Source organism: Hyalangium versicolor (assembly GCF_020103695.1).
In the GTDB taxonomy this organism is placed as follows: domain Bacteria; phylum Myxococcota; class Myxococcia; order Myxococcales; family Myxococcaceae; genus Hyalangium; species Hyalangium versicolor.
On record NZ_JAHXBF010000017.1, the window covers coordinates 230,687 to 288,165 of the forward strand.

Below are 57,479 nucleotides of genomic sequence, written 5' to 3' on the forward strand. Positions count from 1 at the left end.
GCCCTCCCGGCACGACCGTGCCGCTGACGGGCGCGGTGAGCACCACATTCGGCGCGGTGTTGTCATTGTCCAGGAAGAGAGTGATCGGCTCGGAGACGGTCACATTCTGCGAGAAGTCCCACGCCTCCAGGGTCAGCGTGTGCGGGCCATTGGGGAGGTGTTTGACGTACAGCGAGTCGAACGAATACGGCGCACCGAAGTCGGCGTCGATCACCACCCCATCCACGAGGGCCCGCACCACATAGACACCCCGGTCATCCGACGCGGTGCCTTGGACGCTCACGGTCTCGTGGACTGTCGCGCCGTTCGCGGGAGCGAGCACGGAGACCGTGGGTGCGATGAGATCCTGATCAACCGTCACGCCCATCGTCGTGGAGGAGATGACGGTGCCGGAGGAGCTCTTGAGCTGCGCGAGAAGCGTGTGGGCGCCATTCGCCACGGTCCTCGTGTCCCAGGAGGACTCACGGGAGCCATACGGGTAGGAGAAGTAGCCGTATGTGAGCCGGTTGCCGTCCAGGAGGACTTCGTATTCGGTCAAATCGCTGAGGTTGGTGCCGGTCACCCGGATCGTCACCGTTCCAGTGAGAGTCGTACTGCTCGGACCCGAGCTGGGCAGGTAGAGGGTGATGGTCGGAGTCGCCGTGTCAGCCAAGGCTTCACACGCAATGAGCACCAGTCCTGCCGCAAGCAGCGCTACCAGGGTCCGCATACGTCCCCCTCGGGGTCGAAGAGCTTTCCCAGGTTATTGAAAGAATCCGAATAAACTGGATCTCTTCGAGACCGATACGCACGCGGACAGGACGAGTCAGATCAGGCCAGGGCGCGCTTGTAGAGCGCCAGCAACTCGGCCCAGGCCTTCTCGGCCGCGGCCTCGTTGTAGACGCCGCCGGCCATGTCCTTCACGCACCAGCCGTGCTGGGCGCCGCTGTAGACCTCGATCGTGTTCTTCACCTTGGCGGCGTCGAACGCCTCCTTGAGCTTGACCTTGGCCTGCGGGTCACGCTCGTCGTCGTTGGCGGCGACGGCGATGAGCACCTCGGCCTTGATCTTCGGGGCCAGCAGGTGGGGGCTTTCAGGCGCCTGGGTGACCAGGCCGCCGCCGTGGAACGAAGCAGCCGCGCCCACCCGCTCCGACAGTGAGGCGGTGCGGAGGGTCAGCAGCCCGCCCATGCAGTAGCCCTGCACGCCGATCCTGGCCTGCTTGTTCACCTGCGGCTGCTGGTCCAGCCAGGCCAGGAAGGCCTTGCCGTCGGTGAAGACGGTGTCCTGGTTCAGCGTGCCCACGACCTTCATGATCTCCTGGCGTTCTGCGGGAACGGCGAAGTCCATCGGCCGCGAGAACACCGGCGCCTTGTGGGTGCGGTAGAAGGGGTTGGGTACGAGAACGGCATAGCCCTCGGCCGCCAGCCGCCGGCCGATGTCGCGCATGGCGGGGCGCAGGCCAAAGGCGTCCGGCCACAGCAGAACACCCGGCCACGAGCCACTTCCCGACGGGTGGAAGAAGGCTGCGTCGGCCGTGCCGGCAGGGGTCTTGAGCTCGATGTCATGCTCGACCACGGCCCCGGCGTGCGCTTCGGCGCCGGCCTTGTTGGAATTGTCGTTCATGGTTCTCCTCCAGGGGCTTCGGTGAAGCCACCACGATTCACCCCTACGGGCACTTCTACAAGGCCGGCGAGCGAAAATCGCCGGAGGACACCGATGGCGGGCCGTAGTGTACTGCTTCCCCTCAGGAAACCAGGTAGGTAGGATGCCCCGTCGCCTATGCGGCCCTGACCCAACCAGGCGATTCACCTGAATCTTGTAGAGCCGCTCATGCGCGCACTAAAGGAGTTCAAGCGGTGTCCAAGGTATTTCTCCAGCGCATCGAGATCTCCAACTTCCGCGCGTACGGAGACAATTTCTCGCTCTCACTGCCGGGCCCAGGTGTGACGATTCTGACGGGCCCGGGGGGGCTTGGAAAGAGTACCTTCCTTGAAGCGATAGAATGGGCACTCACGGGCCGGATTCGCCAGTTGGAAGCAGTCACAAGAGAGAAGGATGTGCCTGTCGCCCAGTACGGAGTCTCCTTGGAGTTCGTGAACGGCGAAGGGAAGAGAACCCGCATTGAACGGCGCGCTGTCCGCGAGCAGGAGAATCACGCACAGTTTGTCGAGGCCTCCTCCCCTACTCCACAGCAACTGATGGACTTGCTTGGAGAATCTCTTGAGCAGGCGGCGGATGCCCTCACGGAGAGGAAACGGGTTCTCTCTCGAGCAGAGGAGACACTGAATGCGTGGCAGTCACTGGACTCTACTGCAACAGAGGCCAGGGCTCGTCACGCCGCGACGCATGCCACCCTCGTTGGCCTTCAAAATCGAATGCAAGCTGTTCTCGAGGCTGATGAGCGGCGACGAGGCGCGGAGTTCAAGCGCGACACCCTTCTCCGATTGAGTGCCGCACGCACGAAAATTGCGCAAGGAATGACACAGAAATCATCGATCACGGCCCGGATCGACCGCCACACTCACGAGATGTGGATGGTTCAGCCATACATTCGCGATACCACCAAAACCATTCAGCGGGTCCATGATCTGGACAACCGGATTCGCAACCTGCTTCTTGCGAAGCAGGCGCTTGAGGGCAGCCAGGAGAATGAGGAGAGCAGCCGCCGTATTCAATCGGAGCTCGAGGCGGCTCAAGCAGATCGAACTCAACTGCCTGACCTCGAGTACCTCCATGAACACCAGGCCGGACTCAAAGCGAGGACCGCGCAGCTGGCTTCAGCCATCACGGAGGAGCACAAGGTCGTCGCCCAGATCGAGGAAGAGCTTCTTGCCGCGCAAACCTTGCAGCAGCAGCACCCAGAGTTGCTGTCCTCATTGGGAAAACTTCCTTCGGATGAAGCCAATGCCATTGACGAGGCCGTGCACGCTGTAGAGCAGCTCGTCCGTCATGAGCGGCAGCTCGTTCAGTCCGAGGAGCCATTTCCCAGTGTGTTGGCCAAGCTGAACGAGGAGCTCTCCAAGGCACAAGCAACCTCAGTGCATGAGGCTTCCGAAGCACAGGGTCTCGAGCAGCAGATCGCAAATCTCCGGCAACAGTGGCTCGATCTGGGCTTCCAGGGGCTCCCCAGCCCTGTCGCGGTGGAGGAGCTGCGGAACAAGCTGGCTGAGCAGGAGGCGGAGCTTCAACAGCTTCGTGAGCAGGAAAAGCGCTTGGCTGATACGGGCCTGAGCATGAGCATGGCCTACTGGCGGAGCCGGTGGCCCGCGCTGCTGCTCGAGGCCCCCCTCCAGCAGCATGACCTGAATCATGCTGCGGCATTCATCGAGGCCCTCCGCAACCTTGTACGGGACCGGAAGTATCAGGTCTTTCTTTCCATCCACGACGAGGAACTCGCCTCCTCCATGCGCCGCAAGATGGAGGAGGCCGGCATCGAGTACGTCGCATGCCGGTAGAATGAAAGGCGCCAGCGACTGGAGCCGGGAGCCCGGTCGTCTCAGACGCGGCGCTCCGCCTCAGGGTCCTTGACGACGTGGCCCTTGGGGAACTCCCACTTGTCGTACCGGGCCTTGGCGCGATCCACCCCGCCGTAGTTCCCCGTGACGATGTCGGCCAGGTTGTTCAGGGACTCGGAGCCCTCCTGGTAGTACTTGGAATGGTCGCCCGTGTTGATGTGGCCGCCACGATCCTTCGCCTCGGCGGTGAACCGCTGCGCGCCGAACTTGTCCTCGGAGGGATCCTGGCCCAGGGGATCGCCAGGCATGTTGTTCCCGTTGAGCCAGGTCACCAGATCCTTGCTCGCCGAGCCGGACCAGACGTGGCCGTTGGCCAGCTGCGGATCATAATCCTTCACCGTCTTGGCGCTGCCAGCGCCCGGGCTGCCGATGAGCACCAGGTCGTCCGCCTGGAGGTGCTCCTTGTCGGCCGCGATGGAGGCCGTGGTGCTGCCGTAGCTGTGGCCGATGACCGTCAGGTGAGGCTGATTGCCCTCGCGGCTGGCGCGGATGCCCGCCACGTCCGAGGCCAGCAGGGTGGCGCCGTGCTCGGCGGCATTGTCGGACGCCACGTTCGTGAAGTTCGGGGCGTCGTAGCCCATCCAGGCGACGCTGGCGACGCTGCCCTGCTTGCCGCCCGCGGCATTGAACAGGTGGAGCGAGTCGTTGGTGATGTTGTCCATGTAGCTGCGCACGTCCGAGTTGAGGCCCGGAACGCTCACGGACACGTTCTTCGCGGTGTCCAGGTTGCCGGCGACGATGGCGGCGCGGCCCTCCCCTTTGACGAAGGCCGAGTCATAGACGAGCAGTTGGGCCGTTCCCGCCTCCTTCTCGGTCCGCTCGAGCTGCTTCTGGACCGCCTGAGCATTCTCGAGCTGCTTCTGCTTCTCACCGGAGAGCTTGCCCTTGCCGGCTTCGGCGGTGAGCTGGGTGAGCTCGTTCTTCAGCTGGATCCGGTTGGCGCTGTCACGCACGGAGGCAGGGAGGCCATCCATGGAGCCGATCTTCTTGGAGTCCGTGTTGAGTGCCTGCGTCTGCTGGTCGGCGGAGAGCCCCTTCCACCAGCCCGCGCGGGCCTTGGCATCCGTGGGCGCCCCGTCGGCAGGGCTCGCGGCGGCCTGCACGGGATTGCCGCCCGCGAGCTTCTCGAACCCGGTCTTCTTGGGGCCCTCGTACGCCGAGGTGAACTCGAGAGGCCTGGCCGCCGTCGTGCCCTTCTGCTGAGCCTTGGCCGTCGTCGCGCTCTTCTCCTGGGGCTTCGCGCTGGCCTCGGTCTTGGCGGGGGGCGGGAGGCGAATGGGCTGCGGGCGGCTCGGCTCGATGGGGGCCATGGGGTCTCCAGAGGAGGGTTCGGAGGAGTTATCGGAGGATGGCCGGGAAAGTTGTCGGACAATGTGCGGCTAGGGGCGATAAAGGGGCAGATTGCGCACATTGACGCGCCGCATCATCCAGCCGGCTAGATACTCATGCCCTCGTACAGCTTCAGCCGCTTCGTCCTGAGCTGATCTGGCGCGTACTTCTTCTGCCATTCCGGGGCCGTCTCGGAGAGGAAGAGCTCCGAGTCGTCCGACCGACCAGCCTCTTGGGTGGCCTCGAAGACCGAGCGGAAGTAGTAGTGGTTGAAGAGCCGGTTGAACTCGGTGAAGTAGATGTCCGCTACGCGCTTGTCCCCGCGGATGAACAGCATGTTCTCGTCGTTGTCGGTCACGGACGGTTTACTGAAATTCGCCGAGCCCGTGATGATGATCGGGTCTGCCCCCAGCGGATCAATCAGCAGGAACTTGGAGTGGATATAGCTGACGTGGGTGTTGAGCTTCATCAGCCCGGCATTGGTCTCCTTCGCCCACTGGTAGACTGGATCCTCGATGTAGGAACCCCATGCTTTATAAACATTGTTCGATGCGTTGATCGCGATGAACGGAGTCTTCGAGCGCTTGTTCGGCACGTCCTTCTTCTCCAGCAGCATGAAGATGATGGAACTGTGCTCCGTGTTGTCCTTGAGCAGGTCCTTGAAGGGCGCCGCAATGCCGAAGGCCAGCGTGATGCACGAGCACTTTTCAGACGAGTTGGTCAGAGCTGTGTAGAACTTGAGAAGCGTATCGCCCTTGCGCGGACTGAATACGGCTGTAGCGCCCTCATTGATCGCCGTCTTGTCCTTGGGCGCCGGGCTCAGGGTGCCGATTTCCACTCGGAGGTCCGCGTTCACCGGATCCTTGCTCAGGGCCTTCCAGTGCTCGTGGTACTCCTGGGCCACCTCTTCGTTTCGTACCCAATGCCCCACATTGGTCTGGCCCGAAAACCCGCCAAGCGAGAGGTTGGTGGAGCCGGTCCATACTTCCACAGGCTTGCCGGACGGTCCCTTCAAGAGCACCAGATACTTGTTATGCTGGATGCTGCTCGGGTTTTCCTCTCGCTTGATGATCGTTCCTTTTGGGAATCGCAGCGCCTTGACCATCGCGAGATTCTCATCGCGCGGGAAGCTCTCCTGGCCATCGCGCCCATTGTTCTTCGCGTCGATGATGATGCGCACATCGACGCCGCGCTCAATCGCATCACGCAGTGCCCGACAGGCAGGCTCGTAGCGAAACTCGTAGAAGCAACCCAGCAACGTGTCGCCTCTTTTGGCATTCTCCACGAACTTGATGAACGCTTCGTGCAGATCGCGCATGAGCCACTTCAGTGCATCCTTGGCCTCTGCTGGAGGGAGCTTGTTGGGCGGTAGGTTGCCGAATCTTCGCTGGTACGCCTGACTGCTGGCGACGCCGCGATTGAAGAACACGTCGTGTTCCTGATCGCTGTAGAGGGGCTCCGTCTGGATCTGGATGCTGACGGGGCTGGCCGAGCGGTCGAGGTTCTTGGGCGTGCCCTTGAGCGGATGAAAGATGTACTCGTACTGCCGGTCCGGCTTTGCCGTGAAGTCATCCCAGGAGAAACTCTGCACGGGGTGGTCGTACGTGCTCACCTGCTGATGCGGCTGGGGATGAGGTATGACCGACTTGAAGATCTTGAACCCCGGCATGTAGTAGCGCTGGTTTTCGGAGGGGTCGACCCGCTCTATCGCGAACCCCAACAATCCTTTCCGCGCAGCGGCATCCGCGACAACGGCAAATGACACCGTGTTGATTCCTGTCACGGCGAAGACCTGGTACCCATCCTTCTTGGAGGATTTGAAGCGCATCGTCACGGCTCCTGAATATGGGGTGGCGACAGGTTACCGTGTGATTCCGTGGACTACCGCGATGCTAGTGATTTCCGTAAGCGACTTCACAATTGCCCTGTGAATTGCACCACAGAAGCAACCCTGGCAATGGCTCACGGTTCCTTCTGAACAGCTCCCCCGCGCGCCGACAGTGACTGGTACGCGAGCGCGCAGGCGCTCACTCCCGCGATCCAGCCGATCAGCGGCCCCACGAAGAGGAGGATCCCCACGCACGCCGCGAGCGACACGATGGCAGCGTAGAGGATGGGGCCTCGCAGGAGCCGGACCGCCGCCGCCATCGAGAGCACGTAGGTGGCAATGAACGACGAGGTGGAGAGCGGCAGCAGATCATCGAGCCCCGCGTGCCATGCAAGCGCGGCTACCAGTGCAGCTCCGACAATCAATCCCAGCGCGACGATCGCGCGTCTGGGCGTGCCGTCCGGCGACATGACACCCAGCCACCGCGGGAGCTGCCCACGCTCGCCGAGCGCGAACATCAGCCGGCTCGTCCCGGCGATGTAGGCGTTCAAAGGGATGAAGGACAGCAGGAACCCGGCGATCCCCACCACGGTCGACGCGCGGGTGCCGGAGACGCGCTCAGCGAGGAGCACCAGCGGAGCGATACTGCCCCCGGACGAGCCATGGGCGCGAGTGCCAATCACCGCCACCGCGAGCCCCAGGTACAGCACGCCGACGATGGCCACGGAGAGCACGCTCGAACGCCAGATGTCCCGCGGGTTGCGGAACTCGCGCGCCAGCGGGGTGATGGCCTCCCAGCCCACGAAGGCCCAGAACAACTGCACGGCCGCAAGCCCGACCGCCGCGGGCCCCCGGCTGAAGAAGGGCGTGAACGCGTGCGGCTCGACATGCGGGAGCGCGCGCCCGACGATCAACGCGAGCCCAGTGGCAATCACGCCCAGCGTCACCAGCTGCGCCATCGCGCTGACGCGGAGCCCGACGTAGTTCAAAGTGTACCCCAGCACCACCAACCCGATGCCGAGCCCCGCGACCATCATCGGTCCGCCTCCGAAGGCGCTCGCGCCGTACTGGCCAGCGATCAGCGCGACGACGACCGTCCCGGTGGGAACTTGCGCGAGGAAGAGCCACCCGGCCACGCCTCCCCAGCGGCGGCCGAAGGCGCGCTCGATCGCGTCGGAGAACCCGCCAGCGTCGGGGCGCTGGATGGACAGCGCCGCATAGGTCAGCGCCAGCGGTCCCGACAGCACCAGCAGCGCGGCCCACGCGAGCAACGACGCCGGTCCCGCCGTGTCAGCCGCGATGGCCGGGAGCACGAGCACGCCCGTGCCGAGAACAGAGCCCACGTACAGCGCGACCCCGTGCCACACCCCGAGCGTCCGCCGGGCCTCCTGCCCGGTACTCCCCTCCGTCGGTGTCTCGCCCGCCATGACCTCCACCGCATGCTCCAGGCTGCCGCTCATCTGTCCTCCAGGACCTGCGCCAACGCCGCGCTGGCGCCCCTTCCTGGCCCGGAGGGCGGATTGCAACAATGACCACTTTTCGCAGATCCCTTATGACCATGCGTCAGGTTCTGGAGGGCATGACCCGGTCTTGCCTTAAGCTCCCTGCCTCATGAGCACTCAACCTGCGGCAGACGCAGCCGTCACCCACCTCATCCGCTGGCTCGAGCAAGGCGGAGCGGTGATCTCCCCCAAGATGCATGTCGTCGACTCGGGCAACGGCCATCGAGGCGTCTTCGCCAGCGAGGATATCGCTCAAGACGAAGTGCTCCTGCGAATCCCTCGCCGGCGCCTGGTCACCGTAGCGGACGCCCGTTCCTCGGATCTCGGCCGCATCATCGAGGCCCACACGGGGTTCCAGGATCCGAACCTGTACATGACGGCCTTCCTCCTCGGGGAGAAGGAGCGCGGGGAGGCCTCCGCCTGGAAGCCTTTCCTGGACATCCAGCCCCAGTCCTTCCCCACCCATCCCTTCTATTTCCAGGAGCGTGAACTCTCCCTGCTGAAAGGCTCCCTCGTGGTGGAGCTGATCGCGGCGCAGCGCAGGGCCCTCGAGGAGGATTACTCCCACCTCTGCCGGAAGGTCCCCGGATTCGAGCGGTTCACGTTCGCGCAGTTCCTCTGGGCGCACGTCGCCGTGCTCACGCGCATCTTTGGCGGGAAGGTGAAGGAGACCAAGGTCCACTGCCTCGCGCCGTTCGTGGACATGCTCAACGACGGCATCCCCGCGAACGCCGGATGGGGCTGGTCGGAGGATGGAGAGTTCTTCGAGGTCACGGCCGACAGCGCCATCCCCCGGGGCAAGGAACTTCGTGACTCCTACGGCGCCCACAGCAACGCCCACCTGCTGCGCCACTATGGGTTCGTGCACGAGCACAACCCGAACAACGAAGTCATGGTTCCGCTCGAGATCTCCCAGACGGATCCGCTCGTGGGCGAGAAACGTGCGCTGCTGGGGCTCACCGACCTCTCCGCCCGGCACTTCTTCTCGCTGCCGTTCAAGCCGGATGCCGCGCGCATCATCGAGCTGTTCTCCGAACTGCGGATCCTCCAGGCGGGGCCCGAGGAGCTGGCCCTGCTCAAGGAGGCTCCCGACGCGCGCATCCGCGCCAAGGTGCCTTTGAGCCCGAGCAACGAGGCGCAGGTCCTTCTCACCCTCTCCAGTGCCTGCGCGGCGCGGCTCGCGCTCTATGAGACTTCCGTGGAGGAGGACACGCGGCTGCTCCAGGATCCGAACCTCCCCTGGAATGACCGCAACTGCATCCTGCTGCGGCGGGGAGAGAAGCAGTGCCTCGCGGTGTTTGCCCAGGCTGGCAGCTGATCAGCGCTCGCGTTCGTAGTGGAGGCCTACGACCCCACTGGGATAGGGCGTCGCCGCTTTCAGCTTGAAGGCCGTGTGCACTCCTTCGGGGAACAGCCGCTTTCCACCGCCCAGAAGGAGCGGATAGAGCAGCAGATGCAGCTCATCGACAAGGTCGTGCTCGAGCAGTGTGTGCACGAGCTTGTGGCTCCCATCCGTGGCGATGTTCTTGCCGGGCGCGGCCTTGAGCTTGCGAACCGCCTCGACGACGTTGTCGCGAATGATCGTCGTGTTCCGCCAGATGGGCTTCTCGAGGCTCTTCGAGACGACGTACTTCGCCGGGGCGTTCATCATGTCCCCGAAGGGATCTCCAGGAGGCATCGGCTCGAACGCGTTCGCATGAGTCACGTACGTCTTTCGTCCAAGCAGGAACGCATCGACCTCCTGCATCATCGCGCCGAAGGACTTGCCGATGTCGTCATGCCAGTACGGCATCGTCCACCCACCGTGCTTGAAACCACCTTCGGTGTCTTCGTCGGCGCCACCAGGAGCCTGGATCACTCCATCGAGAGAAAGGAACTCCGAGACAATGAGCTTGCGCATGTTCTCCCCCTGTCCCTCGCCTACTTGCCCGCTCGCTTCTCGATCTCGGCGCGCAAGCGCTCTTCTTGCGCACGGAGTTCGGGGGTGAACTCCTTGCCGAAGTCCTCTGCCTCGAAGACAGGACGGATCTCAAGCTCGGAGTCCTCGCCCGGCATCGGGGAGGGACACCGGCGAGCCCACTCCACCGCCTCCTCCATCGACTTGACCTGCCAGAGCCAGTAGCCCGCGATGAGCTCCTTCGTTTCGGCGAACGGTCCGTCGACAACGGTGCGCTTGCTCCCTGAGAACTGGATCCGCTTGCCCTTCGAGCTGGGATGGAGCCCTTCGCCAGCAAGCATGATGCCGGCCTTGACCAGCTCCTCGTTGTACTTGCCCATCTCCTCGAAGAGCTTCTCGCTGGGCATGACGTTCGCTTCCGAGTTCTTCGTCGCCTTCACAATCACCATGACTCTCATCGGTCTCTCCCAGGTTCGAGCTCGGCCTCGTGCCTCGCTCCTGAAATGGCGTCGAACCAGCCCCGGCCAGATCGACACGCGCTCCCATTTTTTTGGGCTTCGCCGGGTGTCCTCAGAAAAACACCCGCATTTCAACAGGTTAGAGGAAGTCGCAACCTGGTGGGTGCAGTTCGCAAATCCACTGCTCAGTAGCAGAGGTAGTTGTCGCTCCAGTTGCAAGAAGCTGCCGCCCGGACCGCTCATGCGCGGAGTACTACCTGGACATCCCTGGCTTCACCCAGCAGCTCCTCGGCCCGGAGGCGGCCTCCCCCCTCGAGCGCTTCCTCGAGGTCTTCTCCATCATCTCGACCAAGCTGAGCCCGGAGGAGGCCACTCGCTTCAGGCGCTCGATGGTACTGCTGGCGAGGACCCTGCTCGACATGGCCGGCACGCTCGACAATGGCCCCAAGCAGGCAGCGCTGGCCTCCATGGCCGGGCTGTTCCAAGTCGACCTCGAGGCACTTCACGAGCAGCTGCTCACGCCCCGAGTCGATCACGCTCCGTTCACGGAGGCGGAGTGGGGCAGGATCCGGAAGGCCCCCTTCTACGTCCTCCTGATGGTGGGGCTGGTGGACGGTGAGCTGGATGAGAAGGAGTCCGCCACCTTCGGGGAGATGCTCGAGCAGCCGGGAACCGTCGCGGATCCCTGGCTGCGGAAGATCGTGCTGGACGTGCGGGAGGAGGCCGCCGTGCTCATCATGGGCACCGTGAACAGGCGGGGACAGGACATCGGGAGCCAGCTGGCCGAGATCTCCAGGCTCTTCGACCAACGCACGAGCCCGGAAGTAGCTAGGAGCTTCAAGCTCGCGCTGCACAAGCTGGGCACGGATATCGCGGAGTCGTCCGGAGGGTTCCTCGGCCTCTTCGGCAACAAGATCAGCCCGGCGGAGAAGAAGGCGCTCACCACCCTCTCCACCATTCTCGGCATCGAGTAACGCGGAGCGGAGGATCCGCGGTCACGTGGTCAGCAGCTTGTCCAGCGTGAGGGGCAGGTTCCGGATGCGCTTGCCCGTCGCGTGGTACACCGCGTTCGCGATGGCGGCGGCGACGCCGGTGATGCCGATCTCGCCGATGCCCTTGGCGCCGATCGCGTTGATGTACGGATCGGTCTCGGGAACGAACGTGACGTCGATGTCCGGCACATCCGGGTTCACCGGCACGTGGTAGTCCGCGAGATCGTGGGTGATGAAGCGGCCCGTGCGCTCATCCAGCACGGCCTCCTCCATCAGCGCCATGCCGATGCCCATGACGATGCCGCCCATGATCTGATTCCGGGCGGTCTTCTCGTTGAGGATCGTCCCGGCCCCGAACGCCCCTACCCAGCGGCTCACCCGGACCTGGCCCAGATCCGGATCCACGCGCACCTCGGCGAACTGCGCGCCGAACGCGTGCATCGAGTACTTCTGGACCTCCTCTCCCGGCCCGGAGCTCATCTGCACCTCCAGCGAGGGCAGCTTCTGCCGCTTGAGCAGCGCGGCATAGCTCTCCTTCTTCCCTCCCGAGACGAGCTCGCCGTTCTCCACCTGCACCTTCTTCGGATCGGCGCCATGCAACGGCGAGGAGGCATCCGCTACCGCGAGGGCAATGGCCTTCTCGCGCAGCGCGTCCGCCGTCACCTTCACCGCGGAGCCCACGGTGGCCGACGTCCACGAGCCTCCCGTCACGGGCGTCTCCGGCATCTGGGTATCGCCGAGATCGAAGCGCACGCGGTCGGGGGGCAGCCCGAGCGCGTCCGCCGCGATCTGCGTGAACACCGTGTATGCACCGGTGCCAAGGTCCTGGGAGCCCGAAACCACCCGCGCGGTGCCGTCCGGAAGCAGCGTCGCCTTGGCGCTCGCCGGCATGCGGCGGGTGGGATACGTGGCGGTCGCCATGCCCCAGCCCACGAGCGTACGCCCGTCCTTCATCGAGCCCGGCGCGGGGTTGCGCTTGGACCAGCCGAACTTCTCGGCGGCGACGCGGTAGCAGTCCTTGAGCGACTTGCTGCTCCAGGGATGACCCGACTCGGGATCCTGGTCCGCATGGTTCACCAGCCGCAGCGCCACCGGATCCACGTTGAGCTTGTAGGCCAGCTCGTCCAGCGCGGACTCGAGCGCGAAGGTGCCCGTGGACTCACCCGGTGCGCGCGTGAACGTCGGCGTGCCCACGTTCAGCTTCACCAGCCGGTGCGCCGTGACGATGCGCTCGCTGGCGTACAGCATGCGCGTCTGGAAGGCGGAGGGCTCGGTGAATTCGTCGAAGACCGAGGTCGGGTTCACCGTCTCGTGGCGCACCAGCAGCAGCTTCCCGTCCTTGCGCGCCTGGAGTTGCACCCGCTGCTCCGTCTCCGGACGGAAGCCCACCATGGCGAACATCTGATCGCGCCGGAGCACCAGCTTCACGGGCCGGGAGACGGCCTTCGCCGCGGCCGCCGCGAGCACCACGTGCGACCAGACGGAGCCCTTGCCACCGAAGCCCCCTCCGATGAACTTGGTGATGACGCGCACGTTCTCCGCGGGCAGTCCGAAGAGCTGCGCCAGCCGGTCCCGCGTGCTGAAGACGCCCTGGGTGGCGTCGTACACGGTGAGCCGATCGCCCTCCCAGACGGCGGTGGTGGCGTGCGGCTCCATCGGGTTGTGGTGCTCGTACGGGGTGGTGTACGTGGCATCCACCTCGGCAGCCGGCTTCTCGGTGGAGGCCTTGCCGTGATCATTGTCCGCGGGCTGGCCCAGGATGTTGGCCGGCTTGTACGCCTGGGACTTCGCCGTCTTGAAGTTCACCTTCGGCTTGTCCACCTTGTACTGCACCTTCACCAGCGCGGCGGCGTGCGTGGCCCGCTCGATGGTGTCCGCGATGACGAGCGCCACGGGCTGGTGCTGGTAGTCCACGCGCTTGTGCTGCAGCGCGTGCACCGTGCGATCCATGAAGCCCACACGCTTGCTGGGATCGAGCGCGAACTTCGGAGGCTTCTCCGGCGAGAGCACCGCGAGCACGCCCGGCGCCTTCTCGGCCGCCGTGGAGTCCACGCGCGTGATGGTGCCACTGGCGATGGTGCTGGTGACGATCACCGCGTGCACCAGTCCCTCCAGCGGATACTCGGCGGAGTACTTCGCCCCACCGGTCACCTTGAGTCGCCCATCCACCCGGTCCAGCGGCTTTCCGACTGACTTGTCCATGAAGAGCTCCGCTCCGTTCAGGCGATTCCAGCGGCCAGCGACAGTGCACGCACCAGCGTGCGCCTCGCGAGTTCCACCTTGAAGGCGTTGTCGTTCTGGGGTTTCGCGCCCTTCAGCGCGGCGGCGGCGGCGGCCTTGAAGCGCACCTCGTCCGCGGGCTGGCCAATGAGCGCCTTCTCGGCCTCGAGCGAGCGCCAGGGTTTGGTGCCCACACCGCCCAGTGCCACGCGCGCATCCTTGATCGTCTTCCCGTCCAGCTCGATCGCCACCGCGGCCGAGGCCAGCGCGAACGCGTAGGAAGCGCGATCCCTCACCTTCACATAGCGGGACTTCGCCGCGACACGCGAGGCGGGCAGCGTCACATGGGTGATGAGCTCGCCGGGCTGGAGCACGGACTCCTTCTCGGGAGTGGAGCCGGGCAGGAGGTGGAAGTCACCGAAGGCCACCTTGCGCTCACCCTGGGGACCGGAGATGTGCACGGTCGCTTCCAGCGCCGCCAGCGCCACGTTCATGTCCGAGGGATTCACCGCGATGCACTTGTCACTGGTGCCCAGCACCGCGTGCATGCGGTTGAAGCCTCCCTGCGCGCCACAGCCCGAGCCGGGCTCGCGCTTGTTGCAGGGCTGGGAGATGTCCCGGAAGTACGAGCAGCGCGTGCGCTGGAGGATGTTGCCGCCGACGGTGGCCAGGTTGCGCAACTGCGGCGAGGCACCCGCGAGGATGGCTTCGGAGAGCACCGGGTACCGCTCGCGCACGAGCGGGTGGTAGGCCAGATCGCTGTTGCGCACCAACGCGCCGATGCGCAGCCCGCCATCCACCTCCTGGATGTCCGAGAGCGGCAGGCCGTTGATGTCCACGAGCAGGGCGGGGTTCTGCACGTGGATCTTCATCAGATCCACCAGGTTGGTGCCTCCGCCAATGGCCACCGCGTCCGCGGGCCGCGCGGCCAGCTTCTCGATGGCGCCCTTCGTGTCCTGAGCAGCAGTGTAGTCAATGGGTCGCATGGGCGTGCCTCCTCAGGCCTTCTTGCCGCGGGCTTCGCGAATGGCGGCCACGATGTGAGGGTAGGCGCCGCAGCGGCAGATGTTGCCGCACATGCCCTCGCGGATGTCCGCGTCGCTCTGGCCCCATTGCTCGCTGGAGAAGCCCACCGCGCTCATGATCTGGCCCGGCGTGCAGTAGCCGCACTGGAAGCCGTCATGCGACAGGAAGGACTGCTGCATGGGGTGGAGCTTGTCACCCTGGGCGAGCCCCTCGATGGTGGTGATCTTCTTGCCCTGCTGCATCACCGCGAGGGTGAGACAGGAGTTCACGCGGCGGCCTTCCACGAGCACGGTACATGCGCCGCACTGGCCCATGTCGCAGCCCTTCTTGGTGCCGGTGAGCTGGAGGTTCTCGCGGAGCGCATCGAGCAGAGTGACGCGAGGCTCGACCTGCAGCGCGTGCTCCTTGCCGTTGACCTGGAGCTTGATGGGAACGGCGGGAACGGGCGGTCCCTCGAGGCCCGGCGGCTTCGGGCTGGCCGCCTCGGCGGTGCCAGGCATCGAGAGGATGCCCGAGGCGAGAAGTGCACCGCCTACCACCGCGGTGCCGACGAACTCGCGCCGGGTCGTCTTGCCATCTTCGAGGAATCCGGGCGCATCACCTGGCGCACCGTCATCATGGGGAGGCTGCTTCGGGTCGGACATGCGTGCAAACCCTCCGGAGGGAGCGTGCGTATCACCCCATGAGCAGGAGTGATACGCCCGTGCAGCTGCTGTGCCCGATTTACGTCCTCAGGATGATACTACTGTCAAGAGCACGACGACTGGTGGTGCGAATCTCCTAGGACTCCGAGCAACTCACCGCTTTGTCAGTCAGCGACAAGCGTCCAGGGCCTACCCAGGAGTTTCCACTGCCACAAACCGATGGGGCAGGGAGGGGAAGCAGGGCTGGTCTCAAACGCTGACTCAGAGCTTTACGAGTCCCCACCAGGATCACCTTCTTCATCCTGGCTTCTGGGCTGCACCTGCGTCCGCGCACTGCCTGCTCTACGCCGCGGGATGCATCCCCTGGAAGGAGATCCCCGCAGCATATTGGTGCGCCGGACCCCACCTACGGACGCCGTCGGTGGGCCGCAGACTGCTCCTTTGGCACCCGCTCTCCGGTCAGCGTGCTCTGGGGAGTGCTCGGTATACCCGTTTCCGAGGTCTTCCGGACTAGAGAATGGTATTGTAAGCGCATTTGGTGCTTAACCAGGATAGTGGGGAGCGATTCGTTGCTTTCAAGTCGTATGCATTCCCCTTCTCTCCTTGAACATCCCTCTGAAGGCAGGGGCACATGTCGGTCAGTCTGCAAGAGCTGGGAGAACAGGTCCAAGCAGCACGGGCGCAGAAGAACCTCTCTCAAGAGGCCTTGGCCAAGGCCATCTCTCCACCAACAAACCGCTCCGTTGTTGCACATCTAGAACAAGGGCGCCGTGTTCCCGCTCCTGAGGTCCTCACACGTTTATGTGAGTTCCTCGGGATCCCATCAAGGTTCTGGAAAGCATTCCTTGAGGAAGACTATAGGCGCCGACTCCTGTTTGAGGAGGCGTTGAGCGAACTCGTAGGGCGTGTCGTCAGCCTGCGAACTCACGACGAACATACCATCGATGTTGCCAACAGTGCCGTGCTGGAACTTTTCAAAATAAGCCGCACGCCCGATCAAGCATTCGATGCATTCAATTCCGTACTTGTCTTCTACGACGTACCACAATGCTCCAAAGCATTCTTTGATCGCTACTTTGGCCCGGATGCCATTCGCTCCGCCGAAGAACTCCTGAACCATGTTCGTGCCTATCAGAAGGATGCCATTCGGCTTTTCAGCACCTTCGAGCATGCGTACGAACAGATGAACGACACCCTCAATCTCAGCGAATTGCTTGCGCCGCTTGCCCCCCGCAAGGATGACAAACTCCGAACTCGCTCGAACTGGGAAACAATCGAGATCATTCCAGACGACAGGCTTCCTGATCTAGGCTACATCTCCGCAGAGAAAGCACGCCAGGAGCACGATGAGCGTGAACTCCTTGCGGCATTTCTCAGAGAAGCCGGCGAAGCCCTCAGTCAGGACAAGTCCGCACTCGCGAATTACTCAGAGAAGAAGAAGAGGAAGATGGACTCTCTTCTTCGGAAGTTCAACTCAAATATCCAGCATGGATTCCTCTCGCCACTGTTCACACCTGACCCTGACGCACTCCGCCGAGAAGCGGATTATCTAGCTCCCAAGGAAGCTTCCGATCTTGCTCGCATGGCGGATACACAAGCCACCGCCCAGCGCAATCTGGCACGCTATCTCGCAGCAGATCACTTGGACGTTTATGTAGCCACATCCATGAGATCCGATGCTGATTTCGTTTCAGTGAACAACTTCTGCCTCGGACTGTTCAACAATCCCGCCCTGGAACCCTTGCGTCTACGCTACTTCAATCCAACCCAATCATGGATTGAAGACCGTGTGGCCAAAGGCCTTGTCGAAGCACTGATGCTCAAGCGCTCAGCGATGACGCTCTACATGGCGCAGAAGTCCGACACTTTCGGAAAGGACTCCGAGGCTTCGGTCGCTCTTGGGCAAGGGAAACCGGTCATCGTCTATGTCCCTCGCCTCTACATTCCCGAGATCGATCTGAACACTGAGTCCTTGGGACAGAAAAGCCGTGCAGACCTTCAACAGCTGGTCGCCCGCGAAGGCAATGACGAGGATAAAGAACCGGACGAGACCATGGATGTCCAGGCGCTTCTCTCCCGCCTGATCACCATCCGGCTGAACGCAGCGGACGACCTAGTGCTCATCAAAGCGGCCCAGAATCACTGGGCAGACTTCGACTTGTATGGAGAAGCCACGCGCATCAAGGAGGAAGAGCGCGGACAATACCGCTCGTGGCTCGACGCCGTCGTACGCAAGCGCAATGCCACACCTCCCTCTCCCAACGTTCGAACCCATCTCATAGGGATTCTCGTTGCTGCCGCCGTAGGTTTTGAGCGGCGAGCCAAAACCTTCCGTGAGCAGCACCCGCTTGCCCTGCAAGTCATCTTGAGCACCGGTGTTTTGAACGGAATTCTCGTCACCAGAGCAATCGATTCCTGTGCACAACTCGTTCGTGCCCTCATCAGAAACGAAGTCGACTCGGACCTGGAGATCGATGACAACAACTACCGCCTTGTGGAGCGGACTACACGGTCCACAATGCGAGTCATTTCCCGCCACACCATGATCGCAAACGCATTCACAGCGTTCTATAAACGCAGGAGAGCCCAAATCGCTCTTTCTCCGTAATTCATTACAGGATGGCTGCTCCAAAGCGCTCCACCCTCGGGGGCAGGGCCTCACCATAAGATGTCAGAGGTAGGGTGCATGCTGGACATATGAGCGAACACGTGCACGGGCGGCGGAGTGGGTTGGTTGCAACGGCAGATATCGGACTGCATTCTGAGGACATGAGCGATAGGCCACAGCGGCGAGCCGCTTCATATGAGGACCTGGAGGACGTCCCTTCCCACCACGTGGGAGAGATCGTCGGTGGGGAGTTGTATGTGAGCCCCCGCCCTGCGACGCTCCACGCCCGAGCGGCTTTCCGGCTTGGTGGGGTTTTGAGCGCCTTCGACCGCAAGCCAGGAGCCGCAGACCCAGGCGGTTGGGTGCTCCTGGCCGAGCCCGAGTTGCGCCTGGGCAGCGAGGCGCTCGTACCCGATCTCGCTGGGTGGCGACGTGAGCGCATGCCGGCTCTCCCCGAGGAGGCTGCTCTGACACTCACGCCAGACTGGGTCTGCGAAGTGCTCTCACCGTCCACCGAGACGCTGGATCGGACGCGGAAGATGGGCTCGTACGCCCGCGAAGGAGTGAAGAACCTCTGGCTGGTAGACCCGCGCCTGCGCCTGCTGGAGGTCTACCGACTGGAGGCAGGACGATGGTCACGGCTCGCCTCCCACCAGGGCACCATCACGGTGCGCGCCGAGCCCTTCGAGAGCCTCGCACTGGAGATGGCGCTCCTGTGGGAGCGCTAACCCCCGGCGCCAGGCTCACCCGCAGGTGAACGTCCAGCGGCAGTTGTTCGACGAGCACTCGCGGTCCGCGGAGCAGAGCGAACCCCGGGACTTCTTGTTCTGGCACTTGCCCGAGTTCGTCCCCCAACCGCAGTACTGGTTCGTGCCGCACTGCGAGTCGCTCTCGCACAGGCACGTGCCCGTCGGGTTGAGGTAGCAGTCAGCACTGCAGCGATCCGTGGTGCACTCGACATCCGACTTGCACTCCTGGCCGTAGGCCTTCGAGCGCGGCGTGAAGCACCACCCCACCGTGTCGAAGCACCCGCCGCACTCCCCCGAGAGGCACTGCCCATCCCGGCTGCACGAGTCCCAGTTCGCCTTCTTCGACACGCACGCGTTGTCCCCAGGCCCTGGCGCTCCATCCGCGCAGTAGTTGCTCGCGCCGCAGTCCCCGTCGTCATTGCACACGCACTTGCCGTCGAAGGTCGCGCACAGCGCCGAGGTGCACTGATCGCTGATGCACTCCGCGTCGAACCGGCAGCCCTGCCCCAACACCTTCGTGTCCGGCGCGTAAGCGATACCGCACACCGTGGGGTACTGCGCCTCGCGCGTCTCCTTGGAGACGTAGGGCGCAATCCCGCTCGTGTCGATGTCGTTGGCCGGATCCGCCATGCCCGTGCGCGCCGAGGTGCTCCGCTCCCACGTGCGGATGAACGCCTCCGCCGAGTTCTCCAGCCCCGTGGTGTTCGCGCCCACGTTCTTCAGATCGCGGATCAGATCCGGCTCCAGGCCCACGTGCGCCAGGCCCTTCTCGTCGAACTCCGTGCCCAACCGGCCCGGCCCGGAGATCGTCTGCTGGTAGGCCTGCGCATCCGCCTCCGCCTTGAAGCCCGCCGAGCACGCCCCGTTGGGCCCGAAGCGCGGCCGCGTCTGCTGGATGAAGCCGTTGAGATCGCCGCCCAGCGCCATGGGCACCTTCAGCCCCTGGCGGCCGAACTCGTACGCCTGCGCCAGCGAGCGCGTGGAGCCCTGGCAGTTGTTGGCCACTCCGGACTTCGTGTACGTGAGCGTCTCGTCGTGCGCGGTGCGCAGACCGAAGATGCCGCCCGTCTGCCGCAGGTACTTCACCACCCACGCCGGCGTCGTCTTCTCATTCGAGGCCAGCTTGGGGTTCATCACCTCGCGGAAGTGTCCGTGGGAGACGATCAGCGGGTAGTACGTGTTGGCCTGCGCGATGGCGAACGTGTCCTGCACGCTGTGCTCGGACATATGAGCGATGTCCACGATCATCCCCTTGTCGATCATCGCCTGCACGAGCGCCTTGCCGTCCGCCGTCAGCCCCTTCACGTTGCGGCACGCAGAGTCCACGTCGAAGCCCAGCGTGAACGAACCCGCGGTGATGCCGCAGTCGGTGTCGATATGGCAGTTCTCCAGGAACTCGGCCGCGTGGAAGATGGCGTTGTGCGGCGCCGCGCCCGAGAACCGGTTGTCCAACTGGTGCACCGGCTGCAACGAGCGCACGCCCAGGTTGTAGAAGCGGTCCAGTTCGGAGCGCCAGTCCTTGGTGCCAAACAGCTTGCTGGACTCGATGGAGAGCACCATCGCCAGCTTGCCCGCCGAGATGATCTGCCGCGCATGCGCCGGCGTCAGGGCGATCTCCACCCAGTCGTTGCGCGCATCGAAGTCCTTCGCCTTCTGCAGTTGCACCTCCACGTCCGCCATCTCGTCACAGGGCCGCTTGAGGTTCTGGTACGGCAGCGCCTTGCAGAGGAACTCGTTGCTCACCAGCGACACCATCACCAGGTTCAGCCCACCGTTGTGCGCCTGGCGCAGCCAGCCCTCCCACGACTGTTGGTGGGCAATGGTGTCCCAGCGAGGCCAGTCCGACGGCACGTTGCGCCGGCCCAGGTGCAGGCCCGTGTCGCCCTCCGTGCCCTCGATCTTCCCGATGAACTCCGAGCCCACCGCTCCGCCAATGCCGAACAGCGGCGCCAAGATGGGGTTGGTGCTCAGATCGATGCCGCCCGAGTTGGGGCACAGGTTCAGCAGGTTGCTCAGATCCATGCGCACCCGGGCATGGCTGCTCTCGGGCATGCCGCCATCACACTGATTCAGCGTTCCCGTGTAGCTCCCGTGGAACCAGCCGCCGCCGAAGGCCTCCTCGGCGAACATGTGGTGGTGCAGATCCGCGAAGCCGGGGACTCCCACCGCTTGTCTCGCCGTGGCCAACTCCGCGGAAGCGGCTTCCTCTTCCGTGGGCGTACACCCCTGAACGAGGACAAGCGCAAGCCCCAGACCCAAAAGCTTCGAACGAGAGGGACGGAGAAGTCTCTGCATGCGAGGACTCCTGCTCTGACTGGAAGAGAAGAGAACCTCATACCCCTTCCCTCCCCCCCGCGTGCAAGCCTCGGGAAAACCCCTAACCGGACACCGGAGCGAAGGGCCCTCGCAGTCCGGATCGGAAGATCGCCCCGCAGAGGAGTGTGGAAAGGGTGGAGAAGAAGATCAGCCCTACCTGCCCCGCCGTGGAGAGCGCATCCCCGGACGAATCCGGGAAGAAGATCACCGCGGCCACGCCCAGCCACCACAGGCCGCAGAACGACAGGCTCACGCCTCCCATCAACAGCTTGATCCACGACCACACGGTGCGCTCGGGCTGGCTCCGCCGCGCAGAGGACACGGGCGGCTCACCCACCCGCAGGGCCGCCATGGGCTCCGGGTTGCCCTCGAGCAACACTTGCGACGGCCCCACCCCCTCCGCCATCACCACCGAGCCAGCCAACACCGGTCCCGCCATGGCCGGGCTCATCACCACCTGCTCGGCCTGCAGTTCCTTGTAGAGCCTGCGCCCCCAACGGACCTGAATGACGAGCACGACGACCGCCAGCAGTGCATAACCAGAGCCCGCGAACAGGAACACGTCATATGCGCCATGCAGCAGGATGGCCGCGCCCAACCCCGTCCAGAGCAGGCCCGCACGCGCCAGCGGCTCCGCGAACCGGGCGCGCCCCACGAAGGCTCCCATCACCACGCCAATGAAGGCATGGCTCGGGACAGCAGTGATGGCTCGCAGCACGGCGACCTCCAGGCCGTGCTGCCCCACATAGAGGATGTTCTCCAGCGTGGCGAAGCCCAGCGAGGCCGTGGCACCGTAGACGACGCCGTCCAGCGGCTCGTCGAAGTGATGCTTGCGCCACACATACGCACGCAGCACGAGGAACTTGAAGAACTCCTCGGGAAGGGCTGCGCCGAGCACGCCCTTGGCGAACGCACTGCCCCACATGTCCCCCATCATCCCCTGCCCCATCTCCTGGAGCAGCATCGCCACGGGCACCACCGGGACGCAGATGAACGCGCCGAGCAGGAACGTCTTCAGCAGCATGCCTCGGGGCTCGGGGTTCTTGTCCCTCGCGTACACGTACCAGAGCAGCAGCAGCGACGGGACGACCGCGGAACCCCCCAGCACGAGTACGGACATGCGAGCACGCTACCAGAGCCCGCTCCCCCCGAACGAGTGCCCCTCGGGCGGACTCAGTGCCCGCTCGAGACCGCCTTCTCGGTGGGAGGCTCGCGCGGCAGCAGAACCGTGAAGCAGGTGCCCTCTCCGGGCTGGCTGCTCACCATGACCTGGCCCCCGTGCGCGGTGACGATGCCGTGCACCACCGCCAGCCCCAGCCCCGTCCCCATCCCCATCGGCTTGGTGGTGAAGAATGGCTGGAAGAGCCGCGACTGGACCTCCGGCGACATGCCCGATCCCGTGTCCCGCACTTCCATCCGCACCCACTCGCCCTCCTGACGCGTGGAGAGATGGACCTTCCCTCCCGGCGCCGTGGCCTGACCGGCGTTGACCAGCAGGTTTACCAGCACCTGGGCGATCTGCCGCGAACGCCCCACCACCCGGCCCAACTCGCCCAGATCCGTCTCCACCTTGCAGTGGCCCAACTGCCCGTGGGCAATCCGCAGCGCAGCCCGCGCCTCGTCGTTCAGGTCGTACTCGGTGGGGATCTCCGCATCCCCCCGCGAGAAGCGCCGCAGATCCGACACAATGCCGTTCACCCGGCGGATGCCATCCAGCGTCTCGGGCAGCACCTCCGTCACGTACTCCTGCAAGGGCTCCGGCAGGCCCTGCTGGTGGCGCTGCAACTCCTTATAGAGCGAGCTGACGTTGCTGGTGACGAAGCTCATCGGGTTGTTGATCTCGTGCGCCACGCCCGCCGCCATCATTCCCAGGCTGGAGAGCTTCTCCTGCTCCAGGGCCCGCTCGTGGGCCTTCTGGAGCTGCTCTCGCTGTTGCAGCACCTGCCGCATCATTGTCCGGTGCAGGTTCGTCCGCTTGTCCGCCACCAGGAACGCGATGGCCGCCAGCGCCGTGAAGGACAACGGCAGGAACGGATCACAGCCCCCCAGCAGCGCCACCACATCCACGAACACCAGATAGGCGATGGCGCGAAGCCGCTCCCAACCCCCGACACCATCGAACCAGAGCATGTTGAACGGAAGGTAGAGCCAGAGCGCCACCGGCCATTTCGTGCCCCAGCCGAGAACCGCGAACGTCACCGCGTTGGCGGTCATCCGCATCCACTCGGCCCAGACCGCACCCCTCCTGCGCCACACCCATTCGATGAACACGCCGTGGATGAAGCCCAGCACCACAGCCGTCGCGACCAGCAGCCGCACCATCTGCCACTGCCCCCGGAACTCCCAGAAGAGCACCGCGAGGATGATGAAGCCGCCCACCTTCCGGATGTCGTTGAGCTCACGACGCAGGTGCTCGGTGCTCGCGTCGACTTCAGAGGAAGGGCTCATCGAGTGGATGGCAGGAGCACAACTGAGGGCCGGACGCTGGTGGGGATGCTTCTGCCTCGCTCGATCATAGCCCGCTGCGGCACACTTCGAATATCACTTGACGCTTATATAACGCAGATTCAATATACTGCCCTCATGGACATCTTCGAAGCGGTGGCGGAGCCGAGCCGGCGCACGTTGTTGGACCTGCTCGCGGAGGGTGGGCGCTCGGCGGGAGAGCTGGTCGCGGCCCTTCCCGCGCTCACCCAGCCCGCGGTCTCCCGGCACCTGCGCGTGCTGCGGGAGGCAGGGCTGGTGGAGGTCCGGCCCGAGGCCCAGCGGCGCATCTACACCCTGAGACGCGAGGGCTTCGCCCAGTTCGAGGAGTGGCTGAACCGCTACCGCCGCTTCTGGGACGACCACCTGGATTCCCTCGAGCAGCACCTGGCCCACACCCACCGCCCCAAGTGAACCCGCAGTCCGGAGATCGCAGCCACCATGCCCCCCACCTCCCGTCACGGCACCATCCACCGCATTGGAGAACACGCCACCATCACCTTCGAGCGCCGCCTGCCCTACCCCATCGCCGCCGTGTGGGCCGCCATCACGGATCCCTCACAGCGCCAACTCTGGTTCGGGAAGACCGCGCTCGAGCCGCGCGTGGGAGGGATGATCGAGATGACGGCGGATGGCCCTCCGGCTCCGCCCGAGATGCGGAAGATGACGGGGCGCATCCGCGTGTGGGATCCGCCGCACGTGTTCGAGCACGAGTGGAAGCAGACCGTCGTGGGCGACACCGTCGTCCGCTACGAGCTCACCGAGGATGGCGAAGCGACGATCCTCCGCTTCACGCACCTGGGCCTCAAGGCCAGCCATGCCGAGGGCTACATCCCCGGCCAGCACGCGTACCTCGATCGCCTCGAGGCCCACCTTGGTGGCGCGGGGCTGCCCGTGTGGACCGAGCGGTACGCCGAGGTGAAATCCGCCTACGTCTGAGCCTGTCTGGCCCCTGAAGAAGGAACGAGGCTGCATCTATCCGCTATAGCGGACGGGTTGACTCCGTCCGTTATAGCGGATATTTGTTGACCATAATGACAAACCGGTAGCCAGCACTGCAGGTGACAAGAGGTGGTGAGCGCGCCGGGAGTTCGCTGAGCCCACGTCTCCGTTTTTCACCCTGTGTCACCTGCATGGCCCGCCCTCCCCCGTGGGGTGGCGGGCCGTTTCGTTTCCTTGGTTGGAGTCTCCGATGACGCTCGCGCACCCCTCTCCCACCTCGCTCTCCCAGGAAGAGCTCGCCGCCACGGCGCTGGAGCTGAGCTCCGCTCCAGCGGATCGCATCCTCGCCTGGGCCGAGCGGCGGTTCGGTTCGAGCGCGGTCATTGCCTCGAGCTTCGGAGCCGAGGACGTGGTCCTCATCGATCTGGCGCGTCAGTACGCCCCGAGTCTGCGCCTGTTCACGCTCGACACCGGCCGGCTGCCTCCCGAGACGTACGAGCTCATGGAGACGATCCGCAAGCGCTATGGGGTGGAGGTAGAGACCTTCTTCCCGGATCGATCGCGGGTGGAGGCGCTGGAGTCCGCCCAGGGCTACTTCTCCTTCAAGAGGAGTATCGAGGCGCGCAAGGAATGTTGCGGCCTGCGCAAGGTGGAACCGCTGAAACGCGCGCTCTCGGGCCGGCAGGCGTGGGTGACAGGGCTGCGCCGCGAGCAGTCCGTCACTCGGACGGGCGTGGAGGTGGTGGAGCTCGACGTGGACCACGGCGGCCTGGTCAAGCTGAACCCGCTCGCCGGGTGGAGCGCGAAGCAGGTGTGGTCGTACATCCGGGACAACGGCGTGCCGTACAACGCGCTCCATGATCGCGGCTACCCGTCCATCGGCTGCGCGCCCTGCACCCGCGCGGTGAAGCCGTACGAGGACGAGCGCGCCGGCCGGTGGTGGTGGGAGTCCGCGGAGAACCGCGAGTGCGGGCTGCACGTGCGCGCCTGAGCCGCTGGAGATCTCCGCATGTCCTCGCCTGACACCTCCGTCGACTTCCCCGTGTGCCTCCGCCTGCGCGACAAGCGGGTGCTGCTCATCGGCGCCGGGAACATCGCGGAGGCGCGCGCCCAGCAACTGATCGAGGCCGGGGCTCGGCTGCGCGTCATCGCGCCCCAGGCCACCGAGACGGTGCGCCGCCTCGCCTCGGAGGGCCGGCTGGAGTTGCTGGAGCGCCCCTATGCCCTGGGAGATCTCTCCGGGCAGGCGCTCGTGTTCGTCGCCACGGATGATCGGCGGGTGAGCGAGGCCGTGGCGCAGGAGGCCCGGGAGCTCGGCATCTGGCTGAACGCGGCGGATGAGCCGGACCTGTGCGACTTCACGCTGCCCTCGGTGGGCCGCCGCGGCCCCATCACCGTGGCCGTGTCCACCAATGGCCATGCCCCCGCGTTGGCTCGGAGCCTCCGGCAGCGGCTGACCGATCAGATTTCCCTCCACCACGTGCAGCTCGCCCGGCTCAGCGGGTGGCTTCGAGAGCGACTGCCTCGGGGGCCCGCTCGCGGTCGGCTGCTGAAGCGGCTGGTGGAGGACGACTTTGGCGGACTGCTGGCCCGCGGCCAGCGCCGGGAAGCCTGGACCCGGCTCCGCGCGGAGATTGAAGCCTTGGGAGAGCAGAAAACATGAGCAGCCGTACGAAGGGATGTGTGTATCTGGTGGGAGCGGGTCCCGGAGATCCGAGCCTGCTGACGCTCCGAGCCGCGAAGTTGCTCGCCAGCGCGGACACCGTGGTGCACGACCGCCTCATCCACCCCGGAGTGCTGGAGCACGCGCGTCCGCATGCTCGCCTCATCTATGTGGGCAAGGAGGGCGGCGGAGATTCGGTCCGGCAGGAGGACATCCACACGCTGCTCATCAGCCAGGCCCGGCTGGGACGCGCGGTGGTGCGGCTCAAGGGCGGTGATCCGTTCGTCTTCGGGCGCGGGGGTGAAGAGGCTCTCGCGCTCGAGGAGGCTGGAGTTCCGTATGAGGTGGTGCCGGGGGTCTCCAGCATCGCGGCCGTGCCTGCCGCGGCGGCCATCCCCGTCACCCACCGGGGCCTCTCGGGCTCGGTGACGTTCGCCACCGCGCACCTCGCCGACGACATTCCGGACTGGGAGCACCTGGCCCGCTCCGAGACACTGGTCCTCTTCATGGCGGGCCGGAAGTTGGATGAGGCGACGCGCGCGATCATCGCCGCGGGGAAGCCGGCGGCCACGCTCACCGCCGCGGTGGAGGCGGGCACTTGGGAACACCAGCGCGTGGTGGAAGGAACGCTCGGGGACATCGCCTCGCGTGTGCGAGAGGCCGAGCTCGGCTCTCCCACGCTCCTCATCGTGGGCCCGGTGGTCTCGATGCGCTCGCGACTGAGCTCCCTGGCCGCCCAGGCGGGAGCGGCGCAGTTCACCCTGCCGCGCGTCGCGGAGGCCGGCCATGAGTGAGAACACGCTGCCCAGGCTGTCCCACCTCTCGGTGCTGGAGGCGGAGAGCATCCACATCCTCCGCGAGACGGTGGCGGAGTTCGCCAACCCGGTGATGCTCTACAGCATCGGCAAGGACTCGCAGGTGCTGCTGCACCTGGCGCGCAAGGCCTTCCATCCGGCGCCCCTGCCCTTCCCGCTGCTCCACGTGGACACGACGTGGAAGTTCCGGGACATGTACGCCTTCCGGGATCGCTTCACCGCTCAGCACGGCTTCCGGCTGCTGGTGCACCAGAACCGCAAGGCGCTGGCCGAGGGCATGAACCCGTTCGACCACACCAGCCAGAAGTACACGCACGCGACGAAGACGCAGGCGCTGCTCGAGGCGCTGGCGATGCACGGCTTCGACGCGGCGTTCGGCGGGGCGCGGCGAGACGAGGAAAAGTCCCGCGCCAAGGAGCGCGTGTTCTCGTTCCGCGACAAGCACGGACAGTGGGAGCCGCGCCGCCAGCGGCCCGAATTGTGGAACCTCTACAACGGCCGCATCGACGCGGGCGAGAGCATGCGCGTCTTCCCGCTCTCCAACTGGACCGAGCTGGACGTGTGGCACTACATCCTCAAGGAGCGCATCCCCGTGGTGCCCCTGTACTTCGCCGCCGAGCGCCCGGTGGTGGAGCGCAGCGGCAACCTCATCATGGTGGACGATGAGCGGATGCGGCTGAAGCCGGGCGAGCATCCGGTGATGAAGCGGGTGCGGTTCCGCACGCTGGGCTGCTACCCGCTGAGCGGCGCCATCGAGTCCTCGGCCACCACGGTGGAGGCCGTCATCGACGAGATGGTCCACGCACGCCAGTCCGAACGCCAGGGCCGGCTCATCGACTACGACGAAGAGGGCTCGATGGAGCTCAAGAAGCGCGAGGGTTACTTCTAATGGAGACCGCACTTCAACCCACGAGCAACATCCAGGAGTTCCTGGCCGAGCACGCCAGCAAGGAGCTGCTGCGCCTGGTGGTGGTGGGCTCCGTGGACGACGGGAAGTCCACGCTGATCGGCCGCCTCCTCTATGAGTGCGACGGGTTGTTCGAGGATCAGATCTCCGCCGTTCGCAAGGCCACCGCGAAGCGCGCGGCGGCCAATGAGGGCAGCTCGCCCACCACGGAGTTGTTGGCCCGAGGGCTTCAGTCCGCGGCCAGCGCGGCGCTGCCTCGCGAGGAGGAGATCGACTTCTCGCTCTTCACCGACGGCCTGCGCGCCGAGCGCGAGCAGGGCATCACCATCGACGTGGCGTACCGGTACTTCTCCACGCCGCGCCGCAAGGTGATCGTCGCGGACACGCCGGGACACATCCAGTACACGCGCAACATGGCCACCGGCGCCTCCACGGCGGACGCGGCCGTCATCCTCGTGGATGCGCGCCTGGGTGTGCTGGCGCAGACGCGACGGCATGCGTACATCGCCTCGCTGCTGGGCATCCCGTACCTGGCCGTCGCGGTGAACAAGATGGACCTGGTGGACTTCGACCGGGTCATCTTCGAGCGCATCGGCACGGAGCTGGCGGAGTTCGCTCGGACGCTCGGGTTCACGCAGGTGCGCCTGTTCCCGGTCAGCGCGAGCAAGGGAGACAACATCACCCGCGCGAGCGCGCGCACCCCCTGGCACGAGGGCGGCACGCTGCTGGGCTGGCTGGAGTCCCTGCCCCACCAGCGCCGGCAGGACGAGGCCCCGTTCCGCTTCCCCGTGCAGTACGTGCTCCGGCCGCACCTGGACTACCGCGGGTTCGCCGGGCAGATCGCCTCGGGCACCGTGCGCGTGGGAGACGAGGTGGTGGTTCTGCCCTCCCAGCGGCGGACCCGCGTGGCGGCCATCGACACCTTCGAGGGCTCCCTCCCGGAAGGCAGCGCGCCCTACTCCGTCACGCTGCGGCTGGCCGACGAGGTCGACATCAGCCGGGGCGATGTGATCGCACACCTGGCGCAGCCTCCCGTGGCGCTCCAGCGGCTGGACGCGATGCTGGTGTGGTTCGGGGAGCAGCCCCTGGATGGTTCCCGGCGCTACCTGGTGAAGCACACCTCGCGCACCGTCCCTGCGACGCTGGAGCAGATCCTGTGGCGCAAGGACCTGGAGCAGCTCACCGAGGTCCCCGCCGAGACGCTGTCCCTCAATGACATCGGCAAGGTGCGGCTGGTGTGCAAGCGCCCGCTGCTGTGCGATCCGTATCGGGACAACCGGAACACCGGGGCGTTCATCATCATCGACGCACTCACCCATGACACGGTGGCTGCGGGGATGATCCTCGGGCCCGCGGGCGATGAGAGCAGCGCCACGAAGGGCTCGCTCGTCACCGCCGAGGAGCGGCGCGAGCGGCTGGGCCAGAGCGGCGGGGTCGTCCTTCTGCCTGAGGCTCCGGATGCCGAGGCGCGAGCGTTCCAACTGGAGCGCCGGCTGTTCGAGCAGGGGCGGCACGTCTCGGTCGTCCGAGGCGATACGGAGGTGGCGCTGGCGCTGGCGGAGGCCGGGCTCATCGCGGTGTTGCACACGGTGGCGCCCCAGGCTCGGCGCGCGCTGCGAGACCAGCTCCGGGATGCCGGGCTGGGCGGCGTGGAGCTGGAGCCTTCGGCCGAGGTTGACCGCTGGATGAGCCAGGTCAAGCAGGCGCAGGAGAAGGGCTCATGAGCTCGCTTCCCGCCAAGGGCGGTGCCCGGCCCGGAAACACTCCGGCCGCAGCCACTCCCTTCGTGACCGCACTGCTCGGTGAGGAGCGAAGCGCTCTGCTGCAGCGCGTGGTGGAGGGGCTCGCGCCCGAGACGCTCCACTGGCTGAGCGGGTATCTCGCGGGGCTCGCAACCCATCGGGGTCCCCAGGAGATCGCGGCGGCGCCCGCGCCCCAGGCCGTTCCCGAGCAGTGGCTGACCATCGTCTATGGCACGCAGACCGGGAACAGCCGGCTGCTGGCCGAGCGCCTCAAACACCAGGCCGAGGCCTCTGGCCTCTCTGTGCGCTACTTCCGTGCGGGGGAGTATCCGCAGCGCGAGCTCCAGAAGGAGCGCCTGCTCTACGTGGTCATCAGCACCCAGGGCGATGGGGATCCGCCGGACGATGCTCGCGGCTTCGTCGAGTTCATCCTGGGCAAGCGGGCCCCCCGGCTCGAACAGCTCCGCTTCTCGGTGCTGGGGCTCGGGGACACCAGCTACCCCAAGTACTGCGAGATCAGCCGCAAGCTCGATGCCCGGCTCGCGGAGCTGGGCGCCACCCGGCTGCTGGACCGGGCCGATTGCGATGTGGACTTCGAGCCCGTGGCGAAGGGCTGGCTCGATCAGGCCGTGGGCCGCGCGAGCGAGACGCTCGAGGTCCGCGCCGCCGCCGTCGTCACCCCGCTGCGCACCGCGGCTCCGGCGCCCCGGTTCGGGCGCGAGGCTCCGTACGCAGCGGAGATCCTCGCCAACCAGCGCATCACCGGCCGAGGCGCCCTCAAGGACGTGCGCCACGTGGAGGTGTCGCTCGGGGACTCCGGGCTGAGCTACGAGCCCGGGGACTCGCTGGGCGTGTGGCCCCGGAATCCGCCCGAGCTGGTCGCCGAGTTCCTGTCCGTGCTCTCGCTCAAGGGTGACACGGCGGTCTCCCGGGATGGGCGCAGCCTGCCGCTGCAACAGTGGCTGGGGGAGGAGCTGGAGCTCACCAAGCTGAGCCGCCCGTTCCTGGAGCGTCATGCCGCGCTCGCCTCCAGCGCGGAGCTGCAGCGCATGCTCACTCCCGAGGGCGCCGAGGCATTCCGCGCGCTCCTCAAGAGCCATCAGGTCATCGATCTGCTGCGGTCCTGGACCGCGCCGTGGACCGCGGAGGAACTGGTCCGCACGCTGCGCAAGCTGACGCCCCGGATGTACTCGATCGCGTCCAGCCAGAAGCGGGTCGGCGCGGAGACCCACCTCACCGTGGCGGTGGTGGACTACGTCGCCTTCGGGACGCGCCACTACGGAGCGGCGTCGACGTATCTGGCCACGCGCACCGACGCGGAGAACCGCGTTCCCGTCTTCATCGAGTCCAACGATCGGTTCCGTCTGCCCACGGATGCGAGCCGGGACATCATCATGATCGGGCCGGGGACAGGCGTGGCGCCCTTCCGCGCCTTCGTGCAGGAGCGCGCCGAGGTGGGCGGACGCGGCCGGAACTGGCTCTTCTTCGGGGAGCAGCACTTCCGCTCGCAGTTCCTCTACCAGACGGAGTGGCAGGAGGCCCTGAAGAAGGGCGAGCTGCACCGCATCTCCCTGGCCTTCTCCCGCGACCAGGCGGAGAAGATCTACGTCCAGCAACGCCTGCGCGAGGCGGGCAAGGACGTCTACGAGTGGCTGCAGGGCGGCGCCCACCTCTACGTGTGCGGCGAGGCCCAGCGGATGGCGCCGGATGTCCATGAGGCGCTGATCGACATCATCTCCACCCACGGGAGCCGGAGCCGCGAGGACGCGGCCGCCTGGCTCGACACCCTGCGCGAAGAGCAGCGCTACCAGCGCGACGTCTACTGAGCGAGTACCGACATGAGCACGACCAAGTCCCCTGCCCTCACCGAGACCGAGCACATCAAGGCCAAGAGCAACCTGCTCCGCGGGACGCTCGCCGAGAGCCTGGCCGATCCCGTGACGGGAGGGCTCGCCGCGCCCGACACCCAGCTCATCAAGTTCCACGGCAGCTACCAGCAGGATGACCGGGATCTGCGTGAGGAGCGCCGGCAACAGAAGCTGGAGCCCGCGTACGACTTCATGATCCGCACGCGCCTGCCGGGCGGAGTGTGTACGCCGGCTCAGTGGCTCGCGCTGGACGCGCTCACGAAGCAGTACGCCAACGGCACGCTGCGCCTCACCACGCGGCAGGCCTTCCAGCTCCACGGCGTCATCAAGACGGACCTCAAGCGCACCATCGCGGGCATGAACGCGGCGTTGATGGACACGCTGGCGGCCTGCGGAGACGTCAACCGCAACGTGATGTGCAACCCGAACCCGGTGGAGTCTCGCGTGCACGAGGAGGTGTACCGCTGGGCGGTGCGCCTGTCCGAGCACCTGCTGCCGAAGACGCAGGCCTACTACGAGATCTGGCTGGACAAGGAGAAGGTCGCGGGCGGCGAGGAGGAGCCCATCCTCGGCGCTACGTATCTGCCCCGGAAGTTCAAGGCCGCCATCGCCGTGCCGCCGTTCAACGACGTGGACGTGTTCTCCCAGGACCTGGGCTTCATCGCCATCTACGAGGGAGCCCAGCTCTTGGGATTCAACGTCACGGTGGGCGGCGGAATGGGCGCCACCCACGGAGAGGCCGCCACCTTCCCGCGCCTGGCGGATGTCATCGGCTTCGTGCCGCCCGAGCAGATGCTCGTGGTGGCGGAGAACGTGGTGAAGGTCCAGCGGGATTTCGGGGACCGCACCAACCGCAAGCACGCGCGGTTGAAGTACACCATCGAGGATCGCGGCATCGCGTGGTTCGTCTCCGAGTTGGAGAAACGGCTCGGCTTCTCACTGCAGCCCGCGCGGCCGTACACGTTCGAGCACAACGGCGATCTCTTCGGGTGGAAGCAGGGCCATGACGGCCGCTGGCACCTGACGCTGCGGCTCGAGAGCGGACGCGTGGCGGACACCGCTGGCGCGAAGCTGCTCACGGGGCTGCGGGAGATCGCCCGGGTGCACAAGGGCGACTTCCGGCTGACGCCGAACCAGAACCTCGTCATCGCCGGTGTGCCCGCCGAGGCCCGCCCGGAGATCGACGCGCTCGTGGAGGCGCATGGCCTGGATGGCTTCCGCCGCTCGAGCCCCTTGCGCCTCAACGCGCTCGCGTGCGTGGCGCTGCCCACGTGCGGCCTGGCCATGGCCGAGGCCGAACGCTACCTGCCGTCCATCGTCTCCCAGTTGGAGGAGCGCCTGGCGGCCCATGGACTGGAGAAAGAGAAGATCCTCTTGAGGATAACGGGATGTCCCAACGGTTGTGCGCGCCCCTACCTGGCCGAGATCGCCCTCGTGGGCAAGGCTCCGGGCCGCTACAACCTGTTCCTGGGCGGTGATGTGCGTGGCCAGCGCCTCAACCGCCTGTATCGCGAGAACATCGACGAAGCGGGCGTCCTCGGGGCTCTCGAGCCTCTGTTCGCCGCCTACGCGCGCGAGCGCCGCCCTGGCGAGGGCTTCGGTGATTTCACCGTCCGCGCCGGGCACATCCCTCCTCCTCCTTCCATTCCTTCTCTTCCGAGCTGACCCATGACTTCCCTTCCTCTCGAGCGCCGTTCCCTCTCCTGGCTGCTGAGCTCCTCCCTCCTGCTCGTCCTGCCGGGCTTGCTGCTCGCGTTGAGCGCTTGCACGAAACCGGGCACCGCCTCCTCGGCGGAGCCCGTCACCCTTCTCAACGTCTCCTACGATCCGACCCGTGAGTTCTACGAGGAGTTCAACACCGCCTTCGCGAAGAACTGGGAGGCCAGCCACGGGACGAAGATCTCCATCAAGCAGTCCCACGGCGGCTCCGGAAAGCAGGCGCGGGCTGTCATCGACGGGCTGGAGGCGGACGTCGTCACGCTGGCGCTGGCGTACGACGTGGACATGCTCCACGACAAGGCGAGCCTGATCCCGGAGAACTGGCAGTCGCGACTGCCGAACAACAGCTCGCCGTACACCTCCGCCATCGTCTTCGTGGTGCGCAAGGGCAACCCCAAGGGTATCCGCGACTGGGAGGATCTGGTGAAGCCAGGCCTCGCGGTCATCACCCCCAACCCGAAGACTTCAGGCGGCGCACGGTGGAACTATCTGGCCGCGTGGGGCCACGCGCTGCGCCAGCCGGGCGGTGATGAGGCCAAGGCCCGCGAGTTCGTCGCCAGCCTCTACCGCAACGTGCCCGTGCTGGACTCGGGGGCGCGCGGCTCCACCACGACGTTCGCCGAGCGCGGACTCGGGGACGTGCTCATCGCTTGGGAGAACGAGGCGCTCCTGCTCACGGACGAGGTGGGCAAGGACAAGTTCGAGATCGTCGTCCCGTCCGACACGATCCTCGCCGAGCCGCCTGTCACCGTGGTGGACAAGAACGCGGATCGGCGTGGCACCCGGGCGGCGGCGGAGGCGTACCTCCAGTACCTCTATTCGGACGAGGGCCAGGAGCTGGCCGCCAAGCACCACTACCGCCCGCGCTCCGAGGCCATCGCCGCGAAGCACGCCAGCCACTTCCCCTCCGTGAAGCTCTTCACCGTGGATGAGGTGTTCGGCGGGTGGAAGAAGGCGCAGAAGGCGCACTTCGACGACGGCGGCGTGTTCGATCTGATCTACGCCCCGAAGGCGCAGTGAGCGGAAGCGTCGCCATGGCCTCGAGTGCTCGCCGTCGCGTCCTCCCTGGGTTCGGACTGTCGCTGGGGCTGAGCTGGCTCTACCTGGGCCTGCTCGTGCTCCTGCCGCTGTCCGGGCTGTTCCTCAAGACGTTCACCCTGTCGTGGGAACACTTCTGGGAGGCCGTGGCCTCGCCGCGGGCGCTCGCCGCCTACCGGCTCACCTTCGGGGCCTCGGCGGTGGCGGCGTTGCTCAATGCCGGGTTCGGCCTGCTCGTGGCGTGGGTGCTGGTGCGCTACCGCTTCCCGGGCAAGAGCCTGGTGGATGCGCTGGTGGATCTGCCGTTCGCCCTGCCCACCGCCGTGGCGGGGTTGACGCTCACCAGTTTGTACTCGCGCAATGGCTGGTATGGGCGTCACCTGGAGGCCGCGGGCATCCAGGTGGCGTTCACCTCACTGGGCGTGGTGGTGGCGCTCACCTTCATCGGATTGCCGTTCGTGGTGCGCACGGTGCAGCCGGTGCTCGAGGACATCGACGCGGATGTGGAGGAGGCCGCCGCGTCGCTCGGGGCCACGCCGTGGCAGACGTTCACGCGGATCATCTTCCCCACCATCCTTCCGGCGCTGCTGAGCGGCTTCACCCTGGCGCTGGCACGGGCCATTGGCGAGTACGGCTCGGTGGTCTTCATCTCCGGCAACATGCCCATGCGCACGGAGATCGCCCCGCTGCTCATCGTCACCCGGCTGGAGCAGTACGACTACGCGGGCGCCACGGCCATCGCCGTGGTCATGCTCACAGTCTCGTTCGTGATGCTGCTGGCCATCAACCTGCTCCAGCGCTGGACGCAGCGCCGGTTCGAAATCCGGCCGGGATAGCCTTCCATGCACGCCTCCTCGCTCCTCATCCAGCGCAGGGCCCACACAGCGTCCCAGTCCTCGCTCGTGCGCTGGCTGTTGATCGGTGGCGCCCTGCTGTTCCTGGGACTCTTCCTCGTCGTCCCGCTGGTGGCCGTGTTCACCTTCGCCTTGCAGAAGGGCGTGGGGGAGTACCTGTCAGCCCTGGCCACGCCCGAAGCGTTGTCCGCCATCCAGCTCACGCTGACGGCTGCCGTGGTTGCCGTGCCGCTGAACCTCGTGTTCGGATTGGCGGCCGCGTGGCTCATCGCCCGGTTCCGGTTTCCTGGGCGGGATCTGCTCGTCACGCTCATCGATCTGCCCTTCAGCGTGTCTCCGGTGATCGCGGGGTTGATCTTCGTGCTGCTGTTCGGGCGGCAGGGGTGGTTCGGACCGTGGCTGGCCGAGCATGATCTGCACATCATCTTCGCGGTGCCGGGCATCGTGCTGGCGACGCTCTTCATCACGTTCCCCTTCGTGGCGCGCGAGGTCCTGCCGGTGATGCAGGCCCAGGGCAGCGACGAGGAGGAGGCGGCTCTCACGCTGGGCGCGAGCGGCTGGACCACCTTCCTGCGCGTGACGCTGCCGAAGGTGAAGTGGGGCGTTATCTATGGCGTCATCCTCTGCAACGCGCGCGCGATGGGCGAGTTCGGCGCCGTGTCGGTGGTTTCGGGGCACATCCGCGGGGTGACCACCACGCTGCCGCTGCACGCGGAGATTCTCTACAACGAGTACGACTTCGTCGGCGCATTTGCCGCGGCCTCGCTGTTGACGGTGCTCGCGCTCGTCACGTTGGCCTTGAAGAAGTACGTGGAATGGAAGGCGGAAGCCTCATGAGCGTCGTCGTCGAGAAGCTGACCAAGCGCTTCACCGCCACAGGCACTCCGGCCGTGTCGGACGTGTCCTTTCGAGCGCCGGCGGGGGCCATCACCACGCTGCTGGGGCCATCGGGAGCGGGCAAGTCCACGCTCTTGCGGCTCATCGCCGGGCTGGAGCTGCCGGATGCGGGGAGCATCCAGATCGACGGCGTGGACTGCACGGGCCTGCCGGTGCAGAAGCGCGGGATCGGGGTGGTGTTCCAGAGCTACGCGCTCTTCAAGAACATGACGGTGCGCGAGAACATCGCCTTCGGGCTGAGCGTGCGCCGACAGGACCGCGCGGAGATCGAAGCGCGCGTGGACGAGATGCTCAAGCTGGTGCAGCTCGAAGCGCTGGGGCAGCGCTACCCGGGGCAGCTCTCGGGTGGGCAGCGGCAGCGCGTGGCGTTCGCGCGGGCGCTGGCCATCCGTCCCAAGCTGTTGCTGCTAGACGAACCCTTTGGGGCGCTCGACACGCGGGTTCGCGTGGAGCTGCGGGAGTGGCTGCACGAGCTGCATGTGCAGACGGGCGTGACGACGTTGCTGGTGACGCACGATCAGGAGGAGGCGCTGGAGATCTCCCAGCACGTGGTGGTGATGGAGGGAGGTCGGGTGGCGCAGGCGGGGACTCCGGCGGAGATCTATGACCGGCCCGCGACGCCGTTCGTGGCCTCGTTCGTCGGAGGAACGAGTGTCCTGAAGGGCCACGTTCGCGAGGGCCGGGCGGAGCTGGGTTCCCTCGTCGTGGCCGCACCCGAGAGCGCCCAGGAGGGCCAGACCGTCCACGCGTTCGTCCGGCCGCACGACATCAAGCTCGTGAAGACGCCCCATGCCAACGGGGTCAACGGCACGAATGGAGTGAACGGCGTCTCCGCGGGCCGGGTGGAGCGGCTCAAGCCGGTGGGCGGCTACGTGAAGGTGCTGCTCAAGCTGCCGGCCGGTGACACGATCACGGTGGAGGTGCCTCGCGGCGAGTTCGATCAGCTCGGCGTGGTGGAGGGAGATTCCGTCCACGCCGACGTGCGCACAGCCCGCCTCTTCGTGGGTGACTTCTCCATCTAGGAGTAGACTCCCCGCTCGGAACCTTCCGCCAGCGGTGCAGAGGTGACTCAGTCTTACTCAACAAAACGCTTCCCTCCTCCATTGCTCGCGTTCTTGACGCTGGCGTGGATGGCCGGCTGTGCGACGAGCCCTCAGGGGCTGCGCCCTTCCTCCATACAGCGCGAGGCACCTTCTCCTGAACTCGCGGAGGGCAGCGGTGGCTCGGGCTTCTGGGAGAAGCGCGATGACTTTCAACTCCTCCAACAAGCGGCGGGTCTGAATGAGGACTCCAAGCACCAAGAGGGAGAGGAACTGAAAGCCGATAGTGCTCAAGCGCTCTGGAAGGCACTGGCTCGCACGCCCACGACGCTCCAGAACTTTGGTCCCCGTCGCTGCCTCGTCTCCGTACTGCGCCAGGTACTCGCCCGGGACAACGTCACCTCTTATCCCGAACTCCTGCAACAGTTCCGCCCCTTCCGGTCTCTGGCAGTGATGCGGCCGGACGGCTACTTGGTCAGCGCACTCGCTGGAACGCCTTTTCAGCGAATGGGCCACGTGCAGCTTCGCGAGGGCCGGCTCATGGCGGGTGCCTTCGAAGTAGGAGCCTTCTACAGGGACAGGGGTGGAGTCTTCTACGCCGTGGACAAAGTCCTGCTCCAGCCCGGCGCCATGGTGGGTGAGTTGGGCCTGGAGCGCGACTGGCTCAGCGCTGCGCTCGATGGAAGCGAGGAGGCCCTGGTGGAAGTAGGGCGCTCCCTGGCTCAGCTCATCACCTCTCCCGTTCGCAGCATCCAGGGAGTGAAGCAACTGCCGTCCGCTGTAGCAGCCCTCATCGTGTCCTCACCGGCTTACTTCGCGCACTACTCAGCGCTCCCGCTGCAAGAGCAGATTCGAGAGGCCGCTCGGATCTCCATGCACCTCCTTCTGCTCTATGGGAGCGCATCCGGTACGGCGACGCGCCTTGGCATGACGGGGACGACGCTACCCATGCTGTCCCTCACCGCTGAGGGGACACTGGCGTTGGAGAGAGTGGCAATCCCCATAAGCGCTACGGGGACAGCCCTGGGAACAGGTGTTGGTGCCGTCTATGTCCTCATGGAGTCCACCAAGCCTCCGGGGCAGGACAATCCGGCATCGGCCACCGATACCGCCAAGAACGTAACCCTGCCAGACAAGCGCGCGGGTCACATCTTTCGCGACGCACCAGGACATCTGAAGGACACTCCCGCCAATCGACAGCTCTTGAAGGATGTAGCCAACGATCCTGGAGCACGCCTTGGAACCGACAAATTCGGAAACAGGTGGTCGGCCCGCACGAATCCGGATGGTACTCAGACCTGGGTGCAGATCCGAAACGGTGAGATCATCAATGGCGGTGTCAATCCAACTCCGCGAATGTTCCATCCGGAGACTGGCCTATCAGCTCTCAAACCTATAAGAGGCTGACGTGAAGCCGACTGATCAGATCACCCTCCGAGAGGCCTATGCCGCCATGTACCGTTACTTGGAGAAGGCCTACGAACTCACGGGAGCGGATGAGTTGGGCGGATTGCTCGGAACCCTATCCCTCCTGCCAGATGGGCAACCGGCAGACCCAGCAGCATGGACAGACTGGCTCCATGCCGTTGAGGAGGTCCGGGCGGGCCGTGGCAACTTGCAGCTCGAGATAAAGCCGAGCGCCGACGACTGACGCGCACGGTCGTTCATTCGCTCCTCATCCTCCTGAGCGGCCGCTCAGACCTGGATCGTCTTGTCGAACGGCAGCTGGCGGATGCGCTGCCCCGTGAGCGTGAAGATCGCGTTCGCGATGGCCGGTGCCACGGGCGGCACACCGGGCTCGCCGATGCCTCCCGGCAACCCGTCGTTCGGGATGATGTCGACGTGGATCTTCCGAGGCGCCTGGCCGATGCGCACCAGCTTGAAGTCGCGGAAGTTCGTCTGCTGCGTCACGCCGCCCTTCATCGTGATGCCACCGTGGAAGGCAAGGCTCATCCCGAAGATGATCGAGCCCTCCATCTGCGAGCGCACGCGATCCGAGTTGATGACCGTGCCCGCATCCACCACCACCCAGGCCTCGTCGACCGCGATCTTCCCATTCGGGTTGCGCACCACCGACGCCACCACCGCCACGTACGTGAGGAAGCTCCGGTGCGCCGCCAGCCCCAGCGCCCGGCCGTCCTTCTTCCGATCGCTCCAGCGCGACAGCTCCGTGACGCGCTCCACGACGCGCCGCAGGCGCGCCACGTCCACCGGATGCTTCTCGACCGGCTGGCCGTAGTTCGGCAGCTTCTCGATGCCGAGCTCCTTCAGCGTCGCCACACGCGGCGGCCCCAGCAGCTCCAGCCGCACGTCGCGCGGGTCCTCCCCCCGAGCGTGGGCGATCTCGTCGATGAAGGAGTTCACCGAGAACGCGTGGAAGATGTTGTACACGGACCGCAGCCAGCCGATGCGCGTGAAGGCCGCCGCATCGCACGCCTCCGCGCGGACATTGGGCACCGAGAGCGCCAGATCCAGCACGCCCTGCTGCAGATCATTGGCCGAGGGCCGCCCAGGCGCACCGAAGAGCGTCCCGATCGACGGGAACGCCGTGCGGTGCCTCCAGGCAATCACCTTGCCCTGCGCATCCAGGCCCGCGGTGAGCCGCTGCGCGCTCACAGAGTGGTAGTAGTCGTGCTGGACATCGTCCTCGCGCGTCCACTGCACGCGCACCGGCACGCCCGCTTCCCTCGAGAGCCACGCCGCCTCGGAGACGAAGTCGGCCTTGGACTTGCGCCCGAAGCCACCGCCCAGGAACGTCACGTGGACGGCAACCTTGTCCTCGGACAGCCCGAGCACCCGCGCCGCCTCGGTGCGAGCCGCCTGCGGATTCTGCGTGGGAGCCCACACCTCGCAAGCGCCATTCTCGAAACGAGCCACCGCCACCGGCGGCTCCATGGGCGCATGCGCCAGGTGGGGAATGTGGTAGTCGGCCTCGACCGTGCGCGCGGCCTTGGCCAGAGCGCCATCGACATCTCCCACGGTGCGGGCTGGAGTCCCCGGTGTCTGCAGCGCGGCGCTCAGCGTCTGATGGTACTGCTCCGAGTCATAGGAGGCGTTCGCGCTCTCTGACCAGCTGACCTCCAGCGCGGCCCGCCCCTTCATCGCGGCCCAGGTGTTCTCCGCGAGGACGGCGACGCCGCCCCAGGGCTGGAAGACGTAGGGCGGCTTCGGCGCCGGGAGCTCAATCACGCGCTTCACGCCCGGAATGGCCAGGGCGCGGTTGGCGTCGTACTTCGTCACGGCACTGCCCACCACCGGGGGACGCGCGATGACCGCCGTGAGCATGCCCGGCAGCCGCACATCCGCCCCGAAGATCGCCTTGCCCGTGACATACGCAGGCCCATCGAGCAGCGGCAGCGCCTGTCCCACGTGACGCAGCTCCGCCCGGGGTCGCAGCTTGACGTCCGCGGGCTTGGGAACCGCCAGCTTGCTGGCCTCGAGCGCCAGCTCACCGAACCCGAGCGTGCGCTGGCTGCCCTTGTGGGCCACGACGTGGTCGCGAGCCTCGCAGGTATCCGGAGACACCTTCCACCGCTTCGCGGCGGCGGCCACCAGCATCACGCGGACCGTGGCGCCCGCGCGGCGCATGTCCTCGTAGATGCCGCGGACGCTGTTCGAGCCGTCGGTGTTCTGGTCGCCGTAGGCCTTGTCTCCATCGGCCTGAACGATCTTCACCCGCGCCATGTCCGCACCGAGCTCGTCGGCAATGAGCACGGGGAGCGAGCTGCGGATGCCCTGCCCCATCTCGGAGCGGTGGCAGACGATCGTCACCACGCCATCCGGGGCCACGTGGACGAACACGTTCGGGTTCAGGCCGGGAACAGCCTTCTCCGCCGCGGGAGAGCTCGTCTTCGGCTTGGGCGACGCGGAGCCAGACGGCTCGTTCGTCGCCTTCTGAGCATCGCTGTCGCTGGGGAAGAAGCCGAGGGCCAGGCCCCCAGCCGCGAGGTTCAACCCCGCGAGGACGGAGCGCCGGGTGATCAACTTGGGCAGGTGGCTCATCGCGTCCTCATCCCTCCTCGGGCAGCCCGGCGGCCTTCTTCACGGCCGCGCGGATGCGGGTGTACGTGCCGCACCGGCACAGGTTGCCTGCCAGCGACTGATCGATCTCGGTATCCGAGGGCTTCGGATTGCTCGCGAGCAGGGCCGCCGCGGTCATGATCTGGCCCACCTGGCAGAACCCGCACTGAGGAACCGCATGCTCGACCCAGGCCTTCTGCAGCGGGTGGTTGCCGTCCGGCGAGAGGCCCTCGATGGTCGTCACCGAGCGCCCGGCCGCGCGACGCACGGGCGTCACGCACGCGCGCACCACATCGCCATCCAGGTGGATGGAGCACGCGCCGCACAGTGCCTGCCCGCAGCCGTACTTGGTGCCCGTGAGCCCCAGCACATCGCGCAGGGCCCAGAGCAGCGGCATGTCGGGGTCGACGTCGAGCTCCTGCTCCACGCCATTGATACGAACCTTGATGCTCACGGCCGCGCCTCCTCGCTCGGGCACTCGGCGCCCGTCTCCACCCATGCGGCGACAATCGCCCCGAAGCGTTCCTGCGAACCCGGTGCCGGCTCCCGGCCCCAGCCGGGCTTCCAGCCCCAGCCCACGAGCTCGTCGTGCGCGTTGTGCTCGACGATCTGGGCCAGCGTCTTCCCGCCATTCCGAGAGGTGTCCTTCAACTGCTCGCACACGGCGCGAGGCGTGCGCCCCGTCCACGCCATCGAGCGCGGAGCGAGGTGCCAGTTCGGAGCGCCGGGCACGCGCGACTGCTCCAGGTTCCGATCCTGGTGACAGCCGGTGCACTGCATGCCGACGACGCCCTGATCCTTCGGGCCGCGGACAACGGGAGGATCGTGCGGCTTCCAGTCAGCGCCCACGCCCTGGTACGGCGAGTCACCGTCCGGGTGGCAGTTGGAGCAGCGCGGGTGGAGCATCACCCGGCTGGCCTCCAGGAAGAGCGCCTTCGAGCGCTCGGCCCGATCGGAGATAGCGCCGAACGCCTCGGGCGCTCGCAGCTCGTTCGGGGCAACGGGGGGAAGAAGGGATGAGGAGGCATCCGGCTCGGGCTGACGCCGACTGCAGCTCGCCGCCGCCAGCAGGACGGCGACGGACGTCCCGAGGAAGAGCGACGGTCTCATCCGGAAGAAGGACAACCGGTTCGTGGTCGACATCCGTGAATTGACGTCCCGAAAAGGTGTAGCAGGGGAGATTACGGGCCAAGCCCTTTCTGTCAACGAGGAATGGCCTACCACGCTCGCCTATGTCCACAAGGAACGAATCATGCTGCTCTGGCAGTGGAAGCGGTTCGAAGAACTGGCGGTCGATGAGCTCTACCGGGTGCTCGCACTCCGGGAGCAGGTCTTCGTCGTGGAGCAGAAGTCGATCTACCAGGACGCGGACGGCCATGATCCCGGTGCGCACCACCTGCTGGGGACTGTCCCCGAGAGCCCAGAACCCCTTCTCGCGGCCTACCTGCGCGTGCTGCCTCCGGGGCTGAAGTACGCGGAGGCCAGCTTCGGCCGCGTGGTCACTGCCCCCAGCATGCGCCGCTACGGCTACGGCAAGCTCCTGGTGGAGAAGGGCCTCGCGTTCATCGAGGCCACCTTCCCCGGCGCGCCCATCCGCATCGGAGCCCAGCACTACCTCCAGCGGTTCTACGAGGGCTTCGGCTTCCGCTGCGTCAGCGACGTCTACGACGAGGACGGAATCCCCCACATCGACATGCTGCGCTGAGGAGCAGCGTGGCCGCTCGACGCTCCATGGGGGTGGGACCTATTCCGCCACCCCGATCAGGTGTACTCAACTCCCTCCACTTCCCTGTCCTACATCCGAGACCCGTATGCGCCGATTGCTGTGGACCACTCTCCTCGTCCTTTGTGCCTCCGCCTGTTCTGAAGAGTCCAAGCCTCCCCCCGACAACGGAATCCCCGATGCGGGCGTGCAACCCGATGCGGGCGTGCAACCCGATGCGGGTGTGCCAGACGCGGGGACGAATGACGGCGGAACCACCCCGTCCAGCTCCCACGGCTCGGGCAAGCTGCCCTGCGAGAGCACAGGCACGGTGGTCAGCGGATCGACGACGTACACCTACTGCGTGGCGACCATCGCCGGAGCCGAGCTCAAGATCATCGAGCCCCAAGGCACCTCACCGGGCACGCCCCTGAAGCTGGCCATCTACCTGCACGGCGACGGGGCCCGCGCCCACGATGGCAACACCGCGCCTCGCCTCCAGGCTCCTTGGACATCCACCCACGGAGCCCTCTACGTCTCGGCACGTGCGCCGAACCACTGCTCGTGGTGGACCAAGCCCACGGTGACCACGTGCCTGGACGACTCGCCCCCCGAGGATCGCGATCTTGAAGGCCTGAACGCCCAGACGTTCGTGCAGATCCTCACCGCCCTGCGCGCGGGCTGGGATCTACTCGATGAGCCCATCCTCTTCGGAGGCTCCTCGGGAGGCTCGGTGTTCCTCACGGCGAGCTTCCTGCCCAGGTATGGCGACAAGTACCACGGCATCTTCGCGCTCATGTGTGGCGGCGAGCCCTCGTGGACAGGCAACCTCAACTGGGACAGCGCCCAGTCCGCACTGCGCGGTTCGACGCGGCTCTCCTATGAGTACGGCGACAAGGATCCGTACATCGCCGATATCCAGAGCAGCGTGTCCTTCTTCGGAACGCGCCTCTTCCCGGTCGAGGAGAAGATCGTCCCCAACGCCGAGCACTGCGCGTTCGACCACATCGGACACGTGACGGAGTTCTGGAACAAGTACACGGGAGGCTGAGCCCTGAGTGGTCCACGGGGCCCGGCTTGACTGCCTCGGGAGGCTGCGGCATTCTGCACGAAACTGCAGAAACCCGCATGACTACGCAAACTCCCGAAGAACTCATCCCTGCCCTGCTGCCCGAGGAACGGCGGCGGCTCATTCTTGAGCGGCTGACAACAGAAGGCCGCGTCTTTGCGGCCGACCTCTGCCGGTTACTGCGGGTTTCGGAGGATACAGTCCGCCGGGATCTGCGGGAACTGGACGAAGCCGGCCAGCTCCGGAGGGTCCACGGCGGCGCCCTCCCGCGTGCCCATGCGGCGCTGAGCCACAAGGCCCGCGAGGAGATCCACCAACCCGAGAAGCATGCGCTGGCCCAGGTCGCCGCCGGGTTGGTTCGCTCCGGACAGGTGCTCTTCATCGATGGAGGCACCACCACGTTGGAGGTGGCACGCGCGCTCCCGCGCGATCTGCGCGCCACCGTCATCACCGTGAGCCCACCCGTGGCGCTGGCCCTGGCCGGCTACCCGGGAATCGAAGTCCGGCTGGTGGGTGGCCGGCTTCACCCGGAAGCGCTGACGCTGGTGGGCGCCGAGACGGTCGAGGCGCTACGCCAGGTGCGAGCCGATCTCTGCCTGCTGGGAGTGTGCAGCCTCCACGTCGAGGCCGGCATCACCGCGAGCTACGCCGAAGAAGCGGCGGTCAAACGAGCCCTGATCCAGAGCGCGGCCGAGACGGTGGCGGTGGCCACCGCGGACAAGCTCGGCACGCTCTCGCCCTTCGTGGTGGCGCCCGTCGAGCGGCTGGCGACGCTGGTGACCGAGGCGACGACTCCTGAAGCAACCCTGGCCCCCTTCCACAAACTCTCTCTCCGGGTGATGACCGCATGAATGCCAGTCTTGTCTTGGAGGGCCGCGCCGAGCCCTCTCCCTCCGCCGCGCGCGTTGGAGTGTCCGCCATCTTCTTCATCAACGGCTTTGCCTTCGCGAGCTGGGTGCCACACATCCCCACGGTGCAGGCCCGCCTGGGCCTGAGCGCGAGTCAGCTGGGCCTGGCGCTGTTGGGAGTGGCCGTGGGAGCACTGGTGGCCATGCCCGTGACGGGGGCGCTGGTGGCTCGCTGGGGCAGCCGCGCCGTCACGCTCGTGAGTTCCCTGCTGTTCTGTCCAATGGTGGCGCTGCCCGTGCGAGCCCCCAGCCTCGTGTGGCTGTCGCTGCTGCTGGTGGCCTTCGGGGCCATCAACGGCGCCATGGACGTGGCGATGAATGCCCATGCCGTCACCGTGGAGCGCAAGCTGGGCCGCACCATCATGTCCTCGTTCCATGGGCTGTTCAGCCTGGGAGGGCTGACCGGCTCCGGGGCCGCCATGCTGCTCATCTCCCTAGGCCTCTCGCCCGAGTTGCACATGGCTTGCGCTGGAGCGTTGGGACTGCTCGTCGTCCTCGCCTCCGCACGCACGCTGCTGCCGCCCTCCGCGGACGAAGGGGGCAGCGCGCACACCTTCGCGCTCCCTCGAGGGCCCGTGCTGTGGCTCGGCCTGCTCTCCTTCTTCGTGTTGATGGCGGAAGGGGCCATGGCGGACTGGAGCGCCGTCTACCTGCGCAACTCCCTGAACTCCGCGGCGGGGCTGGCGGGAGCGGGTTACGCGGTGTTCTCGCTGGCCATGTCCACCGGACGCCTGACCGGGGATCGGCTCGTCACCGCCCTGGGCCCGGAGCGACTGGTGCGCGTGGGAGCAGCGCTGGCCGCGGGAGGCCTGGGAGGCGCCCTGCTGCTGCACCACCCGGTGGCGGCGCTGATCGGCTTCGGCTGTGTGGGGCTGGGCCTGTCCAACCTCGTCCCCGTGCTGTTCAGCGCGGCGGGGCGCGTGCGAGGCAGCTCAGCGGGCGTGGCCATCGCGGCGGTGTCGACGACAGGGTACGGCGGCTTCCTTGTGGGCCCTCCGCTGGTCGGGTTCCTGGCCGATCACACCAGCCTCTCGGGAGCGCTGGCGATGCTGGTGCCCGCCCTGGTCCTCGTGGCCGCGAACGGGAGGCTCGTGCGCTCGGGGCAGGAAGGCTGAACCCCCGAAGGAGAAGCGCCAGGCGACTCAGGCCTGGGCGCTCTTGTAGTCAATGCGCAACCCGCGGTGGGTCACGGTGATGAACGGGCGGCCGAACCAACCACAGTGCTTACAAACGCCGTTCGGACCGGATGCGGAGACCCGCACCGGCAGATCGGCGCCGCACGTCGGACAGCCCTCGGGGAGGGTGAATTCGCGCAGTGGGGTGTGCACTTCAGTCATGTATTTGAGGTAACGCAGCGCCCGGGTTCCGCAATGGCGCCGCGCGCGAAGCCTCTCTCCGCCATCCCGACGGCTCAGTGCGTCGAGGCTGCTCGCCAGGTCTCCTGACGGGCAGGGCCAGAGGGGCCGTGCCAGAAGCGACACCCGGCTCCACCCTTACGGGCACGTTCCTTTCAACCTTTCCGCAAGGAGAAGTGCCCATGATCGCGTCAACCCTGACCGAGCAGCCTGGCATCCTCAAGTCCGCAGCCCTGCTGCCCCCGCGCCTGACCCTGGGCTCGACCATGGTGGTCCACGGGATCAGCAAGCTGAAGAAAGAGGGAACGGAGAAACATGTCCCCTTCTTCGAGCAGTTGGGCTTCAAGCCGGGCCGGCCCTGGGTGCTCGCGCTGGGCATCACCGAGGTCGCCTCCGGAATCAGCGCCATCCTGGGCGTGGCCACCCGCATCACGGCGCTCGCGGTGCTCGTCACCCAGGCGGTGGCCATCGGCAAGGTGCATGGCTCCAAGGGCTTCAACAACCAGCAGGGTGGCTACGAGTTCAACCTGGCCCTGATGGGTTCGGCCCTCACCCTGCTGATGCGCGGGCCCGGCAGCGTGTCGGTGCACAGCGTCCTGGAGAGCCGCGTGAAGCGCCGCGAGCTGCGACGCTTCAAGCTGCTGCCCCGCCAGCGCAAGGGCTCGTGGCTGCTGGATCTGCTGGGCTGAGCACGGCGGGGGTGCACTCCCCCCGTCTCAGGGGATCAGCGAGAAGCAGTAGATGCCGCCGTAGCCGCCGCCGGATCCCACCGTGTTCGAGTTCGAATCCGGCGGCCCCGTCTCGATGAGGTTCACACCGGGCGCACAGCCGGACTCGTCCAGCGCGGACATCCAGTTGTCCGTGCCCCCACCGCCTCCGCCCGAGCGAGGCCACGAGTGACCCACTCGGGGACGGCCCTCGCTCGCCTTGTCACCCGCAGCCGCCGTCCAGTCCTTGCAGGTGGCCGTGGAGCTGTAGAGCTTGCCGCTGGAGTTGGTCCCGGTCAGGAAGTCGTGGTTGTCCACCGACGCCTGGCTGGGATCGGGCCGGTGGTTGGGCACTCCGTCTTCATTCGGGAAGTCGTTGACGATGACCGAGCTGCCTCCCGAGGGCCGGTTGTGGAGCAGATCCGCCTTGGTGCTGGCCAGCAGCCGCCCGAGCCGGTCGTACCAGGGGCCACTGCCAATCCGGTCGATGGCGTTGACCTGCTGGCCATCCTCTCCCGCCACGGCGCTCAGGAAGGCACGCCACGGCTTCTGGCCAGCTCCTGGCATGCTCCTCTCGGCGATGGTGGCGCAGATCTTGTCCGCGCCCCGGAGTCCAGCCCCAGCCCCTGTCTCTCCGAAGCGAAGGTCTCCGCCAAAGCCGCTCTGGCTCCCCGACAACTCCTGCATCGCCTTGAGGCTCGTGACGAAGAAGCTGAACGGCGGCAGCGTTCCGCCATCCGCGCTCGCGCCGCCGTCGGCCACCGTGCCGCCGTCCGTGCTCGTGCCGCCATCCGTGCCCTGAGTCCCGCCATCCCCTCCACCCGGAGTCACTCCGCTGTCCGCGGGGTCCGGCACCGAGGGCGCGGATGAGTCACCGCAGCCCACGAGCAAGGTGATCAGCACGCCCCCAAGCTGAAGCCATGAGAGCCGAGATGCGTGGCTCATATCGATTGCATCCTCCGTCCGAGACGCTGCCTCCGGCCCTCGGCAGGTCCCGCGGAACGATGCGCCCGGAGTGTTACAACTTCCTAACGACCAGATTTCCAACCATTTCCTCCCAGTGAAGATCTGTTTCCACAATCGCTTGCATGCCGGGCTCTCAAACCAGACATGAACCCCATGTTTCAGGGTGCAAAACTTCACCCATGACGAACCCTGTCACACGAAACAGAGCCGCTATTTTCTGCAAACCAGCATTCATCGCAGGCTGGGGATTCCCGGGCGCGGACGCCTTGGGGGTTCTCCCCAGCCCTGCTGCGGCAGCGCAAATTTGCACTCCTCCGCTCTGGAGCGTTCGAGGCGTGCGCTCGCGACAATACAGAGATTCACGCAAACTCTGGTGAGGCCTCTGTCTACAAAGACAGACTCAAAATTGGGGCTTGCGATCTCAAATGAGAAGATCGACGCTTTCTCTCAAGCAATGGGCGATGAGTGAATCGCCTTCTGCTCCCGGCCCCACCTGAATCCCCCACTCGAGTTTGTTCTCAGTCTCAGATGGTTCTGCTGTTGGCCAAACATCCAAGGAACCCACCAGATGACACTGAATCCCCCCCGAAGTGCTCTTCTGCTACTCGCCACCCTGTCTGTCTTTGGTTGCCGAGAGGAGGCGGATGAGTCTTCGCTGCTGGAAGCGACGCCCTCCACCGTCCGCACCACCCACCAGGAGGTCAACAGCACCAACAAGGTGCTGATCCTCGGCAGCAGCGTCAGTGGCGGGCTCGACAGCCGCGAGGCCCAGGCGGTGCGCGAAGCTTCCCCCTACACGCAGATCGACGTGGTGACACCGGAGCAGTGGAAGGCGCTGACGGCCCAGCAGTTCATGGCGTACCGCACCCTCATCATCGGTGACGGGAACTGCCAGAGCGGCACGGCCGCGTTCCAGGCCGCCATCGACACCCGCAACACGTGGGGCGCCATCGTCGACGGAGACATCGCCATCCTCAGCACCGACCCGACGCACAACCGCACGCCCCAACTGGTCGAGAGCGCCATCCAGTTCGTGCTCAACTCCCAGCAGAAGCGCACGGGCATGTACATCGCGCTCGGCTGCGCCTACCAGACTGCTCCCGCCAACACGGCGGTGACGCTGCTGGAGCCCTTCGGCGAGTTCAAGGTGCAGGGCGTGCAGGGCTGCGCCGACTCCGCGCACATGCTCCAGATGTATAACGATCTGCTGTCCCGCTACATCTTCGACGGCCTGCTCACCGGCGATGGGTGCGCGGCACGCTCGGTGTTCAACGCCTACCCGGAGCGCAACTTCTCGCTCGCCGCGCTGGCGATGAACTCCCTGGGGACGCCCATGCCCAGCCAGAGGACGTACTCGGATGTCCTCTTCGATCCGGGGAACACGACGTCCTTTGGAGGAACGCCCTACATCATCGTGCGCGGCGCCATGCCCGCGAGCACTGGCTGTGGCATCCCCGAGAACCCCGCCAACGAAGAGTGCGATCTGGGCGATGGAATCAACGGGAGCCCCGCGCTGGCGGGCCAGCAGGCCTCGGCTACGTGCTCGTACTCGTGCCACCTCCACTGGTGCGGCGATGGTCAAGTGGACCGGGACTTCGGCGAGCAGTGCGACCTGGGCGTCAACAACGGCCGCACGGGCGACTCCGCCGGCAACATCGGTGAGTGCACCTCGTTCTGCAAGCTCCCCAACATCCCCCCGGCTCCCTCCATCCCGCCTGCCGCGCTCTGCAAGAGCGTGACGGTCGCGGCGCAGGCCACCTGCGGCCAGACCGCGAACATCGACAACGGCTCCTATGACACCGACAGCGATCTGGTGGGCTGCACGCAGAGCCCCGCGGGCCCGTACGGCATCGGCACCACCACGGTGACCCTCACCTGCACGGATCAGGCGAACCACTCCTCCTCGTGCACCGGCGCGGTGACGGTGACGGATGAGGGAGCGCCCACGGTGGCGATCTCCGGCCCGGCGTCCCAGTCGCTGGAGTGCAACCCCGGCGGCGCGTACACGGACCCGGGCGTGACGGCGAGCGACTCGTGCGAGGGCTCGCTGCCCGCAAGCCGCATCTCGACGAGCGGCTCGGTGAACCTGGGCGTACCCGCCACCTACTCGCTGAGCTACGTGGCCACCGACACCTCCGGCAACAAGTCTACCGCGGTGACTCGGATGGTGACCGTGACCGACTCGCTGGCGCCGAGCATCACGCTCAACGGCCTGGCCAACCTGCGGCAGGAGTGCGGCACTGCCTACACCGACCCTGGCGCCTCGGCCACCGATCAATGCGCGGGCACTCTCACCAGCGCGATTCTCCGGACCGGGACGGTGAACCCCCAGACCCTGAGCACCTATACCCTGCGCTTCAACGTGAATGATGGGTACGGCCACGCCGCTCCCGAGGTGAGCCGCGTCGTCACGGTCTCCGATACGCAGAAGCCCGTCGTCACGGTGAATGGCGCGCTGACCGTTCAGCTCGAGTGCGGCGTGAGCACCTATACGGATCCGGGCGCCTCGGCCACCGACGCGTGCGCCGGGACGCTGCCCACCGTCGCCACCTCCACGCCCAACCGGCAGGCGCCGGGCACGTACTCCATCCGCTATACGGCCACGGACCCCTCGGGCAACGTGGGCACCTCGACCAGCAGCCGCGCCGTGACGGTGAAGGACACCCTGCCTCCCGCGCTGGCCCTCAATGGCGCGCCCAGCGCGACCCTGCAGTGCGGCGCGGCCTACACCGACCCGGGTGCCACCGCCTCGGACGCCTGCGCAGGCAACCTCACTCCGAGCATCGTCACCACCAGCAACGTCGACACGTCCAAGGCCGGCCAGTACACCGTCAACTACCGGGTGACGGATCCCTCGGGGAACGTGAGCACCGTCAGCCGCCAGATCACCGTGGGCCCCTGCTCCACCTGCATCTCCGTCCACCTGAGCGACTTCACCCTGTTCCTGACCGGGGACTACAACGGCGGCCATGACATGGAGGGCAAGGTCGCGGTGGGCGGCAACATCGTCCTGAGCGACTTCTCCATGGGCGCGAGCCTGCCGGACAACGACATCGCCAACACCCTGGTGGCGGGCGGCAACCTGAGCCTCAACCGCGGCGGACTCCACGGCGACACCTGGTACGGAGGCACCCTCAGCACCAACACCTCCGTGGTCCAGCCCCGAGGCGTCACCCGCAGGGGCACGCCCGTCGACTTCACGGCCCGCTTCAACGAGCTGCGGACCCTCTCCTCACAGCTGGCGGGCCTCACGGTCAACGGCACCACGAAGCGGGAGACGTGGGGCGGCGTCATGCTGAAGGGCACCAACCCCAACGTGAACGTGTTCAGCGTGCAGGCCAGCGCCTTCACGGGTGCCAAGCTGTTCTCCATCGATGCGCCGGCGAACTCGCTGGCGGTGATCAACATCTATGGAGCCTCGGCTACGTTCACCGGCTTCGGCCAGTCGTTCAGCGGCGGCATCAACCAGCACGGCGTGGTCTTCAACTTCGTCGACACCACCACCATCAATGCGCAGGGCTACGGCTTCTTCGGCACGCTGCTGGCGCCCAAGGCCAACGTCACCTTCACCGATGGCAGCTTCAACGGCGGCCTCTTCGCCCTGTCGCTGACCGGCAACGGCGAGGGCCACTTCGACCCGCTGCCGGACCGCAGCATCTGCCCGTAAGGCTCGGGCGGGGTGGGCTCCCGCAGCCCCCCCGCCCTCCCTCGCCTCGCGGCGAGCTCACAGCGTGAGCCAGTAGGCCAGTCCGTTCAGGTCCGCCATGGACAGCGACACGGAGAGGCTGCGGAACGGCGCTCCGGTGAAGGGGTTCTCCCGGACGCCCACGCTGACGCCCACGCGGTCCTGCAACACAGCGCCGTGGACCTCCAGCCCCCAGTCCACGCGGCCGTCCCCGTTCCAGTGCAGCGAGGCCCGTGGCCCCGCTCCCAGCGACACTCCGCCCACGTGCACCGTGGGCCTCAGCCCCAACGTGGTGGAGAAGCGCTTGTCCTCGCTCTGGAAGTCGAGCGGCTCCACCTTCGACATCAGCGAGAAGTGCGGAGACACCCGCAGCGCCGGCTCGACCCAGGCCAGCGCCACGCCGCCCTGCGCCGCGTCGAAGGACACGCGGTAGGGTAGCAGGTGCATCGCCCTCAGCTTCCAGGCTCCCGAGCCCGGCGGCGGTGCTTCCGGCAGGCTGGACGGATCGAGCTCGAAGCGGGGCGTGGGCTGGGTGCTCACGTCCCTTCTCGCCAGCATCTGCCCCGCAGCGAGCGCGAGCCGCACTCCCCGGCCCGTCGTGGCGGCCGTCGCCCCATCGATGGCCCCCTGCTGCAACTCCACCACCGTGGCGCGATCCACGGCCTTGCGGAACGTCGAGCCCCACCACCGCACGGGATCCTGGAGCACCAGGCGCATGTTCGCCTCCTGAGGCTGGAAGCCCTGCGCTCGCAGCCCCGCGAGGAACTCGTCGAAGCTGGGATCCGCCAGACAGAGCTGTTCCGCGTCACCCTCCCGGCAAGGCCTCCGGTGTGAGCGCAAGGCCGCCAGCGCCGCGGCCAGGGGCTCCTCCTTCGGGAGGGACTCGCCCTGCTCCAGCCAGGACCAGGCGGGCTCTTGCAGCAGCTCCCGGGCACGCTCGCGGCTTCCCATGGCGGCCACCAGTTCCTCGGTCGCAAGCGCGGTGATGACGTGACGCGCCCGCTTCGATGTGAGCACCCCCATCCACTCCGCGTTGCCGCGCATCATCAACCCCACGCACCGCTGGGTCTGCGGATCGGCCATGTCCAGGTCGTCCGAGGGCCCCGGCAGCCGCGCCGGAGCGGGCCGCCCCGTGAAGTACGGATCCTGCGCGGCACAGCCCGCCACCGAGAGCGAGTGCACCGCGTCGTAGACGCCCGCGTAGTAGTCCAGCTCGCGCAGGGGCCGATCCAGGAAACCCGCGAAGTTGGCGAGCTGCGAGCCCGCCAGGGGTGCGAAGCGCGTGGTGACGAACAAGCGGCGCTCCGGAATCCTCCCCTGCTGCAGCGCCTGGGCCTGCTGGGACAGGGAATCCAGCGACGCGCCCAGTTGCTGGAAGGTGGGCACCAACCCCGTCAGCACCCCCACCACCCGGACGCGATGCGCCAGCAGACTCAGATCCCCCGCGTGCTCGTCGCCGTCGTACTCTCGCTGCATGCTCGCGATGTCGAGCGTCAGCAACAGCTCGTACGCCGTCTCCAACAGCTGCTGCACGGGCTTCTGATCGAAGAGCGCTCCTTGACGGAGCTCGCGCAGTTGGGCCCGTATCTCACGCGCCTGTTCGGAGAGCCGAGGCTCGGGCATCGCCGCGATCCACCGCAGCTGTTCGTCCAGCACCGTATTGGCCAGCAGGTGCGTGGCCACGCTCAACCCCTGGCTGTTGTGCAGCGTCGCCAGGAGCGCCTCGCGCAGCTCCCACTGCTGCACTTCGGAGATCTCACTGCGCGAGAGCAGATCCAGCTCGCCAGCGAAGAACTCGATCACGCTGGCGATCAGCTCCACGCCATCCCGGAACGCATCCTGGAGTTGCTGCCCCTCTTCGCCCTGCAACAGCGGCTCGTTCACGTAGCGCCGGAACTGCCCACGCACATCGAGCAGCATGGACACCGAGGCGCCCAGTTTCACCAACTCCCCCACCGACAGGCGCTCGCCCACCTTCGCGGCCTGGGCGGCATCCCCTTGGAGCGGATCCTTCCCCGGCTCACCGCGAAGGGCGCGGGCGCAGGTGCCCAACAGCCCTGGCGCCGTCCTGGCAGTGGCCTCCGCCACCATGCGGCTCGTGCACGAGAGCAGGATCCGTCCCCGCCGCAGCCGCTCCGGCACGGACAGCGAGCCCCGCGCTGGCCGCTCGAACAGACGGGCCTCGGTGAGGTTTCCGTGGGCGAGCGACGCCAGCAGCGCGTGGACCGCCGCGTACCTGCGCGCCACGTCCGCCGAACTCATGAGGAGGGTGCGCGTGGTGCGGTTCCAGTGCATCGCCCGCGCCGCGCGTCCCAGCTCCGAGTTGCGCGCGGTGGCCACCAGTCCGCCCACGAGCTCCAGGCTGCTCATCAGGCTGGCTCCCGCTGAGACACCAGTCTCGGAGGTGCTGGCCGCGCGGGACTCGAAGCGGCGGAAGTCCGGATCCACGAAGACATAGGAGACGGGGTTCCACAGGCTGGGAGCCCGGCGCGACTCCACCAGCTCGATGGCCAGGCCCACCGGGGCGTTGTCGAAGACGCCTCCATCCACGTACGGCCTGCGGCACAGCGTCAGCTCCTGCCCGGGAGTGGAGCGCGCGGCGCAGGAGAGCCCGGTGAGGGGATGATCCGCATCGAGACCGGGGCAGGTGCCATGCAACACGCGCTGTCCCACCGGGCAGGAGGCCGCGCAGTCGCACAACTCGCGAGGGCTGAAGGCCACCGGGAATGCGCCCGAAGCGAGCACTGCCTGACTCACCTGGTCCGGATCAAGGGCATGGCCGGGAGGCTCCGGGTCCGCACTCTCGCCGAGCATCAGGACGCTGGGGGCCAGCTCGCCCTCGCTGGACAGGGGCTGGGACAGCAACCGAACCCGTCCCTTCTGCGTCACCTCGAGCGACAGCGGCACGACGAAGCGCTGGGTCATCGCCGGCAGGCCCGCGATGTGGCTCACCTCGGGCTTGAGCCGCGTCACGCTGAAGCCCAGGGGCACACTGCACCCCGGCTGGAAGCGGCGCACGGCGTTGGGGGTGAAGACTCGCTCGCGCAGGCCCGCCAGCACCCGCTCGAGGGCCTTGCGCGAGAGGAGCCCATCATCCGGAGAGTAGATGCGGGGATCCTCCGGCAGCAGGTCATCCAGGCCCACGGGCAGCCAGGTGTCGCGCAGCAGGTTGGAGTCGACACCGTCATCCGCGGTGGACTCGGGAGCCTCGCACCAGAGCACGGAGGCGAGCAGCGCGTTGATACTGCCCGCGCTGGCCCCTGTCACACCCGCCAGGTTGGGACGAAAGGAGGGTCCCATCACGGGCTCGGCTCGGGACAGCCGCAGGAAGCGGACCATGCCCCACGTCAGCCCGGCCTCGTAGGCGCCCAGGCTCACCCCGCCACTGATCGTGAGGGCGATGTCATGAGGTGGCAGCCCCTTCTCGGCCGCCTCCGAGCCTCCCGACAGCAACACGCCCAGGACGGCCACCACCCACCCGATCCTGTACAGCACGGAACTCCTCCCGCTCTCGAGACTCCTCCGAGCCATGAAAGCCGGTATACGTGAAACTCAACCCGGGAGACACGCAATGACTTACAAGGGCAGCTGCCATTGTGGACGCATCGCCTTCGAGGCCGAGGGTGAACTTCAACAGGTCCTGGCCTGCAATTGCTCGATGTGTTCGCGGCGGGGCTCGCTGCTCTGGTTCGTTCCCAGGCAACAGCTCCGCCTGCTCACGCCCGCTGAGAACCTGAGCACCTATACCTTCAACAAGCACGTCATCCAGCATCGCTTCTGCGCGAAGTGCGGCATCCACCCGTTTGGAGAAGGAACCGATCCCTCCGGCAAGGCCATGGCAGCCATCAATGCCCGCTGCCTGGAAGGTGTCGATCTCGCTTCCCTCCCCGTCCACCACTTCGACGGTCGCTCCAGCTGACACCTCGTCGCACCTGCGGGGGCCCAGCCCCTCGCCAGGGCCGTCACGCCCCCATCACTCCTGCGACGTAGAGACGGCTGCGCAATCCCTCTTTCTGGAGGCATGCGTGGCTGTTCTCCGCACCGTCACTGAAAATTTCCAGCAATGCCACGGAGTCCCGGCCGTAAACCCGCCAGTCGAGGTGGCTCCCATCCGCATCCTGGTGGTGGACGAGGAACGCCTCGCCCGCGAGCGCCTGAGCCACCGGCTGGCCTCGGATCCCGAGGTGGAGGTGGTGGGCGAGTGCGTCCGCGGCTCGGACGCCCTGCAGAGCCTGCTCCGCCACCCGGTCGACGTGGTCTTCCTCGATGCACGAACCTCGGGTCTGGAGCGCTTCCAACTGCTGCGGGAGGCGCATGCCACCCAGCCCGGCGCGCTCATCTTCGTCAGCGAGGATGAGGCCCATGCCCTCAAGGCCTTCGAGCTGCATGCACTCGACTTCCTCCTCAAGCCCTTCGGGGACGAGCGCTTCGCCCAGGTGCTGGCTCGTGCCAAGGAGCACGTGCGCAACGGGCGCATCCAGTCCCTGGCGCGCCAGCTCGTGGGGCTGCTGAACACGTCCCCTTCTACCGCCTCCGCTCCGCCTCCTCCCGCACCGCGCTACCTGGAGCGGCTGGTGCTCAAGGAAGTGGGCCGCGTCGCCGTCCTCCCCGTGGGCGAGGTAGACTGGCTCGAGGCCGAGGACTACTACGTCCAGGTCCACTCGAACGGCGACACGCACCTGGTCCGCCAGCCGCTGCGACAGTTGGAGACTCAGCTCGATCCCCGCCAGTTCGTGCGCATCCACCGCTCCACCATCGTCAACGCCCGGCGGGTGAAGGAGATGAGGCCGCTCTTCCACGGCGAGTACCAGGTCATCCTCCGCGATGGCACCTGCCTGAAGCTCAGCCGCAGCTACCGCGAGCGGCTGGATGCCTTGCTGGGCATGGCCTGAAGAAGAGCCTGGCCCTCCGTGCGCCTCGTGAAGTGAACGCGGGCCCGGCTATCTCCCGAGCCACGCCTCCAGCGCGCTCCGAAGCCGCACGGTCCACTCCGCCAGCTCCTTCCACGCCGCTGGCGGCGCATCCCACCACTCGAACGAGATGCGCTGGGCCGAGAGCCGGTAGGTGAGCCCCCACCGCTCCCGGATGCCTCCCTCGGGACGGCTCACCTCTGGAAACAGCGGCTGCAGCCTCAGGCCATGGACTTCTTCGAGGAGTGCACTCCAGGACTCCATCGGGAAGCGCGCCTCGGAGAGGCGGAGCCGTGGCGAACGCCCCTCCTCGATTCCAGCCAGTGAGCCGACAAGCTCCGCGAGCTCCCCCGGCCGATCCCACACCACCCTCCGGATGCGGAGCGCGGGAGCATCGATGGCGCTGGGCCGGGCAGAGACCGACCAGGCGCGCCAGGGCCCCTCCTCCTCGTAGTGCCAGAGCCGCAGGAGCGTCGCGAAGCCCGAGGGCAGCGGCGTCTCGTGGAGTTCCGGCGCCTCCAGCGCCTCCAGCGCCCGGCGCTTCAGCTCGGGCGGCAAGGCATCGGCTTCGGAGGCATCGGCGGTCGGCATGGTGTCATTTCCTGGGGCAGCGTCTCCGGGCAGGTTCTCCCCTGCTCTCTCGCCGGTCAACGAATCCGCCCCCACTTCAAGACACGAGCCCCTCGGAAATTCGAGACCCTTTCCCACCGAGGACCGCTTCAACCCCTTGAAGTCCCTCACTTCGGAAGTGTGCACACGCCTTGCTTCCTTGCCGGCGCGAACACGCATTCGAAGGAGCACTGGATGATTTCCTCTCGTCGTTGGCTGGCGCCTTGGTTCGCCAGCGTGTTGATGCTCGCGGGTTGCTCTTCCTCCTCTGAAGAAGACGCGCTCCCCCCGCTACCGCCGGGCGAGCTGGTGGCCTCGAGCAAGGAGCGGGTGCAAGATCCCAACGTCCCCGCCGAGGACTTCGCGGCGCTCGTCTCCGGGAACACCGACTTCGGTGTCTCGCTGTACCAGCAGATCGCCAAGCCGGGAGACAACCTCTTCTTCTCACCGTTCAGCGTCACCCAGGCCTTCGCCCTCCTCTACCCGGGCGCCCGAGGCACCACCGAGACGCAG

At 66.5% G+C, this 57,479-nt stretch carries 48 protein-coding genes (2 of these 48 running past the window's edge); 29 read left to right on the forward strand and 19 right to left on the reverse strand.

Going from position 1 to position 57,479, the window contains the following annotated elements; genetic code table 11:
* Together KY501_RS32520 and KY501_RS32525 are read right to left on the reverse strand one after the other, a co-directional pair.
* Positions 1-709, reverse strand: partial view of an Ig-like domain-containing protein gene (locus KY501_RS32520; protein WP_224367565.1) — the beginning only. 1,853 nt of this gene lie to the left of the window's left edge; 709 of the gene's 2,562 nt are visible here — the first part of the coding sequence; the start codon lies at positions 707-709; the stop codon falls past the left edge of the window.
* Between the two features lie 101 nt (positions 710-810).
* Positions 811-1,605, reverse strand: coding sequence for a dienelactone hydrolase family protein (locus tag KY501_RS32525; protein WP_224367566.1), 795 nt, complete (start codon positions 1,603-1,605; stop codon positions 811-813).
* A 233-nt stretch (positions 1,606-1,838) separates the two neighbouring features.
* On the opposite strand from KY501_RS32525, the gene KY501_RS32530 reads away from it, so the two are divergent.
* Entirely contained in the window at positions 1,839-3,437 is a 1,599-nt protein-coding gene (locus KY501_RS32530; protein WP_224367567.1) for an AAA family ATPase, read from the forward strand.
* Positions 3,438-3,478: 41 nt separating this feature from the next.
* On the opposite strand, the gene KY501_RS32535 is transcribed toward KY501_RS32530, so the two are convergent.
* The 3 genes from KY501_RS32535 to KY501_RS32545 all read right to left on the reverse strand — a co-directional run bounded on the left by KY501_RS32535 (position 3,479) and on the right by KY501_RS32545 (position 8,114).
* Positions 3,479-4,807, reverse strand: a complete 1,329-nt coding sequence (locus KY501_RS32535; RefSeq protein ID WP_224367568.1) for an alpha/beta hydrolase — start codon at positions 4,805-4,807, stop codon at positions 3,479-3,481.
* Positions 4,808-4,932: 125 nt separating this feature from the next.
* The gene (locus KY501_RS32540) at positions 4,933-6,654 is read right to left on the reverse strand and encodes a phospholipase D-like domain-containing protein (protein ID WP_224367569.1); all 1,722 of its coding nucleotides are present in this window, start codon (positions 6,652-6,654) and stop codon (positions 4,933-4,935) included.
* 134 nt (positions 6,655-6,788) lie between these two features.
* Positions 6,789-8,114 (reverse strand): APC family permease, encoded by a 1,326-nt coding sequence (locus tag KY501_RS32545; protein ID WP_224367570.1) that lies wholly within the window; start codon positions 8,112-8,114, stop codon positions 6,789-6,791.
* Between the two features lie 151 nt (positions 8,115-8,265).
* Here KY501_RS32545 and KY501_RS32550 point away from each other — a divergent pair, with 151 nt between their 5' ends.
* On the forward strand, positions 8,266-9,474 hold the full coding sequence (locus KY501_RS32550; protein ID WP_224367571.1) for an SET domain-containing histone-lysine N-methyltransferase: 1,209 nt from the start codon (positions 8,266-8,268) through the stop codon (positions 9,472-9,474).
* Here the strand turns inward: KY501_RS32550 and KY501_RS32555 are convergent, their stop codons facing one another.
* Positions 9,475-10,056, reverse strand: a complete 582-nt coding sequence (locus KY501_RS32555; RefSeq protein WP_224367572.1) for a dihydrofolate reductase family protein — start codon at positions 10,054-10,056, stop codon at positions 9,475-9,477.
* Between the two features lie 20 nt (positions 10,057-10,076).
* Positions 10,077-10,511 (reverse strand): YciI family protein, encoded by a 435-nt coding sequence (locus tag KY501_RS32560; RefSeq protein ID WP_224367573.1) that lies wholly within the window; start codon positions 10,509-10,511, stop codon positions 10,077-10,079.
* A gap of 389 nt (positions 10,512-10,900) precedes the next feature.
* On the opposite strand from KY501_RS32560, the gene KY501_RS32565 reads away from it, so the two are divergent.
* On the forward strand, positions 10,901-11,485 hold the full coding sequence (locus tag KY501_RS32565) for a hypothetical protein (protein WP_224367574.1): 585 nt from the start codon (positions 10,901-10,903) through the stop codon (positions 11,483-11,485).
* 21 nt (positions 11,486-11,506) lie between these two features.
* Here KY501_RS32565 and KY501_RS32570 read toward each other — a convergent pair whose 3' ends face one another.
* Genes KY501_RS32570 through KY501_RS32580 form a run of 3 tightly spaced genes read right to left on the reverse strand, consistent with a single transcriptional unit; the run spans position 11,507 to position 15,393 of the window.
* On the reverse strand, positions 11,507-13,705 hold the full coding sequence (locus tag KY501_RS32570) for a xanthine dehydrogenase family protein molybdopterin-binding subunit (RefSeq protein ID WP_224367575.1): 2,199 nt from the start codon (positions 13,703-13,705) through the stop codon (positions 11,507-11,509).
* 17 nt (positions 13,706-13,722) lie between these two features.
* Entirely contained in the window at positions 13,723-14,709 is a 987-nt protein-coding gene (locus tag KY501_RS32575) for an FAD binding domain-containing protein (protein WP_224367576.1), read from the reverse strand.
* Between the two features lie 12 nt (positions 14,710-14,721).
* Positions 14,722-15,393, reverse strand: a complete 672-nt coding sequence (locus tag KY501_RS32580) for a (2Fe-2S)-binding protein (protein ID WP_224367577.1) — start codon at positions 15,391-15,393, stop codon at positions 14,722-14,724.
* 631 nt (positions 15,394-16,024) lie between these two features.
* Here KY501_RS32580 and KY501_RS32585 point away from each other — a divergent pair.
* Complete coding sequence (locus KY501_RS32585) at positions 16,025-18,001, forward strand: helix-turn-helix domain-containing protein (protein WP_224367578.1); 1,977 nt, start codon at positions 16,025-16,027, stop codon at positions 17,999-18,001.
* 161 nt (positions 18,002-18,162) lie between these two features.
* A complete protein-coding gene (locus tag KY501_RS32590) occupies positions 18,163-18,729 on the forward strand; it encodes a Uma2 family endonuclease (protein ID WP_224367579.1) in 567 nt (188 codons plus the stop codon).
* A gap of 15 nt (positions 18,730-18,744) precedes the next feature.
* Here the strand turns inward: KY501_RS32590 and KY501_RS32595 are convergent, their stop codons facing one another.
* The 3 genes from KY501_RS32595 to KY501_RS32610 form a co-directional block, all read right to left on the reverse strand.
* The gene (locus tag KY501_RS32595) at positions 18,745-21,045 is read right to left on the reverse strand and encodes a membrane dipeptidase (protein WP_224367580.1); all 2,301 of its coding nucleotides are present in this window, start codon (positions 21,043-21,045) and stop codon (positions 18,745-18,747) included.
* An 82-nt stretch (positions 21,046-21,127) separates the two neighbouring features.
* Entirely contained in the window at positions 21,128-22,186 is a 1,059-nt protein-coding gene (locus KY501_RS53740) for a PrsW family glutamic-type intramembrane protease (protein WP_304608669.1), read from the reverse strand.
* A gap of 53 nt (positions 22,187-22,239) precedes the next feature.
* Positions 22,240-23,514 (reverse strand): sensor histidine kinase, encoded by a 1,275-nt coding sequence (locus tag KY501_RS32610; protein ID WP_224367581.1) that lies wholly within the window; start codon positions 23,512-23,514, stop codon positions 22,240-22,242.
* Between the two features lie 135 nt (positions 23,515-23,649).
* Between KY501_RS32610 and KY501_RS32615 the strand changes: the two genes are divergently transcribed.
* The 15 genes from KY501_RS32615 (at position 23,650) to KY501_RS32685 (ending at position 38,686) form a co-directional block, all read left to right on the forward strand.
* Positions 23,650-23,964: an ArsR/SmtB family transcription factor gene (locus KY501_RS32615; RefSeq protein ID WP_224367582.1), complete on the forward strand. Its 315-nt coding sequence runs from the start codon at positions 23,650-23,652 to the stop codon at positions 23,962-23,964.
* Between the two features lie 27 nt (positions 23,965-23,991).
* Positions 23,992-24,489: an SRPBCC family protein gene (locus tag KY501_RS32620; RefSeq protein ID WP_224367583.1), complete on the forward strand. Its 498-nt coding sequence runs from the start codon at positions 23,992-23,994 to the stop codon at positions 24,487-24,489.
* A 253-nt stretch (positions 24,490-24,742) separates the two neighbouring features.
* Complete coding sequence (locus tag KY501_RS32625; protein WP_224367584.1) at positions 24,743-25,483, forward strand: phosphoadenylyl-sulfate reductase; 741 nt, start codon at positions 24,743-24,745, stop codon at positions 25,481-25,483.
* Between the two features lie 18 nt (positions 25,484-25,501).
* Complete coding sequence (locus tag KY501_RS32630; protein ID WP_224367585.1) at positions 25,502-26,155, forward strand: precorrin-2 dehydrogenase/sirohydrochlorin ferrochelatase family protein; 654 nt, start codon at positions 25,502-25,504, stop codon at positions 26,153-26,155.
* Positions 26,152-26,949, forward strand: a complete 798-nt coding sequence (gene cobA, locus KY501_RS32635) for a uroporphyrinogen-III C-methyltransferase (RefSeq protein WP_224367586.1) — start codon at positions 26,152-26,154, stop codon at positions 26,947-26,949. The genes KY501_RS32630 and cobA overlap by 4 nt, the downstream gene beginning before the upstream one ends.
* Entirely contained in the window at positions 26,942-27,859 is a 918-nt protein-coding gene (gene cysD / locus KY501_RS32640; protein WP_224367587.1) for a sulfate adenylyltransferase subunit CysD, read from the forward strand. The genes cobA and cysD overlap by 8 nt, the downstream gene beginning before the upstream one ends.
* Positions 27,859-29,601 (forward strand): GTP-binding protein, encoded by a 1,743-nt coding sequence (locus KY501_RS32645; protein WP_224367588.1) that lies wholly within the window; start codon positions 27,859-27,861, stop codon positions 29,599-29,601. Before cysD ends, KY501_RS32645 begins: the two co-directional genes overlap by 1 nt.
* Positions 29,598-31,445, forward strand: coding sequence for an assimilatory sulfite reductase (NADPH) flavoprotein subunit (locus KY501_RS32650; RefSeq protein ID WP_224367589.1), 1,848 nt, complete (start codon positions 29,598-29,600; stop codon positions 31,443-31,445). Before KY501_RS32645 ends, KY501_RS32650 begins: the two co-directional genes overlap by 4 nt.
* A gap of 12 nt (positions 31,446-31,457) precedes the next feature.
* Positions 31,458-33,152, forward strand: a complete 1,695-nt coding sequence (gene cysI / locus KY501_RS32655; protein WP_224367590.1) for an assimilatory sulfite reductase (NADPH) hemoprotein subunit — start codon at positions 31,458-31,460, stop codon at positions 33,150-33,152.
* 3 nt (positions 33,153-33,155) lie between these two features.
* Positions 33,156-34,226, forward strand: a complete 1,071-nt coding sequence (locus KY501_RS32660) for a sulfate ABC transporter substrate-binding protein (protein WP_373691665.1) — start codon at positions 33,156-33,158, stop codon at positions 34,224-34,226.
* Between the two features lie 14 nt (positions 34,227-34,240).
* Positions 34,241-35,080 (forward strand): sulfate ABC transporter permease subunit CysT, encoded by an 840-nt coding sequence (gene cysT, locus KY501_RS32665; protein WP_224367591.1) that lies wholly within the window; start codon positions 34,241-34,243, stop codon positions 35,078-35,080.
* A gap of 6 nt (positions 35,081-35,086) precedes the next feature.
* Positions 35,087-35,935: a sulfate ABC transporter permease subunit CysW gene (gene cysW, locus KY501_RS32670; RefSeq protein WP_224367592.1), complete on the forward strand. Its 849-nt coding sequence runs from the start codon at positions 35,087-35,089 to the stop codon at positions 35,933-35,935.
* A complete protein-coding gene (locus KY501_RS32675; RefSeq protein ID WP_224367593.1) occupies positions 35,932-37,017 on the forward strand; it encodes a sulfate/molybdate ABC transporter ATP-binding protein in 1,086 nt (361 codons plus the stop codon). The genes cysW and KY501_RS32675 overlap by 4 nt, the downstream gene beginning before the upstream one ends.
* Before the next feature lie 108 nt (positions 37,018-37,125).
* Positions 37,126-38,442 (forward strand): hypothetical protein, encoded by a 1,317-nt coding sequence (locus KY501_RS32680; protein WP_224367594.1) that lies wholly within the window; start codon positions 37,126-37,128, stop codon positions 38,440-38,442.
* A 1-nt stretch (position 38,443) separates the two neighbouring features.
* A complete protein-coding gene (locus tag KY501_RS32685; RefSeq protein ID WP_224367595.1) occupies positions 38,444-38,686 on the forward strand; it encodes a hypothetical protein in 243 nt (80 codons plus the stop codon).
* Between the two features lie 44 nt (positions 38,687-38,730).
* On the opposite strand, the gene KY501_RS32690 is transcribed toward KY501_RS32685, so the two are convergent.
* From KY501_RS32690 to KY501_RS32700, 3 genes are read right to left on the reverse strand one after another with little or no spacing between them, the layout of a single operon-like run.
* Complete coding sequence (locus KY501_RS32690) at positions 38,731-41,037, reverse strand: xanthine dehydrogenase family protein molybdopterin-binding subunit (RefSeq protein ID WP_224367596.1); 2,307 nt, start codon at positions 41,035-41,037, stop codon at positions 38,731-38,733.
* A gap of 7 nt (positions 41,038-41,044) precedes the next feature.
* The gene (locus KY501_RS32695) at positions 41,045-41,509 is read right to left on the reverse strand and encodes a (2Fe-2S)-binding protein (RefSeq protein ID WP_309243016.1); all 465 of its coding nucleotides are present in this window, start codon (positions 41,507-41,509) and stop codon (positions 41,045-41,047) included.
* A complete protein-coding gene (locus tag KY501_RS32700; protein WP_224367598.1) occupies positions 41,506-42,198 on the reverse strand; it encodes an Isoquinoline 1-oxidoreductase subunit in 693 nt (230 codons plus the stop codon). Before KY501_RS32700 ends, KY501_RS32695 begins: the two co-directional genes overlap by 4 nt.
* Positions 42,199-42,307: 109 nt before the next feature.
* Here KY501_RS32700 and KY501_RS32705 point away from each other — a divergent pair, with 109 nt between their 5' ends.
* The 5 genes from KY501_RS32705 (at position 42,308) to KY501_RS32725 (ending at position 46,778) form a co-directional block, all read left to right on the forward strand.
* The gene (locus tag KY501_RS32705; protein WP_224367599.1) at positions 42,308-42,760 is read left to right on the forward strand and encodes a GNAT family N-acetyltransferase; all 453 of its coding nucleotides are present in this window, start codon (positions 42,308-42,310) and stop codon (positions 42,758-42,760) included.
* Positions 42,761-42,866: 106 nt separating this feature from the next.
* A complete protein-coding gene (locus KY501_RS32710) occupies positions 42,867-43,808 on the forward strand; it encodes an alpha/beta hydrolase (RefSeq protein WP_224367600.1) in 942 nt (313 codons plus the stop codon).
* Between the two features lie 77 nt (positions 43,809-43,885).
* Positions 43,886-44,677, forward strand: coding sequence for a DeoR/GlpR family DNA-binding transcription regulator (locus tag KY501_RS32715; RefSeq protein WP_224367601.1), 792 nt, complete (start codon positions 43,886-43,888; stop codon positions 44,675-44,677).
* Positions 44,674-45,849, forward strand: a complete 1,176-nt coding sequence (locus KY501_RS32720; protein WP_224367602.1) for an MFS transporter — start codon at positions 44,674-44,676, stop codon at positions 45,847-45,849. Before KY501_RS32715 ends, KY501_RS32720 begins: the two co-directional genes overlap by 4 nt.
* A 422-nt stretch (positions 45,850-46,271) precedes the next feature.
* Complete coding sequence (locus KY501_RS32725; RefSeq protein WP_224367603.1) at positions 46,272-46,778, forward strand: DoxX family protein; 507 nt, start codon at positions 46,272-46,274, stop codon at positions 46,776-46,778.
* Between the two features lie 27 nt (positions 46,779-46,805).
* Here KY501_RS32725 and KY501_RS32730 read toward each other — a convergent pair whose 3' ends face one another.
* Positions 46,806-47,741, reverse strand: a complete 936-nt coding sequence (locus KY501_RS32730; protein WP_224367604.1) for a hypothetical protein — start codon at positions 47,739-47,741, stop codon at positions 46,806-46,808.
* Between the two features lie 589 nt (positions 47,742-48,330).
* Here KY501_RS32730 and KY501_RS32735 point away from each other — a divergent pair.
* A complete protein-coding gene (locus KY501_RS32735; protein WP_224367605.1) occupies positions 48,331-51,429 on the forward strand; it encodes a choice-of-anchor A family protein in 3,099 nt (1,032 codons plus the stop codon).
* A gap of 57 nt (positions 51,430-51,486) precedes the next feature.
* On the opposite strand, the gene KY501_RS32740 is transcribed toward KY501_RS32735, so the two are convergent.
* On the reverse strand, positions 51,487-54,942 hold the full coding sequence (locus tag KY501_RS32740; RefSeq protein ID WP_224367606.1) for a patatin-like phospholipase family protein: 3,456 nt from the start codon (positions 54,940-54,942) through the stop codon (positions 51,487-51,489).
* Between the two features lie 76 nt (positions 54,943-55,018).
* On the opposite strand from KY501_RS32740, the gene KY501_RS32745 reads away from it, so the two are divergent.
* Both KY501_RS32745 and KY501_RS32750 read left to right on the forward strand, forming a co-directional pair.
* On the forward strand, positions 55,019-55,366 hold the full coding sequence (locus KY501_RS32745) for a GFA family protein (protein WP_224367607.1): 348 nt from the start codon (positions 55,019-55,021) through the stop codon (positions 55,364-55,366).
* A gap of 181 nt (positions 55,367-55,547) precedes the next feature.
* Entirely contained in the window at positions 55,548-56,339 is a 792-nt protein-coding gene (locus KY501_RS32750) for a LytR/AlgR family response regulator transcription factor (protein WP_224367608.1), read from the forward strand.
* Positions 56,340-56,387: 48 nt separating this feature from the next.
* Here the strand turns inward: KY501_RS32750 and KY501_RS32755 are convergent, their stop codons facing one another.
* On the reverse strand, positions 56,388-56,948 hold the full coding sequence (locus KY501_RS32755; RefSeq protein WP_224367609.1) for a hypothetical protein: 561 nt from the start codon (positions 56,946-56,948) through the stop codon (positions 56,388-56,390).
* Positions 56,949-57,161: 213 nt separating this feature from the next.
* Here KY501_RS32755 and KY501_RS32760 point away from each other — a divergent pair, with 213 nt between their 5' ends.
* On the forward strand, positions 57,162-57,479 hold the start of the coding sequence (locus KY501_RS32760) for a serpin family protein (RefSeq protein WP_224367610.1). It continues 972 nt past the right edge of the window; only the first 318 of its 1,290 coding nucleotides appear in the window; it begins with the start codon at positions 57,162-57,164; its stop codon lies beyond the right edge, outside the window.

What these genes read in the sequence shown, in the direction of transcription:
- KY501_RS32525 (WP_224367566.1), bottom strand. Translation starts at nt 1,605, where the DNA reads ATGAACGACAATTCCAACAAGGCCGGCGCCGAAGCGCACGCCGGGGCC.
- KY501_RS32535 (WP_224367568.1), bottom strand. Translation starts at nt 4,807, where the DNA reads ATGGCCCCCATCGAGCCGAGCCGCCCGCAGCCCATTCGCCTCCCGCCC.
- KY501_RS32540 (WP_224367569.1), bottom strand. Translation starts at nt 6,654, where the DNA reads ATGCGCTTCAAATCCTCCAAGAAGGATGGGTACCAGGTCTTCGCCGTG.
- KY501_RS32545 (WP_224367570.1), bottom strand. Translation starts at nt 8,114, where the DNA reads ATGAGCGGCAGCCTGGAGCATGCGGTGGAGGTCATGGCGGGCGAGACA.
- KY501_RS32550 (WP_224367571.1), top strand. Translation starts at nt 8,266, where the DNA reads ATGAGCACTCAACCTGCGGCAGACGCAGCCGTCACCCACCTCATCCGC.
- KY501_RS32555 (WP_224367572.1), bottom strand. Translation starts at nt 10,056, where the DNA reads ATGCGCAAGCTCATTGTCTCGGAGTTCCTTTCTCTCGATGGAGTGATC.
- KY501_RS32560 (WP_224367573.1), bottom strand. Translation starts at nt 10,511, where the DNA reads ATGAGAGTCATGGTGATTGTGAAGGCGACGAAGAACTCGGAAGCGAAC.
- KY501_RS32565 (WP_224367574.1), top strand. Translation starts at nt 10,901, where the DNA reads ATGGTACTGCTGGCGAGGACCCTGCTCGACATGGCCGGCACGCTCGAC.
- KY501_RS32570 (WP_224367575.1), bottom strand. Translation starts at nt 13,705, where the DNA reads ATGGACAAGTCAGTCGGAAAGCCGCTGGACCGGGTGGATGGGCGACTC.
- KY501_RS32575 (WP_224367576.1), bottom strand. Translation starts at nt 14,709, where the DNA reads ATGCGACCCATTGACTACACTGCTGCTCAGGACACGAAGGGCGCCATC.
- KY501_RS32580 (WP_224367577.1), bottom strand. Translation starts at nt 15,393, where the DNA reads ATGTCCGACCCGAAGCAGCCTCCCCATGATGACGGTGCGCCAGGTGAT.
- KY501_RS32585 (WP_224367578.1), top strand. Translation starts at nt 16,025, where the DNA reads ATGTCGGTCAGTCTGCAAGAGCTGGGAGAACAGGTCCAAGCAGCACGG.
- KY501_RS32590 (WP_224367579.1), top strand. Translation starts at nt 18,163, where the DNA reads ATGAGCGATAGGCCACAGCGGCGAGCCGCTTCATATGAGGACCTGGAG.
- KY501_RS32595 (WP_224367580.1), bottom strand. Translation starts at nt 21,045, where the DNA reads ATGCAGAGACTTCTCCGTCCCTCTCGTTCGAAGCTTTTGGGTCTGGGG.
- KY501_RS53740 (WP_304608669.1), bottom strand. Translation starts at nt 22,186, where the DNA reads ATGTCCGTACTCGTGCTGGGGGGTTCCGCGGTCGTCCCGTCGCTGCTG.
- KY501_RS32610 (WP_224367581.1), bottom strand. Translation starts at nt 23,514, where the DNA reads ATGAGCCCTTCCTCTGAAGTCGACGCGAGCACCGAGCACCTGCGTCGT.
- KY501_RS32615 (WP_224367582.1), top strand. Translation starts at nt 23,650, where the DNA reads ATGGACATCTTCGAAGCGGTGGCGGAGCCGAGCCGGCGCACGTTGTTG.
- KY501_RS32620 (WP_224367583.1), top strand. Translation starts at nt 23,992, where the DNA reads ATGCCCCCCACCTCCCGTCACGGCACCATCCACCGCATTGGAGAACAC.
- KY501_RS32625 (WP_224367584.1), top strand. Translation starts at nt 24,743, where the DNA reads ATGACGCTCGCGCACCCCTCTCCCACCTCGCTCTCCCAGGAAGAGCTC.
- KY501_RS32630 (WP_224367585.1), top strand. Translation starts at nt 25,502, where the DNA reads ATGTCCTCGCCTGACACCTCCGTCGACTTCCCCGTGTGCCTCCGCCTG.
- cobA (WP_224367586.1), top strand. Translation starts at nt 26,152, where the DNA reads ATGAGCAGCCGTACGAAGGGATGTGTGTATCTGGTGGGAGCGGGTCCC.
- cysD (WP_224367587.1), top strand. Translation starts at nt 26,942, where the DNA reads ATGAGTGAGAACACGCTGCCCAGGCTGTCCCACCTCTCGGTGCTGGAG.
- KY501_RS32645 (WP_224367588.1), top strand. Translation starts at nt 27,859, where the DNA reads ATGGAGACCGCACTTCAACCCACGAGCAACATCCAGGAGTTCCTGGCC.
- KY501_RS32650 (WP_224367589.1), top strand. Translation starts at nt 29,598, where the DNA reads ATGAGCTCGCTTCCCGCCAAGGGCGGTGCCCGGCCCGGAAACACTCCG.
- cysI (WP_224367590.1), top strand. Translation starts at nt 31,458, where the DNA reads ATGAGCACGACCAAGTCCCCTGCCCTCACCGAGACCGAGCACATCAAG.
- KY501_RS32660 (WP_373691665.1), top strand. Translation starts at nt 33,156, where the DNA reads ATGACTTCCCTTCCTCTCGAGCGCCGTTCCCTCTCCTGGCTGCTGAGC.
- cysT (WP_224367591.1), top strand. Translation starts at nt 34,241, where the DNA reads ATGGCCTCGAGTGCTCGCCGTCGCGTCCTCCCTGGGTTCGGACTGTCG.
- cysW (WP_224367592.1), top strand. Translation starts at nt 35,087, where the DNA reads ATGCACGCCTCCTCGCTCCTCATCCAGCGCAGGGCCCACACAGCGTCC.
- KY501_RS32675 (WP_224367593.1), top strand. Translation starts at nt 35,932, where the DNA reads ATGAGCGTCGTCGTCGAGAAGCTGACCAAGCGCTTCACCGCCACAGGC.
- KY501_RS32680 (WP_224367594.1), top strand. Translation starts at nt 37,126, where the DNA reads ATGGCCGGCTGTGCGACGAGCCCTCAGGGGCTGCGCCCTTCCTCCATA.
- KY501_RS32690 (WP_224367596.1), bottom strand. Translation starts at nt 41,037, where the DNA reads ATGAGCCACCTGCCCAAGTTGATCACCCGGCGCTCCGTCCTCGCGGGG.
- KY501_RS32700 (WP_224367598.1), bottom strand. Translation starts at nt 42,198, where the DNA reads ATGTCGACCACGAACCGGTTGTCCTTCTTCCGGATGAGACCGTCGCTC.
- KY501_RS32705 (WP_224367599.1), top strand. Translation starts at nt 42,308, where the DNA reads ATGCTGCTCTGGCAGTGGAAGCGGTTCGAAGAACTGGCGGTCGATGAG.
- KY501_RS32710 (WP_224367600.1), top strand. Translation starts at nt 42,867, where the DNA reads ATGCGCCGATTGCTGTGGACCACTCTCCTCGTCCTTTGTGCCTCCGCC.
- KY501_RS32715 (WP_224367601.1), top strand. Translation starts at nt 43,886, where the DNA reads ATGACTACGCAAACTCCCGAAGAACTCATCCCTGCCCTGCTGCCCGAG.
- KY501_RS32720 (WP_224367602.1), top strand. Translation starts at nt 44,674, where the DNA reads ATGAATGCCAGTCTTGTCTTGGAGGGCCGCGCCGAGCCCTCTCCCTCC.
- KY501_RS32725 (WP_224367603.1), top strand. Translation starts at nt 46,272, where the DNA reads ATGATCGCGTCAACCCTGACCGAGCAGCCTGGCATCCTCAAGTCCGCA.
- KY501_RS32730 (WP_224367604.1), bottom strand. Translation starts at nt 47,741, where the DNA reads ATGAGCCACGCATCTCGGCTCTCATGGCTTCAGCTTGGGGGCGTGCTG.
- KY501_RS32735 (WP_224367605.1), top strand. Translation starts at nt 48,331, where the DNA reads ATGACACTGAATCCCCCCCGAAGTGCTCTTCTGCTACTCGCCACCCTG.
- KY501_RS32745 (WP_224367607.1), top strand. Translation starts at nt 55,019, where the DNA reads ATGACTTACAAGGGCAGCTGCCATTGTGGACGCATCGCCTTCGAGGCC.
- KY501_RS32755 (WP_224367609.1), bottom strand. Translation starts at nt 56,948, where the DNA reads ATGCCGACCGCCGATGCCTCCGAAGCCGATGCCTTGCCGCCCGAGCTG.